At 71.0% G+C, this 55,508-nt stretch carries 55 protein-coding genes (1 of these 55 running past the window's edge); 25 read left to right on the forward strand and 30 right to left on the reverse strand.

Features of this window, described 5'->3' with window-relative positions:
• Positions 1–180: 180 nt before the first annotated feature.
• From RIC31_RS11370 to RIC31_RS11380, 3 genes are read right to left on the reverse strand one after another with little or no spacing between them, the layout of a single operon-like run.
• A complete protein-coding gene (locus tag RIC31_RS11370) occupies positions 181–1,131 on the reverse strand; it encodes a methyltransferase domain-containing protein (RefSeq protein WP_350106869.1) in 951 nt (316 codons plus the stop codon).
• A gap of 53 nt (positions 1,132–1,184) precedes the next feature.
• Positions 1,185–1,952, reverse strand: a complete 768-nt coding sequence (locus tag RIC31_RS11375) for an HpcH/HpaI aldolase family protein (protein WP_350106872.1) — start codon at positions 1,950–1,952, stop codon at positions 1,185–1,187.
• A 50-nt stretch (positions 1,953–2,002) separates the two neighbouring features.
• The gene (locus RIC31_RS11380) at positions 2,003–3,103 is read right to left on the reverse strand and encodes an ATP-dependent 6-phosphofructokinase (protein ID WP_350106875.1); all 1,101 of its coding nucleotides are present in this window, start codon (positions 3,101–3,103) and stop codon (positions 2,003–2,005) included.
• Between the two features lie 119 nt (positions 3,104–3,222).
• Between RIC31_RS11380 and RIC31_RS11385 the strand changes: the two genes are divergently transcribed.
• From RIC31_RS11385 to RIC31_RS11400, 4 genes are all read left to right on the forward strand, one after another.
• Positions 3,223–4,134, forward strand: coding sequence for an amidohydrolase family protein (locus tag RIC31_RS11385; RefSeq protein ID WP_350106879.1), 912 nt, complete (start codon positions 3,223–3,225; stop codon positions 4,132–4,134).
• Positions 4,131–4,949, forward strand: coding sequence for a thioesterase family protein (locus tag RIC31_RS11390; protein WP_350106882.1), 819 nt, complete (start codon positions 4,131–4,133; stop codon positions 4,947–4,949). Before RIC31_RS11385 ends, RIC31_RS11390 begins: the two co-directional genes overlap by 4 nt.
• Before the next feature lie 129 nt (positions 4,950–5,078).
• A complete protein-coding gene (locus tag RIC31_RS11395) occupies positions 5,079–5,981 on the forward strand; it encodes an alpha/beta hydrolase (protein WP_350106885.1) in 903 nt (300 codons plus the stop codon).
• Positions 5,982–6,095: 114 nt separating this feature from the next.
• Positions 6,096–7,691: a Na/Pi cotransporter family protein gene (locus RIC31_RS11400; RefSeq protein WP_350106888.1), complete on the forward strand. Its 1,596-nt coding sequence runs from the start codon at positions 6,096–6,098 to the stop codon at positions 7,689–7,691.
• 7 nt (positions 7,692–7,698) lie between these two features.
• Here RIC31_RS11400 and RIC31_RS11405 read toward each other — a convergent pair whose 3' ends face one another.
• Positions 7,699–8,607: a LysR family transcriptional regulator gene (locus RIC31_RS11405; protein WP_350106891.1), complete on the reverse strand. Its 909-nt coding sequence runs from the start codon at positions 8,605–8,607 to the stop codon at positions 7,699–7,701.
• 120 nt (positions 8,608–8,727) lie between these two features.
• Between RIC31_RS11405 and RIC31_RS11410 the strand changes: the two genes are divergently transcribed.
• The 4 genes from RIC31_RS11410 to RIC31_RS11425 all read left to right on the forward strand — a co-directional run bounded on the left by RIC31_RS11410 (position 8,728) and on the right by RIC31_RS11425 (position 14,391).
• Positions 8,728–9,363 (forward strand): glutathione S-transferase, encoded by a 636-nt coding sequence (locus RIC31_RS11410; RefSeq protein ID WP_350106894.1) that lies wholly within the window; start codon positions 8,728–8,730, stop codon positions 9,361–9,363.
• Positions 9,364–9,400: 37 nt separating this feature from the next.
• A complete protein-coding gene (locus RIC31_RS11415; protein WP_350106898.1) occupies positions 9,401–11,485 on the forward strand; it encodes a 2Fe-2S iron-sulfur cluster-binding protein in 2,085 nt (694 codons plus the stop codon).
• Positions 11,486–11,579: 94 nt separating this feature from the next.
• Positions 11,580–13,886: a copper-transporting P-type ATPase gene (locus RIC31_RS11420; RefSeq protein WP_350106901.1), complete on the forward strand. Its 2,307-nt coding sequence runs from the start codon at positions 11,580–11,582 to the stop codon at positions 13,884–13,886.
• 19 nt (positions 13,887–13,905) lie between these two features.
• On the forward strand, positions 13,906–14,391 hold the full coding sequence (locus RIC31_RS11425; protein ID WP_350106904.1) for a c-type cytochrome: 486 nt from the start codon (positions 13,906–13,908) through the stop codon (positions 14,389–14,391).
• A gap of 30 nt (positions 14,392–14,421) precedes the next feature.
• Here the strand turns inward: RIC31_RS11425 and RIC31_RS11430 are convergent, their stop codons facing one another.
• The 4 genes from RIC31_RS11430 to RIC31_RS11445 all read right to left on the reverse strand — a co-directional run bounded on the left by RIC31_RS11430 (position 14,422) and on the right by RIC31_RS11445 (position 17,571).
• Positions 14,422–14,619, reverse strand: a complete 198-nt coding sequence (locus RIC31_RS11430; protein WP_350106907.1) for a CsbD family protein — start codon at positions 14,617–14,619, stop codon at positions 14,422–14,424.
• Positions 14,620–14,709: 90 nt separating this feature from the next.
• Positions 14,710–15,522, reverse strand: a complete 813-nt coding sequence (locus tag RIC31_RS11435) for an enoyl-CoA hydratase/isomerase family protein (protein WP_350106910.1) — start codon at positions 15,520–15,522, stop codon at positions 14,710–14,712.
• Positions 15,522–16,760 (reverse strand): CaiB/BaiF CoA transferase family protein, encoded by a 1,239-nt coding sequence (locus RIC31_RS11440; protein WP_350106913.1) that lies wholly within the window; start codon positions 16,758–16,760, stop codon positions 15,522–15,524. The genes RIC31_RS11435 and RIC31_RS11440 overlap by 1 nt, the downstream gene beginning before the upstream one ends.
• A 142-nt stretch (positions 16,761–16,902) precedes the next feature.
• Positions 16,903–17,571 (reverse strand): GntR family transcriptional regulator, encoded by a 669-nt coding sequence (locus RIC31_RS11445; protein WP_350106917.1) that lies wholly within the window; start codon positions 17,569–17,571, stop codon positions 16,903–16,905.
• A 73-nt stretch (positions 17,572–17,644) separates the two neighbouring features.
• On the opposite strand from RIC31_RS11445, the gene RIC31_RS11450 reads away from it, so the two are divergent.
• The 4 genes from RIC31_RS11450 to RIC31_RS11465 all read left to right on the forward strand — a co-directional run bounded on the left by RIC31_RS11450 (position 17,645) and on the right by RIC31_RS11465 (position 21,692).
• Positions 17,645–18,349, forward strand: coding sequence for an HAD-IA family hydrolase (locus tag RIC31_RS11450; RefSeq protein WP_350106920.1), 705 nt, complete (start codon positions 17,645–17,647; stop codon positions 18,347–18,349).
• Between the two features lie 56 nt (positions 18,350–18,405).
• On the forward strand, positions 18,406–19,467 hold the full coding sequence (locus tag RIC31_RS11455; protein WP_350106924.1) for an asparaginase: 1,062 nt from the start codon (positions 18,406–18,408) through the stop codon (positions 19,465–19,467).
• Between the two features lie 85 nt (positions 19,468–19,552).
• Positions 19,553–21,244: a S8/S53 family peptidase gene (locus tag RIC31_RS11460; protein WP_350106927.1), complete on the forward strand. Its 1,692-nt coding sequence runs from the start codon at positions 19,553–19,555 to the stop codon at positions 21,242–21,244.
• A gap of 97 nt (positions 21,245–21,341) precedes the next feature.
• Positions 21,342–21,692, forward strand: a complete 351-nt coding sequence (locus RIC31_RS11465) for a RidA family protein (protein WP_350106930.1) — start codon at positions 21,342–21,344, stop codon at positions 21,690–21,692.
• Positions 21,693–21,705: 13 nt separating this feature from the next.
• On the opposite strand, the gene RIC31_RS11470 is transcribed toward RIC31_RS11465, so the two are convergent.
• The gene (locus RIC31_RS11470) at positions 21,706–22,683 is read right to left on the reverse strand and encodes a glutathione S-transferase family protein (RefSeq protein ID WP_350106932.1); all 978 of its coding nucleotides are present in this window, start codon (positions 22,681–22,683) and stop codon (positions 21,706–21,708) included.
• A gap of 209 nt (positions 22,684–22,892) precedes the next feature.
• Here RIC31_RS11470 and RIC31_RS11475 point away from each other — a divergent pair, with 209 nt between their 5' ends.
• The 3 genes from RIC31_RS11475 to RIC31_RS11485 all read left to right on the forward strand — a co-directional run bounded on the left by RIC31_RS11475 (position 22,893) and on the right by RIC31_RS11485 (position 24,971).
• Positions 22,893–23,198, forward strand: coding sequence for a HigA family addiction module antitoxin (locus tag RIC31_RS11475; RefSeq protein WP_350106935.1), 306 nt, complete (start codon positions 22,893–22,895; stop codon positions 23,196–23,198).
• Between the two features lie 95 nt (positions 23,199–23,293).
• Positions 23,294–24,496 carry an MFS transporter gene (locus RIC31_RS11480; protein ID WP_350106938.1) on the forward strand — a complete coding sequence of 401 codons (1,203 nt, stop codon included), beginning with the start codon at positions 23,294–23,296 and terminating at the stop codon, positions 24,494–24,496.
• A gap of 46 nt (positions 24,497–24,542) precedes the next feature.
• Complete coding sequence (locus tag RIC31_RS11485) at positions 24,543–24,971, forward strand: CBS domain-containing protein (RefSeq protein WP_350106941.1); 429 nt, start codon at positions 24,543–24,545, stop codon at positions 24,969–24,971.
• A 6-nt stretch (positions 24,972–24,977) separates the two neighbouring features.
• On the opposite strand, the gene kynA is transcribed toward RIC31_RS11485, so the two are convergent.
• Both kynA and kynU read right to left on the reverse strand, forming a co-directional pair.
• Positions 24,978–25,814 (reverse strand): tryptophan 2,3-dioxygenase, encoded by an 837-nt coding sequence (gene kynA, locus RIC31_RS11490; RefSeq protein WP_350106945.1) that lies wholly within the window; start codon positions 25,812–25,814, stop codon positions 24,978–24,980.
• Positions 25,811–27,004 carry a kynureninase gene (gene kynU / locus RIC31_RS11495; protein WP_350106948.1) on the reverse strand — a complete coding sequence of 398 codons (1,194 nt, stop codon included), beginning with the start codon at positions 27,002–27,004 and terminating at the stop codon, positions 25,811–25,813. The genes kynA and kynU overlap by 4 nt, the downstream gene beginning before the upstream one ends.
• A gap of 134 nt (positions 27,005–27,138) precedes the next feature.
• On the opposite strand from kynU, the gene RIC31_RS11500 reads away from it, so the two are divergent.
• Entirely contained in the window at positions 27,139–27,972 is an 834-nt protein-coding gene (locus tag RIC31_RS11500; RefSeq protein WP_350106951.1) for a hormone-sensitive lipase, read from the forward strand.
• Positions 27,973–27,994: 22 nt separating this feature from the next.
• Here RIC31_RS11500 and RIC31_RS11505 read toward each other — a convergent pair whose 3' ends face one another.
• From RIC31_RS11505 to RIC31_RS11545, 9 genes are all read right to left on the reverse strand, one after another.
• A complete protein-coding gene (locus tag RIC31_RS11505; protein ID WP_350106954.1) occupies positions 27,995–28,699 on the reverse strand; it encodes a carbonic anhydrase in 705 nt (234 codons plus the stop codon).
• A gap of 207 nt (positions 28,700–28,906) precedes the next feature.
• Positions 28,907–29,536, reverse strand: a complete 630-nt coding sequence (gene ureG / locus RIC31_RS11510) for an urease accessory protein UreG (protein ID WP_350106957.1) — start codon at positions 29,534–29,536, stop codon at positions 28,907–28,909.
• A 16-nt stretch (positions 29,537–29,552) separates the two neighbouring features.
• Positions 29,553–30,347 carry an urease accessory protein UreF gene (locus tag RIC31_RS11515; protein WP_350106960.1) on the reverse strand — a complete coding sequence of 265 codons (795 nt, stop codon included), beginning with the start codon at positions 30,345–30,347 and terminating at the stop codon, positions 29,553–29,555.
• On the reverse strand, positions 30,232–30,786 hold the full coding sequence (locus RIC31_RS11520; RefSeq protein WP_350106963.1) for an urease accessory protein UreE: 555 nt from the start codon (positions 30,784–30,786) through the stop codon (positions 30,232–30,234). The genes RIC31_RS11515 and RIC31_RS11520 overlap by 116 nt, the downstream gene beginning before the upstream one ends.
• Before the next feature lie 201 nt (positions 30,787–30,987).
• Complete coding sequence (ureC, locus tag RIC31_RS11525) at positions 30,988–33,033, reverse strand: urease subunit alpha (protein ID WP_350106966.1); 2,046 nt, start codon at positions 33,031–33,033, stop codon at positions 30,988–30,990.
• Positions 33,034–33,045: 12 nt separating this feature from the next.
• Entirely contained in the window at positions 33,046–33,348 is a 303-nt protein-coding gene (locus tag RIC31_RS11530) for an urease subunit gamma (protein WP_350106969.1), read from the reverse strand.
• Between the two features lie 99 nt (positions 33,349–33,447).
• Positions 33,448–34,293 (reverse strand): urease accessory protein UreD, encoded by an 846-nt coding sequence (locus tag RIC31_RS11535; protein WP_350106972.1) that lies wholly within the window; start codon positions 34,291–34,293, stop codon positions 33,448–33,450.
• A 38-nt stretch (positions 34,294–34,331) separates the two neighbouring features.
• Positions 34,332–34,718: a type II toxin-antitoxin system VapC family toxin gene (locus tag RIC31_RS11540; RefSeq protein ID WP_350106975.1), complete on the reverse strand. Its 387-nt coding sequence runs from the start codon at positions 34,716–34,718 to the stop codon at positions 34,332–34,334.
• Positions 34,715–34,960 (reverse strand): type II toxin-antitoxin system Phd/YefM family antitoxin, encoded by a 246-nt coding sequence (locus tag RIC31_RS11545; protein WP_350106978.1) that lies wholly within the window; start codon positions 34,958–34,960, stop codon positions 34,715–34,717. The genes RIC31_RS11540 and RIC31_RS11545 overlap by 4 nt, the downstream gene beginning before the upstream one ends.
• A gap of 141 nt (positions 34,961–35,101) precedes the next feature.
• Here RIC31_RS11545 and RIC31_RS11550 point away from each other — a divergent pair, with 141 nt between their 5' ends.
• From RIC31_RS11550 to RIC31_RS11560, 3 genes are all read left to right on the forward strand, one after another.
• Positions 35,102–35,593, forward strand: coding sequence for a DUF302 domain-containing protein (locus tag RIC31_RS11550; RefSeq protein ID WP_350106981.1), 492 nt, complete (start codon positions 35,102–35,104; stop codon positions 35,591–35,593).
• On the forward strand, positions 35,590–36,780 hold the full coding sequence (locus RIC31_RS11555) for a YeeE/YedE family protein (RefSeq protein WP_350106984.1): 1,191 nt from the start codon (positions 35,590–35,592) through the stop codon (positions 36,778–36,780). The genes RIC31_RS11550 and RIC31_RS11555 overlap by 4 nt, the downstream gene beginning before the upstream one ends.
• 89 nt (positions 36,781–36,869) lie before the next feature.
• Positions 36,870–37,859, forward strand: coding sequence for an MBL fold metallo-hydrolase (locus tag RIC31_RS11560; protein WP_350106987.1), 990 nt, complete (start codon positions 36,870–36,872; stop codon positions 37,857–37,859).
• Between the two features lie 59 nt (positions 37,860–37,918).
• Here the strand turns inward: RIC31_RS11560 and RIC31_RS11565 are convergent, their stop codons facing one another.
• From RIC31_RS11565 to RIC31_RS11595, 7 genes are all read right to left on the reverse strand, one after another.
• A complete protein-coding gene (locus RIC31_RS11565; RefSeq protein ID WP_350106990.1) occupies positions 37,919–38,209 on the reverse strand; it encodes a DUF1330 domain-containing protein in 291 nt (96 codons plus the stop codon).
• 141 nt (positions 38,210–38,350) lie between these two features.
• Positions 38,351–38,698 (reverse strand): methyl-accepting chemotaxis protein, encoded by a 348-nt coding sequence (locus tag RIC31_RS11570; protein WP_502990119.1) that lies wholly within the window; start codon positions 38,696–38,698, stop codon positions 38,351–38,353.
• An 86-nt stretch (positions 38,699–38,784) separates the two neighbouring features.
• Entirely contained in the window at positions 38,785–39,489 is a 705-nt protein-coding gene (locus tag RIC31_RS11575; protein ID WP_350106996.1) for a DUF1028 domain-containing protein, read from the reverse strand.
• A 42-nt stretch (positions 39,490–39,531) separates the two neighbouring features.
• Positions 39,532–40,407, reverse strand: a complete 876-nt coding sequence (locus tag RIC31_RS11580; protein WP_350106999.1) for an ABC transporter permease — start codon at positions 40,405–40,407, stop codon at positions 39,532–39,534.
• A 4-nt stretch (positions 40,408–40,411) separates the two neighbouring features.
• Entirely contained in the window at positions 40,412–41,353 is a 942-nt protein-coding gene (locus RIC31_RS11585; RefSeq protein ID WP_350107002.1) for an ABC transporter permease, read from the reverse strand.
• Positions 41,354–41,420: 67 nt separating this feature from the next.
• Positions 41,421–42,929, reverse strand: coding sequence for an ABC transporter substrate-binding protein (locus RIC31_RS11590; protein ID WP_350107005.1), 1,509 nt, complete (start codon positions 42,927–42,929; stop codon positions 41,421–41,423).
• A gap of 46 nt (positions 42,930–42,975) precedes the next feature.
• Positions 42,976–43,665, reverse strand: coding sequence for a GntR family transcriptional regulator (locus tag RIC31_RS11595; protein WP_350107008.1), 690 nt, complete (start codon positions 43,663–43,665; stop codon positions 42,976–42,978).
• A 189-nt stretch (positions 43,666–43,854) separates the two neighbouring features.
• On the opposite strand from RIC31_RS11595, the gene RIC31_RS11600 reads away from it, so the two are divergent.
• From RIC31_RS11600 to RIC31_RS11625, 6 genes are all read left to right on the forward strand, one after another.
• On the forward strand, positions 43,855–45,552 hold the full coding sequence (locus tag RIC31_RS11600) for a long-chain-fatty-acid--CoA ligase (protein ID WP_350107011.1): 1,698 nt from the start codon (positions 43,855–43,857) through the stop codon (positions 45,550–45,552).
• Positions 45,553–46,419 carry an IclR family transcriptional regulator gene (locus RIC31_RS11605; RefSeq protein ID WP_350107014.1) on the forward strand — a complete coding sequence of 289 codons (867 nt, stop codon included), beginning with the start codon at positions 45,553–45,555 and terminating at the stop codon, positions 46,417–46,419.
• Positions 46,420–46,689: 270 nt separating this feature from the next.
• Positions 46,690–48,798: a 3-hydroxyacyl-CoA dehydrogenase NAD-binding domain-containing protein gene (locus tag RIC31_RS11610; protein ID WP_350107017.1), complete on the forward strand. Its 2,109-nt coding sequence runs from the start codon at positions 46,690–46,692 to the stop codon at positions 48,796–48,798.
• 16 nt (positions 48,799–48,814) lie between these two features.
• Positions 48,815–50,014 (forward strand): acyl-CoA dehydrogenase family protein, encoded by a 1,200-nt coding sequence (locus RIC31_RS11615; RefSeq protein WP_350107020.1) that lies wholly within the window; start codon positions 48,815–48,817, stop codon positions 50,012–50,014.
• Between the two features lie 198 nt (positions 50,015–50,212).
• Positions 50,213–51,352, forward strand: coding sequence for an acyl-CoA dehydrogenase family protein (locus tag RIC31_RS11620; protein ID WP_350107023.1), 1,140 nt, complete (start codon positions 50,213–50,215; stop codon positions 51,350–51,352).
• Positions 51,349–51,657 (forward strand): TehB family protein, encoded by a 309-nt coding sequence (locus tag RIC31_RS11625; protein WP_350107026.1) that lies wholly within the window; start codon positions 51,349–51,351, stop codon positions 51,655–51,657. The genes RIC31_RS11620 and RIC31_RS11625 overlap by 4 nt, the downstream gene beginning before the upstream one ends.
• 75 nt (positions 51,658–51,732) lie before the next feature.
• Here the strand turns inward: RIC31_RS11625 and RIC31_RS11630 are convergent, their stop codons facing one another.
• The 3 genes in view from RIC31_RS11630 to RIC31_RS11640 are tightly spaced (at most 15 nt apart) and all read right to left on the reverse strand, a layout consistent with a single transcriptional unit that may run on beyond the window.
• Positions 51,733–53,223, reverse strand: a complete 1,491-nt coding sequence (locus RIC31_RS11630; protein WP_350107029.1) for a mannitol dehydrogenase family protein — start codon at positions 53,221–53,223, stop codon at positions 51,733–51,735.
• Positions 53,220–54,617 (reverse strand): glucuronate isomerase, encoded by a 1,398-nt coding sequence (gene uxaC / locus RIC31_RS11635; RefSeq protein ID WP_350107032.1) that lies wholly within the window; start codon positions 54,615–54,617, stop codon positions 53,220–53,222. The genes RIC31_RS11630 and uxaC overlap by 4 nt, the downstream gene beginning before the upstream one ends.
• 15 nt (positions 54,618–54,632) lie before the next feature.
• Positions 54,633–55,508, reverse strand: partial view of a TRAP transporter large permease gene (locus RIC31_RS11640; RefSeq protein ID WP_350107035.1) — the 3' portion only. Its footprint extends 399 nt past the window's final position; only the last 876 of its 1,275 coding nucleotides appear in the window; the start codon falls outside the window, past its right edge — the gene reads right to left on this strand; it ends in the stop codon at positions 54,633–54,635.

The following is a 55,508-nucleotide window of genomic DNA, read 5'->3' on the forward strand; positions in this document are numbered from 1 at the left end:
CGCGTGAACCGCTTCGACGCGCCAACCCGGTGCGACAGCATACGGACGCCTACGGCGACCTCCGGCTGTCGCACCGGGCAAACAACAGAAGCGGACAGATCATGCGCTACAAACACCGGACAACTTGACGCGTCAGCTACACTCGGTTCGGCGGCCCGGTTCGGCGGAGCCGCCGGGCGCCTATTCCTTCGGCTCCGGCTTGATCAGGAAAAACCGGTACAGCGCCAGGTCTCCGCCCTCCAGAAGCGAGGCCCGTCGGGCCCAGCGCTCGGCCTCGACGATCAGCGCGGCCCGGTGCGCCGGATCCTCGGCCAGCGGATCCGAGCCGTTGAGGTGCTCGACGAACCGCGCAAAGGTGTCACGGATCTGCTGGCGGTGCTCCGTGGAGCGGTCCTCGACCACCCGGACGTCGAATCCCAGCTCGACGAACGCCTTCTCGTAGTCGGACTTGGACCAGGGCTTGTAGGTGAGGTCTTCCGATTCCAGCCAGGACTGGATCCGGTCCGACGGCGCCTCATCTGACGGCAGGACGTAGTCGGTGATGACCAGCTGGCCCCATCCCTTGAGGACGCCGTGTATCGTCTTCAGCAGTGCCGGCCGGTCGCGGACCGCGAACAGCGCATCGCGCGAGATCACGCAGTCGAAGCTCCTGGGCCGCAGGGCGAGTTCCTCGGGCTGGAAGCCGCGGACCGTCACATGGTCGCCGCCCTTCAGGGTCGCGACCACGCTCGGCGCCCACTCCGCCAGTTCCGGATCCATCTCGTAGCCGGTGATCCAGACCCCGAAACGCTGCACGATCGCCGTCGCCGGACCGCCGAGGCCGGCCGACAGGTCGAGCACCGAGTGCTCCGGCGTCAGGCCGAACGCCTTGACGATCTCGACGACATACTCGCTGCCGCCGGGCGACACGTAGCCGGGCCCGAACAGCCGCTGCAGGACATCGATGCGGGCCCGCGTGTGGTCCACCGTCGACAGCACCGGTGCCTTCGGGATCATGTCCTCGATGGAGCGCGACCGCGGCGGCTCGGCGTTGCCGGTCCGCCAGGCGTGGTAGTCCGCGGGATCGTAGCCCCGCCACCACGCGGTCAGGCGATCTCGAAGTGGTATCGACGGTGCATCGCTGGCAGCCATGCGCACAACCTACCGCGCTCTGGTAAACGAGACGTTGACGGCCTCGCCCGCCGTCAACGCTCCAGGCCGTCCAGCAACTGTGACGCGATCTGCTGGATCAGCATGACATCGTAGCCCATCACCAGAAACCGGTAACCCCTGGCGATCTTCGCGTTGGCCTCGGCGCTCGACAGCGCCATTCCGCCGAGCGCGGCCGGGCTCGCCAGGATCGCCTTCTCCGCCCGCCCGATCGCCGCCACCACCTCCGGATGATCACGGTCTCCCGGGTGGCCCATGCTGACCGCCAGGTCCATCGGCGCGATGACCGCCACGTCGATGCCCGGCACCGCCATGATCGCATCGATGTTGTCGATCGCGTCGATGTGCTCGACCAGCACGATGTTCGCCAGTTCCCGGTTGGCGACCTCGAAATACTCCATCGGCCCCGGCAGGCCCCATCGCGTCGGCGCGTAGAACGGCCCCCAGCCCCGGTCGCCGGTCGGCGGGTAGTTGATGCAGCGGACCGTCGCCGCCGCCTGCTCCGCCGTACAGATCATCGGGAAGATCAGCCCCATCGCGCCGGCGTCCAGGGCCGGCTTGCACAGGGCGAGGTCGGGGCGCGGCACGCGAACCAGCGGCGCGCAGGCGGTGCCGGCGGTCGCCGCGATCAGGTGGTGCATGGCCGCCGTATCGATCGAGCCGTGCTCCAAGTCGATGAACAGCCAGTCGAATCCGGCGCCGGCCAGGACCTGGGCCAGGTTGACGCTCGGCATGGTGATCAGCACGCCGGCCGCTGCCTCGCCGGCCTGCAGGCGCCGCTTCAGGGGGTTGATCATGGCCATGCCCCGCTCCCTCGATGGTTCGATACCGATGGAGTGTAGCGCGTCGCCGGTCACGGGGAAGTACAGCCGCCGCCGGTCTCGCCCACATAGATGCCGAGGCCGAGCGCGGTGCGCACCAGGATGTCGTCGACCTCGACCGGGCGGGTCCGGCCGACGACCTCCGGGATCGGCAGTTCGCCGACGCTGCGCCTGCTCCAGACCGCCACGGTGCCGGTCCGGCCGGATGCGATCAGGTCCACGGCGTGCACGCCGAGTGCGCTCGCCACCACCCGGTCGACCGCGATCGGCTCGGCGCCGCGCTGCACGTGGCCGAGCACCGTCACCCGGCAGTCGATGCCGACCTCGGCCTCTATGCGCTCGGCCAGCCACTGCCCGATGCCACCGTAGCGGATGCCGCCGTCCGGCTTGCGGTGGGCGATCGGCTTGCCCTCGTCGGTCTTCACGGCCTCGGCCACCACCACCAGGGCGAAGCTGCGCCCGCTGGCCTTCACCGCCAGGAGCTTTTCCGCGACCTTGCCGAAATCGTAGGGAATCTCCGGGATCAGGCAGATGTCGGCGCCGCCGGCGACCGCCGCGTGGATGGCGATGTGGCCGGCGTCGCGCCCCATCACTTCGAGTACCATGACCCGGTCGTGGCTCTGGGCGGTCGGCTGCAGCCGGTCCAGCGCCTCGACGGCGACCTCGACCGCGGTGTTGAACCCGATCGCCGCATCGGTGCCGTACACGTCGTTGTCGATGGTCTTGGGCACCCCGACCAGCGGCATCCCGGCCTGGCGGCACAGCCGGTCGAGGATCCGGAAGCTGCCGTCGCCGCCGATGCAGATCAGCGCCTCGATCGCCAGTTCCCGCATGCCGTCGATCATCCGCCCGGACTGGTCGACGATCGATCCGTCGGGCATCGGATAGGCGAACGGGTCGCCGTGGCTGACCGTGCCCAGGATGGTCCCGGCGCGGCGCAGCAGGATGCCGTCGAACTCGTCGGGCAGCAGCCGGCGGGCCCGGACCGGCCGGTCCAGCAGTCCCTGGGTCCCATCCTCGATCCCGATCACCTCCCAGCCATGGCTGTCGGCATGCAGGACGATCGCCCGGATCGCGGCGTTCAGCCCGGCGCAGTCGCCGCCGCTGGTCAGGACTCCGATGCGCTTCACCATGTGGACACTCCCAGCTTTGCGGCCCCCAGCGGACCGCCATGCCCTTGGCCGGAGCGCGGAACGCGTGCCATGCTCGCGCGGCCCGACCGTCCATCCCGGAATCCCGAAGACATCCTGCCATGAACGACCTCGAGATCGTCGATGCCCATCACCATCTTTGGGACATCGAGCGGAATTACTACCCCTGGCTCAGTGACCACCCGGAGCCGCACTTCTTCCTCGGCGACTACTCGGCGCTGAAACGCCGCTACATGCCGGAGGACTACCGCCGTGACGCGGCCGGCTTCCGGATCGTCAGGACCGTGCATGTCGAGGCCGAGTGGGACCGCGCGAACCAGGTCGCCGAGACCCACTGGCTGACCGAGGTCGCCGCCGCGCACGGCCTGCCGGATGCGATCGTCGGCCATGTCTGGCTCGACGACCCGGCGGTCGAGGACAAGCTGGCCGGGCACTGCGAGTCGCCGCTGATGCGCGGCATCCGCTCCAAGCCGGTCACCTCGCTCACGCCGGACATGGCGCCCCCCGACGGCCCGCGCAGCCTGTCCGACCCGGCCTGGCGGCGCGGCTACGCGGCCCTCGCCCGACACGGCCTGAGCTACGACCTGCGGGTACCGTGCTGGCACCTGGCCGAGGCGGCGGCAGTGATCGAGCGGCACCCCGAGATCCCGGTTGTCCTGAACCATACCGGCTTCCCGTGGGACCGGTCGGAAGCCGGGCTGGCGATGTGGCACGAGCAGATGCAGGCGATCGCCCGGCTGCCCTGGGTGCACGTCAAGCTGTCAGAGCTCGGCCTGAAGGACGCCGCATGGACGGTCGAGAGCAACCGCCGGGTTGTGCTCGAGGCGCTCGAGATCTTCGGAGTCGAGCGCTGCATGTGGGCGTCGAACTTCCCGCCGGCCAGCCTGAAGATCGGCTATCGCGACCAGCTGGAGGGCTTCCTGGAGATCCTGGCCGGGCTGACCCGGCCGGAGCTGGAGGCCGTGTTCCACGACAACGCCACCCGCTTCTACCGACTGGAGGACAGATCGTGAGCGCGTATTTCGAGACCTTCCGCTCCAACGTGTTCCCGTGGGAGACCGACTTCGTCGAGCATTTCACGGTGGCCTACTACTACGAGAAATTCGCCCAGGCCGGCGACCGGGCGCTGATGGCGCTCGGCCAGGACCCGGCCGCCACCCACACCGTCGACTGGCACACCCGCTACCAGCGCGAGCTGCGGTCAGGCGACTGCTACCACGTCATGTCGGCCCCGATCTCGGCCGAGGACGGCGACCTGGTGATCGGCCACAAGCTGTTCGACAGCGCCGACGGCGGGCTGTGCGCCACCACCGAGCAGACGGTGATCGGTGCCAGCGCCGCGGCCGACGCCCTGGCGGTATGGGACGGCCCGGCCCGCGAGATCCGCCCGGCACCGGCCTGGGGCCCCGACTGGGTACGGACCGCCACCGACTCGGTCATCCCGCGCGACCTGGACCGGACCGGCCGGCTCGGCGTCGATGCCATGATCCACCGGTTCTCGGCCGCCATCGTCCACACCCTGGCCCGGGCCGGGATGACGCCGGCCTATCTGCGGGACAACCGCATCGGCTACTCGACCTTCGAGTTCCAGCTGCGGGTGGTGGAGCCGGCGAGGCTAGGCGAGCCGGTCGACTGCCACTCCTGCTTCGCCCAGGTCGGCCGGTCGTCGATGCGCATGGTCCATCGCCTCGTCAGGCCGAGCGACGACGCGCTGATCGCCGAGATGTCGCAGTTCGGCGTGCATCTGGACATGGAGGCGCGGCGGCCGAGCGCGATCCCGGACGAGTTCGCCGAGCGGGCCCGTGCCATGCTGGTGGCGCCAGACTGATTTGTGCCGGACTGATTTGCGCCGGACTGATTTGTACCGACCGGCCGGTGACGACGGCCGGCTAAATCCGCTAGAAGACCCCGGCCGTACCTGGAGTGGCTGCCCCGCCCGTTCCGGAGTTCCCCTGTCATGATCCGCCGCCTGGCGCCCGCCTTCGCCGCCCTGGCCGTTACCGCGGCGAGCCTCTCGGCCGCCGCCCCCGCCACCGCCGAGTTGCTGTGGTCGCAGTCCTTCGACAGTCGGGCGCTGGCCGGGCCGATGCGGTTCTCGATTTACCTGCCGCCCGGCTATCACGCGCCCGATCAGGCGGAGCGCCGCTATCCGGTGGTCTACCTGCTGCACGGCGTCGGCGACGACGAGCGGGCCTGGCCGCAGTTCGGACGGGTCGAGCAGACCCTGGACGGCCTGATCGCGGCCCGGGAGCTGCCGTCGTTCATCGTGGTGATGCCGAACGGGCTGAAGAGCTGGTGGGTCGACTCCGCCGACATCGGCGGCCCCGGCAACTACGCGACCGCGGTGCGCGACGACCTGCCGGCCCATGTCGAGGCCACCTGGCGGGCCATGACGGTGCGCGACGGCCGCTTCGTCGCCGGGCTGTCGATGGGTGGGTTCGGCGCGCTCCGCCTCGGCTTCGAGAACCCGGAACGCTACCGCGCCATCGGCGCGCTCAGCGCGGCGCTGTGGAACCGCGTGCAGGCCGGATGGAAGCCGGCAGACCCGGCGCGCATGACCCGGATCTTCACCGGCGCCTTCGGCGAGCCGTTCGACCCGCAGCGGTTCCTCGCGAACCACCCGCGCCGCTACCTGCCTCGGGTCCAGGATCCGGCGGAACCGATCGGGATCTACCTGCAGGCCGGCGACGACGACGGCTTCGGCACCCAGTTCTCCACCCTCGAACTGTTCGAGGAGCTGCGCGACCGCAGCATCCCGGCCGAACTGCGGATCGACGACGGCGGCCACGACTGGAAGGTCTGGCGAAGCGCGCTCGGCCCGATGCTGCAGTGGTTCGCGGCGCAGATCCGGCCGGACTGACCGCCGGTCCGGGGCGGACTGAGACCGGGAGGGTCGCGTTTCGCGGGCGAATCCCGATATCGTTCCCGCCGGTGCCCCGGCGCCGATGCGGAAAACCGACTCCTCGGGGGCGCCTTGGTTTCGATACTCGTCTCTCTGCTGGCCGGCCTCGGCCTGTTCTTCGCAGGCCTGCAGATCCTCACCGCGCATCTGAAGCGGCTCAGCGGCCGCCGGCTGCGCGCCCTGGTCGCCCGCTACACCCGCTCGCCGCTGATGGGCGTGCTGTGGGGCGGCGCCTTCATCGCGGTCACCCAGAGCGGTGCCGCCACCATGTTCATCATCGTCAGCATGCTGCGCTCCGGCATGATGTCGGTCGCCCAGGCCATGCCGATGATCGTCGGGGTCAACGTCGTCGGGGCGCTGATCGTGCTGATCCTGGTGGTCGACGTGAAGCTCGCGGTGCTGTGCGTGATCGGCCTGGCCGGGCTGCTCTACAAAGCCGACGGCCGCGGCACCGCCGCCTCGGTGGTCGGCGCGCTGTTCGGGGTCGCCATGCTGTTCTTCGGCCTCGACCTGATGAACGGCAGCGTGGCGCCGCTGGCCGGCGAGCCGTGGTTCGCCGACCTGCTGTCCTGGACCCGCGGCTCCTACCTGCTCGGCTTCCTGATCGGCTGCGCCCTCAGCTTCGTGGTGCAGTCGTCGATCGCGGTGATGGCGGTGGTCCTCGCCTTCGAGCTGTCCGGCATCTTCGGCCTCGCGGAGTCGGTGATGATCGTGTACGGCGCCAACGCCGGGTCGTCGCTGCTGACCCTGCTGCTGTCGGCCAACCTGAGGGGCCAGGCCCGGCAGATCGCCATGTTCCAGACCTTCTACAACCTCGCCGGCGCGGCCCTGCTGGTGCCGCTGTTCTATGTCGAGCTGTGGTTCGAGGTGCCGCTGATGCTGGCCCTGATCCAGGCCATCACCGGCGACATGGGCGGGCAGATCGCGGCCGCCTTCATCCTGTTCAACCTGATCCCCGGCGCGGTCCTGATGCCGCTGCTCGGCCCGGCGACCCGGCTCCTGCAACGGATCTGGCCGGACACCGAGGTCGAGATCGCGTCGCGTCCGAAATACCTGCACGAGCACGCCGCCGACGACCCCGAGACCGGCATGGACCTTGTCGCCCTCGAGCAGGCCCGGCTGGTCCGGTATCTCTCCGGCATGTTCGACGCCCTGCGCGACGACCGGCCGCCGGCCGCGTTCGGCGCGATCCGCGAGGCGTTCGGCATCCTGGCCGCGACGGTACGCGAGACCATCGACGACCTGGCCTCCGGACACCGGATGACCGACCACTCCTACGAGCGGCTGAATGCGCTGCTGACCTTCCAGCACGCGCTGGACTCCGCCGCCGACACGGTGTCCGGGATCGCCGCCGAACGCAGCGCCCTGGCGACGACGGAGGTCGGACAGCGGTTCGCGGCGTCGGTGATCGAGGGCCTGGATTCGATCGTCATGATGCTCGGCGACGTCCTGCGCGAGCACGACGCCGACGACCGGGACCTGCTGTCGGCCATGACCGGCGACGAGGGCAAGGGGATCAAGAGCGTGCGCGCCGCCTATCTCGCCGAGGAAGCAGCCCTGGCCCCGGACGAGCGCCTGCGCCTGCTGGCGCTGGCCAACCACGCCGAACGCCTGATCTGGCTGCTCGGCGACATGGGCAGGAGCGAGCCGGCGACGGTCGAACCGTAGCCGACGGTCACCCGGCCCCCAGCACCGCGCGCAGCCGCTCGGCCGCGAAGTCGACGAAGGCCCGGACCCGCGCCGCCGCCCGCCGGCCTTCCAGATGGACGATCTGGACCGGGATCGGCGGCGGTTCGAAGGCGGGCAGCAGGACGACCAGCCGGCCGTCCCGCACCGCCTCGGCAGCCTGGTAGGACAGCACCCGGGTGATGCCGCGGCCGGCGATCGCCGCCTCGACCGCCACGTCGGCGTTGTTGACCAGCAGCCGCATCGGCGGCCGGACCGTCTCGCCGCCGCCCCCACCAGCGCGGGCCGGGAACACCCAGGGTGCCGGCGTCGCGCCGGACTGAAAACCGATGCAGTCGAGCCCTTCCAGGTCGCGCGGGGTCTCCGGCGTGCCGTGGCGGGCCAGGAAGCCGGGCGACGCGCATACCACCCGGCGGACATGGCCGACCCGCACCGCGCTGAGGGTGCTGTCCGGCAGCACGGCGATGCGCACCGCCACGTCGACCCCCTCGTCCAGCAGGTCGACCACGCGGTCGGCGAACAGGGTGCGGGCCGAGACCTCCGGATAGCGCGCCAGGAAGTCCAGGACGACCGGCGCCACATGCATCTTGCCGAACAGCAGCGGCGCGGTGACCGTCACCAGGCCGCGCGGGTCGGCATGGGCGCCGGCCGCCGTCGCCTCGGCCTCGTCGAGCTCGGCCAGGATGCGCTTGGCGTCGGCCAGGAACCGGACGCCGGCCTCGGTCAGGCGGACCGTCCGCGTGGTGCGGTGCAGGAGTCGGGCGCCGATCCGCTCCTCCAACGCCGCCACCGCCCGGGTGACCGCCGGCGGCGAGACCCGCAGCGACCGCGCCGCCGGCGCGAAGCCGCCGGACTCGGCGACCGCCACGAACACCCGCATGCCGTCGAGCCGATCCATCTCATAATTCCACAATCAGGAACACTGGATTGCGATAAGGCATCATTAATTCGATCGATGGCAACACCTATCTTGGGCAGGTCAGGCCGTTCCAGACGGTCCGCCCAAGGGAGGAAGACGATGCCCACATCCGAGAAGCCGATCCGCGTCTATCGCCACGCGCTCTCCGGCCACTGCCACCGGGTCGAACTGATGCTGTCGCTGCTCGCGGTGCCGTTCGAGGCGGTCGACACCGCGTTCGGGCCGGCCGGCTCGCGGTCGCCCGAGGGCCTCGCCCGCAACGCCTTCGGGCAGCTGCCGGTGATCGAGGACGGCGACCTGACCCTCGCGGACAGCAACGCGATCCTGGTCTATCTGTGCCGGAAGCACGATCCGGCCGGGCGCTGGTATCCGGACGACCCGGCCACCGCGGGCCGGATCCAGCGCTGGCTGTCGGTGGCCGCCCGCCAACTCGCCGAAGGCCCGGCGACCGCCCGCATCGGCAACCTGTTTAACCGCGAGATCGACGTCGAGAAGGCGCACGGCATCGCCCACGCGCTGTTCGGCATCGTCGACGCCGAGCTTTCGGCCCGACCCTTCCTCGCCGGCGACGCCCCCACCATCGCCGACGTCGCCCACTACTCCTACACGGCGCACGCCCCGGAGGGCGGCGTGTCGCTGGAGCCCTACCCGAACATCCGCGCCTGGCTGGCCCGCATCGAGGCCCTGCCCGGTTTCGTCGGCATGCCGCGCAGCGCCGTCGGCCTGGCGGCGTAGCCGGAATCCCCGGGGTCGGCGGCAAGGAGAACGAGCCATGACCACCACCACTCCCCTTCCCGGCCGGTCGGCCCCCGACCGCCCGACCCATGACGGCGAAACCGCGCTGCAGGAGCGCGCCGGGGTGCGGCAGCGGTCCGAGGCCGTCATGCGCCGGGCGGTCCGCGACTTCATGCCGGACCAGCACCGGGCGTTCTTCGCCGCCCTGCCGTTCCTGGTCGTCGGCAGCCTGGACCGCGACGACCGGCCCTGGGCCTCGATCCTGACCGGGCGGCCGGGATTCCTGTCGTCGCCCGACCCGCGGACCCTGACGATCCGGGCGGTTCCAGCGTTCGGCGACCCGCTCGGCGACGCGCTGGTAGTCGGCGCGCCGCTCGGCCTGCTCGGACTCCAGCCGGAGACCCGCCGCCGCAACCGCATGAACGGCACCGTCGCCGGGATCGACGACGGCCTGGTGACCGTCCGGGTCGGCCAGAGCTTCGGCAACTGCCCGCAATACATCCAGGCCCGCGCCCCGCGTTTCGTGGCCGAGCCCGGGGACGTGGCGGCGCCAAGGCCGGTGCATCGCGGCGGCCGGCTGCTGTCCGGCCGCGACCGGGCGCTGGTCGAGCGCGCCGACACCTTCTTCATTGCCACTGCCGCCCCCGGTGCGCGCGGCGGCGACCCGGTCCGCGGCGTCGACGTCTCGCATCGCGGCGGTCGCCCCGGATTCGTGCAGGTCGCGGCGCAGGATGGCGTGACCGTCCTGACCGTGCCGGACTTCCTCGGCAACTTCTTCTTCAACACCCTCGGCAACATCGCGATCAACCCGGCGGCCGGCCTGCTGTTCGTCGACTTCGCGAGCGGCGACGCCCTGATGCTGTCCGGCGACGCCGAGGTGGTGTGGGACGGCCCGGAGGTCGCGGCCTTCGCGGGCGCCGAGCGGCTGATGCGGTTCCGGCTGCGCGAGAGCCTGCGGATCGAGGCCGCGGTGCCGTTGCGCTGGAGCGAGCCGGAGCCGTCGCCGCAGTTGCACGCCACCGGCACCTGGGACGAAGCCGCATCCGTCCTTTCGGCCGGGCGGTCCGCCGGCGACCGGCCGTTCCGGGTCACCGGGATCGTCGACGAAAGCGAGACGGCACGGTCGTTCCACCTGCAGCCGGCCGACGGCGGAGCGGTCGCACCCTACCGGCCCGGCCAGTTCCTGCCGGTCGCGCTGGATATCGACGGGGCCCGCCGGCCGGTGCGCCGCACCTACACCTTGTCCGACGCGCCGGGCGGCCTCGGCTACCGGATCACCGTCAAGCGCGAGCCCGGCGGCGCGGCGAGCACCTGGCTGCACGACCGCCTGCGCGTCGGCGACAGTATCCGCGCCGGCCGGCCGGCCGGCGGCTTCGTCCTGGACACCGACAGCCGGCGGCCGGTGCTGCTGCTGTCCGCCGGCATCGGCGTCACCCCGATGATCGCCATGCTGAACCACCTGCTCGGCGGACCGGAGGGCCGGCGGCGCGCCCCGCACCGCCGGATCCGGTTCGCCCATGTCGCGCGCCACGGCGGCGAGCACGCCTTCGCCGACCACGTCCGGGCGCTGGCGCGGGCCCACCCCGACCATCTGACGGTCCATGTCCGCTACACCGCGCCGCGTCCGGCGGACGCTCCCGGCCGCGATTTCGACGGCACTGGACGGATCGACCGGGCGGCCCTCGGCGCCTGGCTGCCGCCCGACGACTGCGACGTCTACCTGTGCGGGCCGGCCGGCTTCATGGCCGACATGCGCGAGGCCCTCGCCGGTCTGGGCGTCCCGCCGGAACGCATCCGGTCCGAGGCCTTCGGTCCGGCCGGGCCGGTCGCCCCGGGTCCGACGATCCTAGGGCCGGCGGTCGACAGCGCCGACGTCACGTTCCGGGCCGCCGGGATCACCGTCGCATGGACGCCGGAGGCCGGCAGCCTGCTCGACCTGGCGGAGGCGCATGGCGTCGACGCGCCGGCCGGCTGCCGGTCCGGCAGCTGCGGCACCTGCGCGGCCTCGCTGACCCGTGGCGCGACCCGCTACCTGCGGGCCCCGGTGGCCGAGCCTGCCGCCGGCCGGATCCTGCTGTGCCAGGCGGTTCCGGCCGGCCGGGCGATCGAGCTGGCGCCGTAGCCGCTCGACCGCGCTCCCGTCGGGCTTGACCTTCCCGTCACCGGAAGTCCCAAGTAGGGGCGCTCGGCAACGTCCGGCAGCGGAGGAGGCGGCCATGTCCGACCACCAGCAGCAAGGCCATGACCACGGCGGACACCAACACCATCACACCAACCGCGCGGTGACGGACGACGAGCGCAGGCGCGGCGGCTACATCTGCCCGATGTGCGCCGGGGTATGGAGCGCCGAACCGGGCAACTGCCCGAAATGCGGCATGGCGCTGGAGCCGGCCGATCCGCGTGGCCCCGGCAGGACCCGGTACACCTGCCCGATGCACCCGGAGATCGTTCGAGACGCACCCGGATCCTGCCCGATCTGCGGCATGGCGCTGGAGCCGATGACGGTGTCGCTGGACGACGGCCCGAGCCCCGAGCTGGTGGACATGACCCGGCGGATGATCGTCGGCGGCGCACTCACGGTGCCGGTGCTGCTGCTGGCCATGGGCGCGATGGTTCCGCCGCTGATGCACGCACTGGAGAGCCCGTGGGCGCGCTGGGCCCAGGCGATCCTGTCGACGCCTGCGATCCTGTGGGCCGGCTGGCCGTTCTTCGAGCGCGCCTGGATGTCGGTCCGCATGCGCAGCCCGAACATGTTCACGCTGATCGCGCTCGGCACCGGCGCCGCCCATCTGTACAGCCTGGCCGCCATTGCCCTGCCGGGCGTCTTCCCCGAGAGCCTCAGGGACGCGAACGGCAATATCGGCCTGTATTTCGAGACGGCGGCCGTCATCGTGTTCCTGGTCCTGGTCGGCCAGGTCCTGGAACTGCGGGCCCGCGAGCGCACCAGCGGCGCCATCAAGGCGCTGCTGGAGCTGGCGCCGCGCACCGCCCGCCGGGTCAAACAGGACGGCGACGACGAGGAGGTGTCGATCGACGTGCTCGAGGCCGGTGACCGCCTGCGGGTGCGCCCGGGCGAGCGGGTGCCGGTCGACGGCTCGGTCATCGACGGTTCAAGCTCGGTCGACGAGTCCATGGTGACCGGCGAGCCGGTCCCGGTGGAGAAGCACGCAGGCGACGCCGTGGTCGGCGGCACCCTGAACGGCCGCGGGTCGTTCGTCATGCGCGCCGAGAAGGTCGGGCGCGACACCATGCTGTCGCGGATCGTCGACATGGTCGCCGAGGCGCAGCGCTCGCGCGCCCCGATCCAGGGCCTCGCCGACATGGTGGCCGGCTGGTTCGTGCCGGCGGTGGTGCTGGTCGCGGTCGCCGCCTTCGCCGTCTGGGCGGCCTGGGGGCCGGAGCCGGCGCTGGCGCATGCGCTGGTCGCCGCGGTCTCGGTGCTGATCATCGCCTGCCCCTGCGCGCTCGGCCTCGCCACGCCGATGTCGATCATGGTCGGCACCGGCCGCGGCGCCCAGATGGGCGTGCTGATCCGCAACGCCGAGGCGCTGGAACGGCTGGAGAAGGTCGACGTGCTGGTTTGCGACAAGACCGGCACCCTGACCGAGGGCCGGCCCAAGCTGAAGGCCGTGTCGGTCGCCGACGGCTTCGAGGAGGCCGAGGTGCTGCGGCTGGTCGCCGGGCTCGAGCGGGGCAGCGAGCACCCGCTGGCCGAGGCGATCCTGTCCGGCGCCCGCGACCGCGGGATCGCCGTCCCCGAGGCGGCGGCGTTCGACATGCACGCCGGCCGCGGCGTCACCGGCAGCGTCGAGGGCCATGCCGTCGCGTTCGGCAACGAGCGTCTCATGCGGGAGCAGGGCGTGGCGATCGACGCGCTGACCGAGACCGCGGTGGCGCAGCGGCGCGAGGGGGCGACCGCCATGTTCGTGGCGATCGACGGCAAGGCCACCGGCGTCGTCGCCGTCGCCGATCCGATCAAGGAGACCACGAAGGACGCCGTCGAGACCCTGCGCCGCGACGGCATCCGGGTGGTGATGCTGACCGGCGACGCCCGGCCGACCGCCGAGGCGGTGGCCCGGGCGCTGGGGATCGACGAGGTCGAGGCCGAGGTGCAGCCGCAGGACAAGGCCGACATCGTCGCCCGCCTGCAGCGCGAGGGCGCGGTGGTGGCCATGGCCGGCGACGGCGTGAACGACGCCCCGGCCCTGGCCCGCGCCGATGTCGGCATCGCCATGGGTGCCGGCACCGACGTAGCGATCGAAAGCGCCGGGGTGACCCTGGTGCGCGGCGACCTGCGCGGCATCGCCCGGGCCCGGCTGCTGAGCCGTGCCACCATGCGCAACATCCGGCAGAACCTGTTCTTCGCTTTCGTGTATAACGCGCTCGGTGTGCCGATCGCGGCCGGGGTGCTGTTCCCGTTCCTCGGGATCCTGCTGAGCCCGATCGTCGCCGCGGCGGCGATGAGCCTCAGTTCGGTCTCGGTGATCGGCAACGCACTGCGGCTGCGGGCGACGAAACTATGAGGGAAGCCGCAGCTTGCATATGACCCGCTCCCGGCTGGTGCTGATCGCCGCCGCCGTGCTGGCGCTGCTCGGCGCACTCGCGGCGTTCTGGTCGGGCCCGGAGCCGCGGCCGGCCCCCGGCATCACACTGTCCCCCGACAACCCCAGGGTGGTTGCCGAAGGTCGGGGTCTCTACGACGCGCAATGCGCCAGCTGCCACGGCGCCGACCTGCAGGGCCAGCCGGCCTGGCAGGTCCGCAAGCCGGACGGCAAGCTGCCGGCGCCGCCGCACGACGCCACCGGCCACACCTGGCATCATCCCGACCAGGTGCTGTTCGCGCTCACGAAATACGGCCCGTCCCGGGTGATCGGCGACCCGGCCTATCAGTCCGACATGCCGGGATACGACCAGAGCCTGAGCGACGACCAGATCATCGCCGTGCTGTCGTTCATCAAGAGCACCTGGCCGGCCGAGATCCGCGAGCGGCACGACCGGATGAACGAGCAGGCGCGGCAGCAGCACTGACCGTCGCGCCAGCTCGTCCGTTGCACCGGCTCAGTGGCGGGCGAGCCAGTCGTCGACTTCCTTCCTGGCTTCCTCGCGGGACTTGCCGTAGCGCTCCTGGATACGGCCCTCGAGCTCTTCCTGCGTGCCCTCGATGCGGTCGAGGTCGTCGTCGGTGAGCTTGCCCCACTGCTGCTGGACCTTGCCCTTGAGCTGCTTCCAGTTGCCCTGGATCTGATCGCGGTTCATTGCGTTCTCCGTGTAACGGAATGGTCTGGGGCCGTAACGACCCCGCCCGGGTCCGCGTTCCAGTGTGATCGCTGTGAACCGTTCCTAATCCTACCTTCCGACGAAGCTCGGCTTCTCCTTGGCCAGGAACGCCTTGTAGCCGCGCTGGAAGTCCTCGGTGTCGAAGGCGTCGTAGCCCATGTCCTTCTCGGCCTCGGTCAGCGGCGCCGGCTCCATCAGGCGGTAGATGAAGTGCTTGTGCCAGCGCGCGGTCAGCGGCGCGCCCTCGGCGATCTTAGCGGCCCACTCGTAGGCCGCCGCCTCGACCTGGTCGTCCGGCACCACCCGGTTGACGATGCCGTGGTGCAGCGCCTCGTCCGCCTTCAGCAGGTCGCCGACCAGCAGGATCTGCAGCATGGCGCTGGCGCCGTACTTCTTGACCTGGAACTCCAGCTCCTCCATCGACTCGACCAGGCCGAGCCGCTTGACCGGCACCCCGAACCGGCTGCTCTCGCCGCAGATCCTGAGGTCGCACAGCGCCGCCAGCCCGAAGCCGCCGCCGACGCACAGCCCCTCGATCAGGGCGATCACCGGATGCCGGCACTTCACCACCGCGTCGTTCGAGGGCCCGGACAGCGCGGCGTACTTCTTCGCCGCCGCCTTGTCCTTGCGGACCGATTCGAACTCGGAGATGTCGGCGCCGGCCGAGAACGCCTTGCCGCCGGCCCCGCGCACCACCACGCAGCGCAGTTCCGGATCGGCGTCGAGCGCGGTGAACACCTTGCCGATCGCCCCGAAAACCTCGAGGTTCATGGCGTTGTGCTTGGCCGCCCGGTTGATGGTGACGGTGGCGATCCGGTCCTCGACATGGACCAGCAGGTCCTCGGTCCCGGACAGTTCGGCGGTTCCCTTCACGGCAGTCATTATTCTGCGGCCTCCCGGCTCGTGTTGTCGCCCAGGTGCACGGCCTCGGCCGCTCCCAGCGCCTCGATCTCGGCCTCGCTGTAGCCGAGCTCGGCCAGCACCTCGGCGGTGTGCTGCCCGAACAGCGGCGACGGCGTCGCCACCCGGCCCGGCGTGTCGTGGAACTTCACCGGCAGTCCGATGGTCTGGACCTTGCCGGCCACCGGATGCTCGACCGTCGGCACCATCTCGCGGGCGATGGTCTGCGGATCCCGGTGCATCTCCAGGATGTCGAAGATCGGCCCGGCCGGGATGCCCTCGGCCTCGAACCTGGCCAGCCAGTTCTCCCGACTGTCCGTACGGAAGCGGGCGTTCAGCTCGGACTCCAGCGCCTTCAGGTTGGCCATCCGGTCGCCGTTGGTCTTGAAGCGCGGGTCGGCGAACAGCTCGGGCGCGCCGATCATGCTGCACATCTTCTCCCAGAAGCGCGCGGTGTTGGCGGCGATGTTGATGTAGCCGTCGGCGCATTCGACCGCCTGGTAGGGCGCGCTCAGCGGATGCGCCGAGCCCATGGCGCGCGGCGCCACCCCGGTGGCGAAGGCGATCGCCGACTGCCAGTAGGTGTGGGTGATCCCGGCCTCCATCAGCGAGGTATCGAGCCGCTGGCCCTGGCCGGTCTTCAGGCGGTGCGAGTAGGCCGCGCAGATGCCGAGCGCCAGCAGCAGGCCGGCGGTGATGTCGCAGACCGGCGCGCCGACCTTGACCGGCGGGCCGTCCGGCCGCTCGCCGGTGATGCTCATCAGCCCGCTCATGCCCTGGGCCACCAGGTCGAAGCCGCCGCGGCTGGCATAGGGGCCGGTCAGCCCGAAGCCCGAGATCGAGGCGTAGATCAGCCCGGGATTGATCTTCTTCAGGTCGTCGTAACCGAGGCCCAGGCGCTCCAGCACGCCGGGGCGGAAGTTCTCGGTCAGGACGTCGGCCTTGGCCACCAGCTTGCGCAGCACCTCGGCGCCCTCGGGCGTCTTCAGGTCGAGGACGACGCCGCGCTTGTTGCGGTTCATCATCATGAAGGACGCGGCCTCGCCGTTGATCCCGGGCGGAACGGTCCGGCGGGTGTCGTCGCCGCCCTGGGCCTTCTCGACCTTGATGACGTCGGCGCCCATGTCGGCCAGCATCAGGCCGCAGGTCGGGCCCGCCATGTGATGGCAGAGCTCGACGACGGTCATGCCCTGCAGCGGGCCGAAAGCGCGGGCGGCCATGGCTTCCTCCTTTTCGATACGTGACGTGGGCGACGTTTCGGGCGACGTCTTGCGCCGTCCCGGGCGGGCGGCGTATGGCTTCGGGTGATCCCACAACGCCCGCCCGGTCACGTCAAGGCCGGGACGCGCGGCGTCCGAGGATTCAACTAGCGCCGCTCGCTCCCAGGGCGGACAGGATCGCCGCGGTCGACCGCTCCACATGCAGCTGCATCGCCGAGCGGACTGCCTCGTCGGCGCCGGCCAGCACGAGCCGCAGGATCTCCGCGTGCTCGTCGTTGGACAGCGCCGCATGGCCGGTGCGCCGCCACATCAGGCGCAGATGCCGCTCGAAGCGGGCCCGCAGACCGTGCACCAGTTCCAGGGTGATCGGACGGCCGGCGGCCCGGTAGATGGCGTCGTGGAAGCGGCTGTTCGCCATCATCAGCGCCGCCGGATCGCGGGCCACCAGCATGGCCGCGACCGCCGCGCGCGCGGCGGCGGCGTCCACCGCCCCGGCATTGCGCGCCGCCCGGGCGGCCAGCTCGGGCTCGAGCGAGCGGCGAAGCTCGCCCAGCTCGGCGGCCTCGGCCGCATCCAATGGCGCCACCCGGGCCCCCCGGTTGGGCGCCGAAACCACCAGCCGCTGCGCCTCCAGGAGCCGCAGGGCCTCCCGGATCGGCGCCTGGCTGGTGCCGAATCGTCCGGCCAGATGGCCCTGGCGCAGCGGCTCGCCCGCAGCCTGCACGCCGTCGAGGATCTCCTCGCGCAGGACCGCGGCGATGTCCTCCGGGATCGAGCGACGCGGCGAGGCCGTCGGTATGGCGGTGTCCATCGCGCATCCTCGCGCTTGACCGGCATTTGTCCAAGCGTCAATTTATCGATAATCGATAATTATGGAGCGCACGATGAAGCCGGCCGACTTCGACGCCATTACCTTCGACGTCTACGGAACCCTGATCGACTGGGAGCCGGCCATTCTCGCCCGGTTGCGGGCCTGGTCGGATCGCACCGGGGCGGGCGCCGGCGACGGAGCGCTGATCGAGGCGTTCGACCGTGCCCGCGCCCACTACCAGCAGCTGGCCCCGGCGCGTCCCTACCCGCGCATCCTGGAACTCGCCCTCGCCTACATCGCCGGCGAGTGGAGCCGACAGGCCGAACCCGGCGAGCAGCGGGACTTCGGCCGGTCGGTGCCGGAATGGCCCGCCTATCCCGACAGCGTCGACGCCCTCGCCCGGCTGCGGGAGCGGTTCACGCTGGGGGCGCTGACCAACATGGACGAGGCGTCCTTCGCGCACTCCAGCGCGCGCCTGGGCGATCCCTTCGGCGTCGTGGTCACGGCCGAGCGGGCGGGAGCCTACAAGCCGGCGCTGCGGCACTTCGTGCTCGGCCTGACCGAGCTGGCCGCTCAAGGCGTCCCGCCGCACCGGGTGCTGCACGTGGCGCAGAGCCGGCGAGCCGACGTGCGCCCCTGCAATCTGCTCGGCCAGCGCGTCGTCCACATCGACCGCGGCGGGCGGGCGCTCGGCCACACCGGCTTCGGCGCCGAGCTGGCGATGCCGGACGCACGATACGAATCGATGGCGGCCTTCGTGGACGCTTTCCTCGGCTGATCCCGGCCGGTAAAACCGGGGCTTCGCAGATGAAGATATTCTTATCGAGGGGCCCGATGACCGAGAAGCCGAGGATCGCCGTGCTGGCGCTGGGCGGCACCATCGCCATGGTGAAGGGTGACGGCGGCGGGGTGAAGCCGGGCCTGACCGCCGCCGACCTGGTGGCCGCGGTGCCGGGCCTGGAGCGGATTGCCACGGTGACCGCCGAGACCGCAAAGGTGGTCGGCAGCTCGGACCTGCGGATCGACGACGTGCTGGCGGTCGCCGCCCGGATCGACGAACTCGCGGCGGCCGGCGCCATCGACGGCGCGGTGGTCACCCAGGGCACCGACACCATGGAGGAGTCGGCGTTCCTGCTGGACCTGGTGCTCGACGGCCGGGTGCCGGTGGTAGTGACCGGCGCGATGCGCAACCCGCTGTCGGTCTCTCATGACGGTCCCGGCAACCTGCTGGCGGCGGTCATGACCGCCGCGGACCCGGTGGTCCGCCGACGGTCGGCCGAGCTCGGCGTGCTGGTGGTGCTGCTCGACACCATCCACGCCGCCATCGACGTCGCCAAGGCCAGCCCGCACCGGATCGACGCCTTCCACAGCATGGTCGCCGGCCCGGTCGGGGTGCTGGTCGAGGACCGGGTGCGGCTGGTCGGCACCCCCAACCGGGACCACAAGCGCGCCTTCGACGCCGCCACCGGCCATCCGCGCCCGACCGCCTGGACCGACGGCACGCTCGCAGGTCCCGACGACGTGGCGCTGCTGACCATGGGCCTCGGGGAATCCGGCGGGATGCTGGCGGCACTGGCCGACGACCCGGCGCATTTCGGCTATGCCGGGGTCGTGCTCGGCGGCATGGGCGGCGGCCACACCCCGGCCTGGGTGGTCGAGGACGTCGAGCGCCTGGCGCGACGCATGCCCGTCGTGCTGGCGGCCCGCATCCAGTCCGGCTACCTGCTGAAGGCGACCTACGAGCGGCTGGGCTCGGAGATCGATCTGGCGAACCGCGGCGTGGTCTCCGGCGGCCGGCTGCCGCCGCTGAAGGCCAGGCTGCTGCTGGCCCTGCTGCTGCGCGCCGGGGCCGCCGACGGCGCCGCCGCCCGATCCGTGTGGGACACCCTGAACTGACCCGTCCGCCGTTCGCCCCCGCTTGTCGGGCAACACGAGAGCCTATACAACGAGAACTTGAGCACGGTGGCGCGCGAGGACGTCCATGGGTGTATGGTCGGTCGGGATCGTCGATTCCGGAGTCGTCGACGAATTCGAAGCGATCTTCGGCCCCAGCGCCTATTCCTACGATTACTATTACGGCAACAGCGACACGGACGGCAGCCGCACCAGTTCACACGGCACCTATGTCGCGCAGTCGATCGAGTACACCAACGTCGCGCTCGAGCGCATCGACCTGCAGATCTCGTCGAACAGCGAGTACTATTTCTCCACCTCGGCCGCCGTGTCGGCCTTCGGCCAGCTGGCGACCCTGCACGATGCCGGTTGGCACATCGGCGCCGTCAACGTCAGCTGGGGCGCCAGCACCCTGAACTCCGCGTACGTCTCCGCGATCGACGCGCTGGCCGACCGCGGCATCCTCACCGTCGCCGCCGCTGGCAACGGCGGCAGCACTGCGGCGTTCGATTTCCCGATCTATCCGGCCGCGCTCAGCAACGTCATCGCGGTCGGCAGCCATGACGGCGCCGGCAATCCGTCGGGGTTCTCCCAGAACTATCCCGGCTACATCACCGTGCTCGCCGACGGCGAGGGCTATCCGGAGGCCGGCGTCGACGGCACCAGCTTCGCCGCCCCGCAGGTCGCCGCCGGCGTCGCGACGGTGCAGGCCCTGGCGGACGCCGCGCTGGAGCGTCGCCTCAGCTTCTCGGAGACCGTCGACGTGCTGCAGCAGGGCGGCGGCGCCACCCTGTCGAACCCCGACCCGGCCGACGGCGTCACCCGCTACCACCTGTTCGACCAGAACGGATCGGTGAACTACTTCCTGGCGCGCTACCTCGACCCGGAGTTCTCCGGCTACGAGTACATGGCATCGTATGGCGACCTCGCCTCGGTGTTCGCGGGCAACCCGGCAGGGGCACGCAGCCACCTGATCGGCACCGGGGTCTACGAGGGCCGCGAGGTCGGGTTCGACGGCCTGGAATACATCGCCTCGCACGGCGACCTGATCCAGGCGTTCGGCACCGCGCGCGAGACCGGCGCCCTGCACTACCTGAACGCCGGACAGGCCGAGGGACGCGGCGTCACCTTCGACGGCGCCAGCTACCTGGCCGCGAACGCCGACCTGCAGGCGGCGTTCGGCGGCGACGTCGCCGCCGCCACCCGGCACTACATCACCAACGGCTACTACGAGGGCCGGGCGACGACCGGCACTTCGTCCGGGACCGGCGGGATCACGACCACCGCGCCCCCGGCGGTGTCCGAGGGCGCCGGCGACCTGCCCGCCAACACCTCGACCAGCGGCTATGTCGGGGTCGGCCAGAGCGCGACCGGAAGCATCAGCCTGTACGACCGCGACTGGTTCCGCACCGAGCTGACCGCCGGCCAGTCGGTGATCATCGAGGCGCGCGGCTCGGCCTCCGGCGGCGGCACGCTCTACGACCCGGAACTCTACCTGCGCAACAGCAGCGGCAGCCTGCTGGCCTACAACTTGGACAGCGGCGCAGGCTACGACGCCTATCTGCACTACACGCCGAGCCAGTCCGGCACCTTCTACCTGGATGTGGACGGCTACTCCTACTACACCGGCAGCTACACGCTGTCGGTGGCCAGTGCCAGCGGCAACCGGCCGGCGGCGCTCGCCGCCGACGACGGCGACCGCATCGCTCCGGCCGGGCTGACCGCCGACGACCTGGCGTGGCAGCAGCCCGGTTCGACTGCGGTCGACGGGCTGATCTAGGGACATCCCGACCGACCGTCGTTCCGGCCCCTATGCGGCAGCCGCGACTGCCTGTACCTGTGTCGCCTGGACCCCACCAACGAACCGGAACCCGACCATGATCAAGCGCAGCGGCCTCCATGCCGACATTCTCCACGAAGTCGTCGAGAAGGACGGCATCCTCTACTTCGCGGGCATCACCGGCGAGGACAAGAGCCAGGACATGGCGGGCCAGACCCGCTCGGTGTTCGCCCAGATCGACGAGTTGCTGGCGGCCCACGGCTCCGACAAGGACCACCTGCTTACCGCCCTGATCTTCGTCACCGACATGAAGCAGAAGCCGGCGATGAACACGGTCTGGAAGGAGTGGCTGAAGCCCGGCCAGCTGCCGACCCGCGCCACGATCGGGTCGTCCGACCTGGACGGCTACCTGATCGAGGTCGTGGTCACCGCCGCCAAGGCCGGCTGAGCCGGATCGGCGCCTACAGGCCGTCCCGCCCGTGCGGAGCGGCGTAGTCGATATCGGGCCCGACCGGCACGATGCCGGTCGGGTTCACGCCGCGGTGGCTCTGGTAGTAGTGCCGCTTGATGTGGTCGAGGTCGACGGTCCCGGCGATGCCCGGGGTCTGGTAGACGTCGCGGGTGAAGCCGGCGAGCGCCGGGTAGTCGGCGATCCGCCTGACGTTGCACTTGAAGTGCCCGTGGTACACCGGATCGAACCGCACCAGGGTGGTGAACAGCCGGATGTCCGCCTCGGTCAGCCTGTCGCCGACCAGCCAGCGCCGGCGCGACAACCGCTCCTCCAGCCAGTCCAGGCTGTCGAACAGCGGGCCGACCGCCTCCTCGTAGGCATCCTGCGAGGTCGCGAAGCCGGCCTTGTACACCCCGTTGTTGACGGTGTCGTAGACCCGCGCGTTCACCCGGTCGATCTCGTCTCGATGCGCCGCCGGGTAGTAGTCGCCGGCGGCGGCGCCGACCCCGTCGAAGGCGGTGTTGAACATCCGGATGATCTCGGCGGACTCGTTGGACACGATGGTACCGGTCTCGCGGTCCCACAGCGCCGGCACGGTCACCTTTCCGGTGTAGCGCGGATCGGCCGCCAGATAGACATCGCGCAGGAAACCCGCACCATGGATCGGATCGGCGACCACACCGGGCGCGTCGGCGAAGCTCCAGCCGTCGTCCCCCATGTACCAGTGCACGACCGAGACCGTGATCGCGTCCTCCAGCCCCTTCAGCGCCCGCATGATCAGGGTGCGGTGCGCCCACGGGCAGGCCAGCGAGACATAGAGGTGGTAGCGTCCCGGCTCGGCCCGGAAGCCGCCGTCGCCGCTCGGGCCCGGCGCCCCGTCGGCGGTGACCCAGTTCCGGAACGCCGACTCGCGGCGCCGGAACCGGCCGCCGGTCGATCCGGCGTCGGGGTCGCGCGCGTGCCAGACGCCGTCGATCAGCAGTCCCATGCCTGTCTCCCGTTCCCGCTCACGACGGAATCACGCTGCCGGGTCGATGCTCGGCATGACGGGACAGTTGGCCACGACGGCGGCGATTGCCAGGGCCACCCCGTCAACGGGTCGTTTCCGACACGGCGACGATCCGCCGCCGGAACCGGGGTGCCCGTCGCGTCGTTGAGTCCGTTGGCCGGTTGTCCGGCCCGGAAAGGGAGGTACGCATGGTCGTGACCCTGTCGAGCAGCGTCGAGGTGCCGACCGACCGGAACCGCCATCCCGGGGAAGTACTCGCCGACGAACTGGCCGCCCTCGGCATGTCGGTGGCGGCGCTGGCGCGTGCCAGCGGTATTCCCTCGACCTATCTCGCCGAGATCGTCGCAAGCCGCCGCCCGGTAACTCCGGAAATCGCGTTGCGCCTGGCCGACAGTGTCGGACCCTCGGCCCGGTTCTGGCTCAGCCTGCAGGCCGCCCACGACCGCGCTGCCCACCACCACGCCATCCGGCCGCGCGACCGCCGGGCCGGATAGGCTGCCGCCCCCGCGGCCGGAATCGGACCCGGCGTTCCCCTCCGGGTCGTCAGCCGGTACCATGCTGCGGACACGGGAACCGGGGAGGTCCCCGCATGCGGTTGTCCCGCGATGCCCTGCCGTCCGTGCTGATCGCGACCGCCGTGCAGGTGGTGGTGGCCCTGGCCATGGCCTCGGTCCAGGTGTCGGCGCCGACCATCGCCCACAGCCTCGGTATCGCGGTCGGCTGGATCGGACCGTTCGTCGCCCTCTGCTATGCCGTGGCCATGCCGGTCTCCCTGCTGGCAGGCAGCTTCGTGCTGCAATACGGGGCGATCCGCGGCGGCCAGGTCTGCCTGGCGGCGGCCGGCAGCGCGGCCCTGCTGTTCGCCACCGGCTCGCCGCCGGCGATGCTGGCCTCGGCGCTCGGCTACGGCATCGCGCTCGGGCTGTCGGTACCGGCCGGCAGCCAGCTGATCGCCCGTCACGCCGGCAGCCGCGAGCTGCCGCTGGCGATGTCGCTCGGCCAGTCCGGCATGAGCATCGGGCGGCTGGCGACCGGGCTGATCGTGCCGACCCTGGTGCTTGCGGGCGGCTGGACCGGCATGCTCGCCGCCTGGGCGGCGCTGGCCGTACTCCTGGCCCTGGCGCTCGAGCGCTGGCGCCCGCGGCTCGATCCCAGCACCCCGAAGTTCCACAGGGTGGCCCGGCGCGGTCTCGCCGAGCCGCTGACCCTGATCCGCGACAACCCGGAACTGCGGCGCCTGACCTTCGCAGCGATCGTGTTCGCCAGCGCCCAGCTCTCACTGGTCGTCTACCTGGTCGCCTACATGCACGATGTCGCCGGGCTGACCCTGGTGGCCGCCGGAATGGCCTTCGCCGCCGCCCAGAGCGCTGGCATCGCCAACCGCCTGCTGCTCGGCGGCGTCGCCACGGCCAGCGGGCGGCCGCGACTGATCCTCGGCCTGCTGGGCTTCGGGATGGCGATGGGGCTGGCCGGCGCGGCCACCCTGTCGCCCGGCTGGCCGACCGCGATGGTGCTGCTCGGCGCCGCGGTGCTCGGCAGCGTCGCGATGAGCTGGAACGGGCTGCTGTTCGCCGAGGTGGTGCGGGCGGCCGGGGTCCGGCAGGCCGCGACCGCCACCGGCGCCGTCTCCTTCGTCACCTTCATCGGCCTCGCGACCGGCCCCGGCACCTTCGGGCTGCTGCTGGCGCTCGGCCACGACTACGCGACCGGCTTCCTGGTGTTCGCGGCCCTGGTGACCGTCGCCAGCGCCGTCGTCATGCCGAAGCCGCGGGTCGCACCGGAGGCGACCTGAACCGAGGCGACCGGAGCAACCGGCCAACCGAGCCAGGGAGAGTGCCATGCCCCAGACCATCATTCCCGACGCCGTCAGCCAGCAGTCGCTGGTCACCGTCCACCCGGGCGACAGCGTGCGCGCCGTCGTCCACCTGATGACCAAGCGCCACATCGGCGCGGTGCCCGTGGTCGACGCCGACGGCGCCCTGGTCGGCATCTTCACCGAGCGCGACGTGATGTGCCGGGTGGTCGACCGCGACCTGGACGCGCACACAACCACGGTCGGGCAGGTCATGACCGCGTCGCCGACCGTCGCCACGCCGGACTGGCCGGTGCTGAAGGCCCTGGAGCACATGGCCGATGCCGGCTACCGGCACCTGCCGGTGGTCGAGAACGGCAAGCTGATGGCGATCGTGTCGATCCGCGACCTCTACGCCTCGGTCACCGGCAAGCTCGAGGACGACATCCTGGCGCTGTCCGGGTCGGTGATGTAGCCGGCCTCACAGCACCGTGCGGACGCGCCAGAGCTCCGGGAACAGCTCGACCTCTAGCATGCGGCGCAGATAGCTGACACCGCCGGTCCCGCCGGTACCGCGCTTGAAGCCGATGATCCGCTCGACCGTGGTCACGTGGTTGAACCGCCAGCGCCGGAAATAGTCCTCCAGGTCGACCAGCTTCTCGGCCAGCTGGTAGAGGTCCCAGCGGGCGTTCGGATCCTCGTAGACCACGCGCCACGCCTCGACCACGCCGTCGTCGGCGGCATACGGGGCGCCGACGTCGCGGCCCAGCACCGTCTCGGGCACGGCGATGCCGTTGCGGGCCAGCAACCGGATCGCCTCGTCATACAGGCTGGGCCGCGCCAGCTCGGCCGCCAGGCGCGCGTGGATCTCCGGGCGATGGGCGTGCGGCCGCAGCATGGCCCGGTTTCGGTTGCCCAGCAGGTACTCGATCTCGCGGTACTGGTGGGACTGGAAGCCGGAGGACTGCCCCAGGTCGGACCGGAACCGGGTGTACTCGCTGGGGGTCATGGTGCGCAGCACGTCCCAGGCGCCGTTCAGCTGCTCGAAGATCCGCGACACCCGGCTCAACATCTTGAAGGCCGGCTGCAGGTCGCCGCCGGCGATCGCCGCCCGCGCCGCGACCAGCTCATGGATCGCCAGCCGCATCCACAGCTCCGAGGTCTGGTGCTGGATGATGAACAGCATCTCGTCATGGGCCGACGACAGCAGGGTCTGGGCGCCGAGGATCTGGTCGAGACGCAGGTAGTCGCCGTAGGACATGCGGCCGTCGAACGACATCTGCGCGCCCTCGGCGGCGGGATCGTAGGGCCCGGTCACGTCACCGCACTCCGCTGGCGATACTCCGGCCGGTCCCAGAGCCGACCGGCCACGACCTCCTCCAGGATCGCCGCCGCGGCCAGCACCTCGGCCTCGCCGACATACAGCGGGGTGAAGCCGAAGCGCATGGTCCGGGGCGCCCGGAAGTCGCCGATCACGCCGCGCGCGATCAGTGCCTGCATGGCGGCGTAGCCCTCGTCGAACAGGAACGACACCTGGCTGCCGCGCTCCCGGCCGTCCCGCGGACTGGCCAACTGGAGCCCGGGGCAGCGCCGCTCGACCTCGGCGATGAACAGGTCGCCGAGCGCGATCGAGGCCCGGCGGAGATCGGCCATGTCGACCCCGTCCCAGCAGTCGAGCGCGGCCTCCAGCGCCGCCAGGGCGATCACCGGCGGGGTGCCGACCCGCATCCGCTCGATCCGTTCGCCGGCGCGATAGTCCAGGTCGAAGGCGAAAGGGGCCTCATGCCCCATCCAGCCCGACAGCGCCGGCCGGGCGGCCTCCAGGTGCTCGGGCGCCACGTAGATGAAGGCCGGCGCCCCCGGACCGCCGTTCAGATACTTGTAGGTGCAGCCGGCCGCGAAGTCGGCGCCGGCGCCGGCCAGGTCGACCGGCAGCGCGCCGGCGGAATGCGCCAGGTCCCAGACCGTCAGCGCGCCGGCGGCGTGGGCCCGGGCGGTCAGCGCGGCCATGTCGTGCAGCCGTCCGGTGCGGTAGTCGACCTCGGTCAGCATCAGCACCGCGACACTGTCGTCGATCGCCGCCTCGACCTCCTGCGGCTCGACCAGCCGCAGTTCGTGCCCGCGGCCGAGCGAGTCGATCAGGCCGGACGCCATGTACAGGTCGGTCGGGAAGTTGCCGGTATCGGACAGGATCACGCGGCGGTCCGGGCGCATGTCGAGCGCCGCCGCCAGCGCCTGGTAGACCTTGATCGACAGGGTGTCGCCGGTGGTCACGGTCCCGGCGGGCGCGCCGATCAGCCGGCCGATCCGGTCGCCGACCCGGCTCGGCTGGGCCATCCAGCCGCAGTCGTTCCAGCCGCGGATCAGCCGCTCGCCCCATTCCTTCGCCATCATGTCGGCGACCCGCGCCTGGGCGGCCCTGGGCAGCGGGCCGAGCGAGTTGCCGTCGAGGTAGATGATCCCCTCCGGTATGTGGAACAGTTCGCGGGTCTTCGCGAAATCGGTCATGGCGCGGCCAGCCTCCCTGCCACCGTCGAGGGTGCATCAACGATCCGGGGACGCCGAAAAAACTTCAAGCTTAAAATATATCGGCTCTAGACTTCACCCGGCCGCTGCCGGCCGGACGCCCACCGGAGGCCCGCATGATACAGGACTGGGACGACGCCTACGCCAATTCCCCGCGCATTCCCGGCGCCGCCGACTACCCGCCGAAATGGGCACGGGACGCAGCCGGCTTCCGTCAGGCCATGACCGGCTCCGACCGCGCGGAACTCGACATCCCCTACGGCGCCGGGCCGCGCGATCGCCTGGACCTGTTCCGCCCCGTGGGCGCGGCCAAGGGCCTCGCGGTGTTCGTCCACGGCGGCTACTGGATGGCATTCGACAAGTCGAGCTGGTCACATCTGGCGGCCGGTGCCGTCGCCCGCGGCTGGGCAGTCGCGATGCCCAGCTACACGCTCTGCCCGGAGGCGCGCATCTCAGAGATCACCCGCCAGGTCGGCAAGGCGGTCGCGGCGGCGGCCGACCGGATCGCCGGGCCGATCCGCCTCGCAGGGCATTCGGCCGGCGGCCATCTGGTCACCCGCATGGCCTGCACGGACGGGCCGATGCCGGAGCCCCTGCGGGCCCGGCTGGCGCGGGTCGCATCGATCAGCGGCCTGCACGACCTGCGGCCCCTAATGCGCACGCGGATGAACGCGACGCTGCGGCTCGACGCCGCCGAGGCGGAGGCCGAGAGCGCCGCGCTGCGGGAGCCGCTACCGGGCCTGGACCTGCTCTGCTGGGTGGGCGCCGACGAACGGCCGGAGTTCCGGCGCCAGAACGCCCTGCTGGCCAATATATGGGCCGGCCTGGGGGCCCGGACGGCGGCCGTCGAGGCCGCCGGCCGACACCACTTCGACGTCATCGCGGACCTCTCGGATCCCGACTCGCCTTTGGTCGAGGCCTGGGTCGGCGGCAGCGCGGCATCGGCATGACGACGCACCGCCGCCTAGGGGTTCACACCATGTTCACCTTGCCGGTGGCGATGTCGTAGACCCCGCCGACCACCTTCACCTTGCCGTCGGCGACGAGCTTCGAGACGATCGGCCCCGCCGACTGCAGTCCTGCCACGTTGTGCCGCACGTTCTCGATCGTCGCCGCCGCCAGAAGGTCCGCCGGCTTGCTGGCGATCGCCGCCTTGATCCCAGGGCGCAGCGCGTCCACCAGCCCGGGCAGATGGCCGGGAAGCTGGACGTCGTCCTGCACGACCTTGATGGTCGCGTCGATGGCGCCGCAGCCGGAATGCCCCAGCACCATGATCAGCGGAACGCCCAGGAACTTCACGCCGTACTCCAGGCTCGCCAGACTGTCGTCGTTGACGAAGTTGCCGGCGACCCGGGTGACGAACAGTTCGCCGGGCGCCTGATCGAACAGCAGTTCGGGCGACACCCGGGAATCGGCGCAGCTGACGATAGCCGCGATCGGGAACTGGGCCTGGGCCCGCGCCGCGCGCCCGGCCGAGAAGTCCTTATTCGCCGGGTCGTTGGCGGCGTAGCGCGCGTTGCCGGCCACGATTCGCTCAAGCGCGGCGTCCGGCGAGATGGCGTTCGGCGCCGCCGCCTGGGCCGCTGTCGGCATGGCCGCCAGTCGTGCCCCGGCCACGGCACCGGCGAGCGCGAGCCCGCCTCCAAGCAGCCGACGCCGGGAAAGCTTCGAGTTCATCTCGCACAATCGGCACATAACCACCTCCATTGAATGGACGACCGTCTCCCCACGTGGGAGATGCGATCTGTCCGAAAAACAGCACGCAAGAATCGTCACTGTCGGTACAGGAGAGACGGAAAAATAAACTTAAGTCAGTGAACTCGTTCACATAGCAAAATTCACGAGGACTATTTCAGTACGACGAAGGCCGGCCTCGACCCCGGCTTAACCGACCCCGCCAGCCCGGCGGATGAATCCGGCGATCTCGGCGACGCCTTGGCCGACCTTCAGGTTGGTGAAGATGAACGGCCGCTCGCCACGCATGCGCTTCGCGTCGGTCTCCATCACGCCGAGGTCGGCGCCGACCAGCGGCGCCAGGTCGATCTTGTTGATCACCAGCAGGTCCGAGCGGGTGATGCCGGGCCCGCCCTTGCGCGGGATCTTCTCGCCGGCGGCCACGTCGATCACATAGATCGTCAGGTCCGCCAGTTCCGGGCTGAAGGTGGCGGCCAGGTTGTCGCCGCCGCTCTCGATGAAGCAGATCTCGGCCTGCGGGAACAGCGCCTGCATGCGGGCGACGGCCGCCAGGTTGATCGAGGCGTCCTCGCGGATCGCGGTGTGCGGGCAGCCGCCGGTCTCGACGCCCATGATCCGCTCCTCCGGCAGCGCGCCGGCGCGCACCAGGATGCGGCGGTCCTCGTCGGTGTAGATGTCGTTGGTCACCACCACCAGCTCGTGCTCGCCGCGCATGTGCTTGCACAGCGCCTCGACCAGCGCGGTCTTGCCGGAGCCGACCGGCCCGCCGATCCCGACCCTGAGCGGCCCGGTGGCTGTCATGTCCAACGCTTCGCTCATGTCTCTTCCCTGTCTTTCAGGACCGGAACAACCGGGTGTGCTGGGTCTCGTGGCGCATCGAGCACCAGTCGAGCATCGGGGTGGCGGCGCCCAGGTCGTCCGGACCCGCCGCCTCGGCCGCCGCCGCGACCGCCAGGATGACCGGCTCCAGCGCCGCCGTCACGCGCTGACCGTCGGTCTGGCCGATCACCGACAGCCGGATCGCCGCCGACACCTGGTTGGCGACCACCGCGTGCAGGAACAGCCGGAGGGTCGGCGCCAGGGCCACGCCATGCGCCGCCGAGGCCGCCCCGACCGCCACCGGCAGCGCCGGCTCGACGCCGGCCAGCGCGGTCGCCACGCGGTCCAGCCGGTCGTCGGGCCAGGCCGCAGCCACGGTCCGCAGATAGGCCGCGCCCTGCACGACGGTCTCCTGCGCCAGTTCGGCCGTGCCCTTCAGCACGGCCGCCAGTTCGGCGGTCTCGACCAGGGCCGCATCGTCGGCGCCCGCGACCGCCCGCCAGGCCCGCGCCGCCAGCACCGCGTCCTGGCGCGGCGGCCCGGTCTCGACGACCGTCCGGAGCCATGTCGCCAGCCCCTCCCGGCCGACCACCAGCCCGTCCTCCACCGCCCATTCCAGCCCGGTCGAATAGGCGAAGGCTCCCACCGGAAAGGATGGCGACAGCCAGGCGGCCAGCTTCAGCAGGCCGGCCGGGTCAATGGTGGTGGTCGTCATTCGCCCCCGGGCCATGATGGTGGTCGTGGCCGCCGTGGTGGTGGATGCGCCCGCCATGGCCGCCATGGACATGCCCATGGTCGTGATGATGGGCACCGGCATGCTCGCCATAGGCGCCGCCTTCCGGCTGGAACGCCCGCTCGACCCGCAGCAGCTGCGCGCCGAGGCCTTCCAGCATGGCCTCGATCACATGGTCGGGCCGGATCCGCAGCACGCCGTCGGCGATCTCGGTCGCCAAGTGCCGGTTTCCGAGGTGCCAGGCCAGCCGGGCCAGCGCATGGGCGTCGGCGGCGCGGATCTCGACCAGTGGCTCCGGTCTGGCCCGGACCGTCAGCCAGCCGCCGTCTTCCAGCCGCAGCCCGTCGCCGTCGGCCATCGCCACCGCCTTGGCCAAGTCCAGCAGCACCTCGCGGCCGCTGTCGCAGTGCAGGACCATGCGGCGGCGGAACCGGGCGTCGTAGTCGAGGGTGACCGCGTCCGCGGCCTGGCCGGCCGGCCAGCGCCCGGCGGCGACATGCTCGACGGCGCGGATCATGGGGTGACTCCGGTGCCAATGCCCATCGCACCATGGGTTCCGGCTCCGTCCCGCCGACGGCGGGCCGGTCCGGAATGACGACAGGAGAGATAGAGTCTCCCATCCCCTGCCTCGTCATTCCGGACGACCGCGCCTCGGCGCGATCGATCCGGAAACCACTCGCCCGCGGAACGCATGACCAACTCGTGCATCGCTCTCCCCTCAGAACAGGAAGTAACGCTGCGCCATCGCCACCACCTTGGCGGGCTCGCAGGTCAGCACCCGGCCGTCGGCGGTGACGGTGTAGGTCTCCGGGTCGACGGTGATCTTCGGCAGGTGGTCGTTCAGCCGCATCGAGCGCTTGGAGATGCCGCCGCGGGTGTTGCGCACCGCCACGGTCTCCTTGGCCAGCCCGTACTGGCCGCGCACGTCGCGCTCGGCCGCCGCCTGGCTGACGAAGCTGACCGAGCCGGCGCCCAGCGCCTTGCCGAGGCTGCCGAACATCGGGCGCGAATGCACCGGCTGCGGGGTCGGGATCGAGGCGTTCGGGTCGCCCATCATGGCGGTGGCGATCAGCCCGCCGACCAGCACCAGGTCCGGCTTGACCCCGAAGAACGCCGGCGACCAGAGCACCAGGTCGGCGCGCTTGCCGACCTCGATCGAGCCGACCTCGTGGCTCACGCCCTGGGCGATCGCCGGGTTGATCGTGTACTTGGCGACGTAGCGGCGGGCGCGCAGGTTGTCGTTGTCGCCGGTCTCGCCGGCCAGCCGGCCGAACTGCTTCTTCATCTTGTCGGCGGTCTGCCAGGTGCGGATCAGCACCTCGCCGACCCGGCCCATGGCCTGGCTGTCGGAGGCCATGATCGAGAACGCGCCGAGGTCGTGCAGGATGTCCTCGGCGGCGATCGTCTCCTTGCGGATCCGGCTCTCGGCGAACGCCACGTCCTCGGGGATGCGCGGATCGAGGTGGTGGCAGACCATCAGCATGTCGAGATGCTCGTCCACCGTGTTGACGGTGAACGGCCGGGTCGGGTTGGTCGACGACGGCAGCACATTGGCCTCGCCGCAGACCTTGATGATGTCGGGCGCGTGACCGCCGCCCGCACCCTCGGTGTGGAAGGCGTGGATGGTGCGGCCCTTGAACGCCGCCACCGAATGCTCGACGAAGCCGGACTCGTTCAGGGTGTCTGTGTGGATCATCACCTGCACGTCCATCTCGTCGGCCACCGACAGGCAGCAGTCGATGGCGGCCGGCGTCGTGCCCCAGTCCTCGTGCAGCTTCAGCCCGCAGGCCCCGGCGGCGATCTGCTCCTCCAGGCCGCGCGGCAGGGCCGCGTTGCCCTTGCCGAAGAAGCCGAGGTTGATCGGGATGCCGTCGGCCGCCTGCAGCATCCGCATCAGGTTCCACGGGCCCGGCGTGCAGGTGGTGGCGTTGGTGCCGGTCGCCGGGCCGGTGCCGCCGCCCATCATGGTGGTCACGCCCGACGCCAGGGCGTCGTCGACCTGCTGCGGGCAGATGAAGTGGATGTGCACGTCGAGCCCGCCGGCGGTCAGGATCTTGCCCTCGCCGGCCAGCGCCTCGGTGCCCGGGCCGATGACGATGTCGACACCAGGCTGGACGTCCGGGTTGCCGGCCTTGCCGATGCCGACGATGCGGCCGTCGCGGACCCCGATGTCGGCCTTGAACACGCCGGTGTGGTCGAGGACCGTGGCGTTGGTGATGACCAGGTCGACGGCGCCGTCGGCGCGGCTGGCCTGGCTCTGGCCCATGCCGTCGCGGATCACCTTGCCGCCGCCGAACTTCACCTCCTCGCCGTAGGTCGTAAAGTCCTTCTCGACCTCGATGAACAGCTCGGTGTCGGCCAGCCGGACCTTGTCGCCGACGGTCGGGCCGAACATCCCGGCATAGGCGGCCCGCGCCATCATGCGCGGGGCCGCGTTGCCCTGGCCCTTCGCCACCGCCGGCAGCGCGCCCATGACCTTCTGGTTGAAGCCGTAGACCGAGCGGCCGCCGAGATAGGGGACCAGGGTCACCTCGCGGGTCTGGCCGGGCTCGAAGCGCACCGCCGTGCCGGCCGGGATGTCGAGCCGGCGGCCGGTCGCCAGCTCCCGGTCGAAGTCCAGCGCCGGGTTGGTCTCGGCGAAGTGGTAGTGGCTGCCGACCTGGACCGGCCGGTCGCCGGTGTTGGCGACGGTCACGATGACGCGGTCGGCGCCGGCATTCAGCTCGATCTCGCCGTCGGCGGGGATCAGTTCGCCTGGGATCATGGCAGCCCTCCGTCAGCGAATGGGTTCGTGAACGGTGACCAGCTTGGTCCCGTCCGGGAACGTCGCCTCGACCTGCACCTCGTGCAGCATCTCGGCGATGCCCTCCATGACCTGCGACCGGGCGATCACCGCGGCACCGGCCTCCATCAGGTCGGCGACCGAGCGTCCGTCGCGCGCGCCCTCGACCACCGTGTCGGTGATCAGCGCCACCGCCTCCGGATAGTTCAGCTTCACGCCGCGCTCCAGGCGCCGGCGCGCCACCATCGCCGCCATGGCGATCAGCAGCTTGTCCTTCTCCCGCGGGGTGAGCTGCATGGCCCCCTCCTCATCCTGCGCCCGTCACACGCGCCCGGGCGCCAGCGTGGCGTCCCGCGGCCGTGGCGTCGAGCTTTTCTTGCACTGCACAATTGCGCGTCAGATTGCCCAGATCGTGGGCATTCGCGCCGGCCGGCCGAGCCGTGTCGACCGCAGCGTCATCCAGCTGCTCGCGACCAGCCGGCGGGCCAGCGCCGGATCGGCGGCCAGGATCCGCACGAGCAGCAGATCGGGCCGGACCGCTGTGACCCCGGCCCGCACCGTCGCTTCGGCGACCAGAACCGGGCGCAGCGCCTCGACCGCGGTTCCGGCATTCGGCGCCGCCAGCAGCAAGGTGCTGTAGGACCGGGCACCGCCGAACCCGGCCGGCGCGTCCAGCGAGGACAGCACCTCGCCGGCCAGGCCCAGGTCGTCGGCCCAGGCCAGCCGGCCGCCGACCCGCAGCCGGATCCGGTCCCGCAGCATCCCCGACGCGAACACCTCGCCGCGCGCCAGCCGGCCCAGCACCAGGGTCTCGCTGTACAGCAGCGCGCCGCCGGCCGCGACGTCGAGGGTGGTGGTCCGGTCGAGCCGGGCGCCGTCGAACAGGATGGTCCCGGCCGACAGCCACTCCAGCGTGCCGCCGGCCGCGACCGACAGGCCGACCGTCATGGTCGCGGTGGCGCCGTCGGAGCGGTAGATCTTCTCGGCCGCCTGGGTGGTGGCGAACAGGCTCTCGCCGGCGCCGACCGCCACCTCGGCCGAGAGCCGGTCGCCGCCGACCACGCCGCCGGCGACGTTGCCGACCACCACGCTGCGCGGCTCGCCCTGTTCCGGATAGGGCCGGAACAGCCGCATCGGCGGAGTCTGCCGCAGCCCGTCGATGCGCCCCTCGGCGACGCTGAATCGCAGAGCCCCGTCGTAGCGCTCGAGAACCGGGGCGATGGGGTGGAGACCGTCGTTCAAGCCCGATCCTTCGGTTTCGGTTCCGCGCACGCCGCCAGCTATAGCAGTCGGACCGGCCCTGGGTATCGCGCCAGGACCGCATCGACCGTCAGCAGCGTCACCGCTTCGACGAGCGCCTGGGCGACCAGCATCCGGTCGAACGGGTCCCGGTGTATCGCCGGCAGGGCGACGACCTGAACCGCGTGCGTTCCCAGGATCGGTACCTCCTCGTAGCCGTTGTCGCGCAGCCCTCGACGCAACAGGCCGGGATCGACCCGGAAGTCGGCACGGCCCAGCCCGCTCTTGATCGCAACCTCCCACAGGCTCGCGACACTGAACAGCGGCTCGTTCGCCGGGTCCAGCAGCAGCGCCCGGGCCTCGGTCGGCAGGCGGTCCGGCTCGCCGGCGGCCCAGAGCAGGACATGGGTGTCGAGCAGCAGCTTCAACCGTCGCCCTCGAACTGCGCCTCGATCTCGCCCTGTCCCATGCGGTCGAAGTCGTCCGGGACCACGAACTGTCCGGCCATGAATCCGAGGCGCCGGATCTCGCCCGGAGACGGACCGTCGAGCGCGACGACCTTGACGATCGGCCGGCCGGCCTTGGCGATGACGAACGGCTCGCCCTTCGCCGCCTGCTCGACCAGCCGGGACAGATGCGTCTTGGCGTCGTGGATGTTGAACTGGCGCATGGATCGACTCATGAACTAAGTTTAATTAGTTTAGTTTATTAAAGGACCCGCTTCAAGCCGCCCACGCTCCCTCACGGCCTGTTGTCTTCCCGCGAGCGGTGTCCCCCGGTTACGACTGGCGGCACGCAAAGGAGGCTCGCCATGCGCATTGTCGCCGCCGGTCCGGTTGCCGCGCTCCTCGTCGCCGCCCTGCTGATGGTCGCCGCCCCGACCCGGGCGGAGAACCCGGCGCCCTACGCCGGCATGGTGACCGTGGACACCGGCAAGCCGTTCGAGCCGTTCGTCGAGGCCTTCGCCAAGGCGATCACCGCCAACGGCTTCAACGTCGTCGGCATCGCCTGCGCCAACTGCGCGATCAAGGGCGTGTTCGGCGAGACGGTGCCGGGCAACCGGGTGTTCCTGTTCTTCAAGCCGGCCTATGCCCGGCGCATGCTGGCGGCGTCGGTGGCCGCCGGCATCGAGGCGCCGATCCGGGTGTATGCCACCGAGGCCGTCGACGGCACTGCACGGGTGACATACCGGCAGCCCAGCGCAGTGTTCGGCGCCTACGAGGTCGCGGACCTCACCGTCATGGGGCGCGAACTGGACGAGCACGTCGCCCGCATGGTCGCGGATGCCCGGGCCGGATCGTGAGCGCCGCGACCACCGAGCCGCCGATTCCCGCCTTGCCGGCCGTGCAGCGGCCGGCCCTGGCTGCCGCCGCGATCCTGGCCCTGGGCCTGGGGGCTGCGCTGTGGGCCGATTCTGCGGTCATGGCCGCGGTGCTGCTGGTCGGCATCGGGCTCGGCGTCTCGCTGTACCACGCCGGCTTCGGCTTCACCGCCGCCTACCGGCGGGCGATCGTCGACAAGGAACTGTCCGGGATCGTCGCGCAGGCAGCGATGCTCATGTTGGCGTCCCTGCTGTTCGCGCCGATGCTGGCCGCCGGCGAGGTGTTCGGCCGCGGGGTCGGCGGGGCGGTGGCACCGGTCGGGGTCGACATGCTGACCGGCGCCCTGATGTTCGGGATCGGCATGCAGCTTGGCGGCGCCTGCGCGTCGGGCACCCTGTTCACCGCCGGCGGCGGCAATCCGCGGATGCTGGTCGTGCTGGTGTTCTTCTGCGCCGGGTCCTGGTGGGGCACCCTCGACCTGCCGTGGTGGCGGTCGCTGCCGGCGCTGCCGCCGATATCGCTGGCCCAGGCGGTCGGCTGGGGGCCGGCGCTGCTGCTGCAGGCGACGGTCCTGTGCCTGATCCTGTGGCTGCTGCACCGGCTCGGCGGCCGGGTGCGGCGGCCGCTCTGGTGGAACGGCCGGTTCTCCGGCGCCGCCCTGCTGCGCGGACCGTGGCCGCTGCTGCTCGGCGCGCTGGCGCTGGCGGTGCTGAACGCCGTCATGCTGGCGCTGACCGGCTCGCCCTGGGGCGTCACCTGGGGCTTCGCCCTGTGGGGGGCGAAGGCCGCTTCCGCCCTCGGCTGGGATCCGGCGACCAGCCTGTTCTGGTCGGCCGACTGGTCGCGCACCGCCCTGCAGCAGTCTGTACTGGCCTCGACCACCTCGGTCTCGAACATCGGCATCGTCATCGGCGCCTTCCTGGCGGCGGCCCTGGCCGGTGCCCTACGCCCGTCCTGGCGGATCGGCTGGCGGCCGCTGCTCGCCGCCATCGTCGGCGGGCTGCTGATGGGGTACGGCGCCCGACTCGCCTATGGCTGCAACATCGGGGCGTTCTTCTCCGGTGTCGCCTCGACCAGCCTGCACGGCTGGGCCTGGATCGCCATGGCCCTGGTCGGCACGGCGATCGGCATCAGGATGCGGCCCTGGTTCGACCTCGCGAATCCGTGATCTCGCATTGCGAGACAGCCGGATTGATCTCCGGGCGGTCTCGCTCCAATTGTATACAGTCGCGCTCGCGACCTAGGAGGGAGGCTTCCATGTCAACCACGTCCACCACGCTGTCCCGTCGGACGGCCCTGCTCGGCGCGCTCGGCGCCGGCGCAGCCCTGGCCACAACCGGCGTTTCCACCCGCACCGTCCAGGCTGCGGCCCCGATGCTCGGGCCGTCCAAGCCGTCCGCATACCGGTTCAAGCTCGGCGGTTTCGAGGTGACGACCGTCCTCGACGGCGCCGTTCAGCTCGACGGTCCGCATCCGATCTTCGGTGCCGATCAGAAGCCCGAGGACGTCCAGAAGCTCGCCGCCGAAAACTTCCTGCCGACCTCGCGCATGGCGATCAGCTTCGCGCCGGTGATCGTCAACACCGGCAGCGAGCTGATCCTGTTCGATACCGGCAACGGCGCGGCCCGCCGCCCGAATGCCGGCTCGCTGGTCTCGGCTCTCGCGGCCGGCGGCTACACGCCCGACCAGATCGACATCGTCGTGCTGACCCATTTCCACCCGGACCACATCGGCGGAATCATGGAGGACGGCAAGCCGACCTTCGCGAACGCCCGCTACGTCACCGGTGCCGCCGAGTACGACTTCTGGTCGCCGGCGGACAAGGCGACCGGCAAGACCGAGCGGGTCGGCAAGCTGGTGCAGTCCAACGTGGTGCCGCTGGCCGACAAGATGACCTTCCTGGAGGACAACCAGTCGGTCGTGTCCGGCATCACCTCGATCGACGCCAGCGGCCACACGCCGGGCCATCTCGCCTACCACCTGGAGAGCGAAGGCAAGCGGCTGATGATCACGGCCGACACCGCCAACCACTATGTCGTGTCGCTGCAGCGCCCCGACTGGGAGGTGTCGTTCGACATGAACAAGAAAAAGGCGGCGGAAGCGCGCAAGGAAATCTTCGGCATGATCGCCGCCGACAAGATCCCGTTCACCGGCTACCACATGCCGTTCCCCAACGTCGGCTATATCGAGCCGATGGGGACGGGCTTCCGCTACGTGGCGGCCGGCTACCAGATGGACCTGGGCTGATCCATCGGTGCGTCGGGCGGCGGTTCGCCGCCGCCCGACCGCCTGCCCGGGCACCCTCCTCAGGCGCCTTCGACGATCCGCATGTCGCGCTCGGCGCCGTCGCCGAGGGCGTCCAGCGCCTCCTTGTAGGCCGGGCTGTCATGGGTGGCGACGGCCTGCTCGACGCTGTCGAACTCGATGATGACCGTGCGCTGGTTCAGGCCGGCCTCGTAGGTCTTCGACGGCATGCCGCGGACCAGGAAGCGGCCGCCGCCGCCCTGGATGGCCGGCCCCGCCAGCTTGGCGTAGGCGGCCAGCTTGTCGGCGTCGTGGACGGCTCGATACAGCGAAATCCAGTAGGCCTTGGCCATGGGAGTTCCTCCTGACGGGATCGGCAGCGCCGCAACCCGGCGCCCCTGGATGTCGGGATCAAACTCCGTACCGCCGTCCGGCACAACCGCCGGGTCGATGTCGCGGCCCCGGCCTCGCGGAGCCGCGCGGCGACGGCGATACTATTCGGCGGCCGACAGCGAGTGATCGCGGCGATCGGCCTCGCTGAGCGTGCGCTTCAGGGTCTCGATCCGCTTCTCGACCGTGGCGATCACCTTGGCGATCTGATCGGTCGCCTCCTTGGTGTTGCCCGACAGCGTCTTGACCTCGCCGGCCACGACAGCGAAGCCGCGCCCGGCGTCCCCGGCCCGCGCCGCCTCGATGGTGGCGTTCAGGGCCAGGAGGTTGGTTTGCCCGGCGATCTGGTCGATGCGACGGGCCACGTCGCGGATCAGATTGAGGTCCGCCTCGAGGTCCGTGATGACCGACTGTGTATTCTCGATCGCCGTGCTGGTTGCGCTCATGGCCATGCCCTGCTGTTGGGGGCCGCAGTGTGCAACGGCACTGGTAAATGGTCCATGAAGACCGCAGGCCGGTCGTACGATTTTTGCGGGGGTCACCGACCGAGTCGCTCGGCGATCATCGCCTCGACCTCGCCGCGGTCCCACACGCCCCAGGGCCGGTCGGCGGTCGGGAAGGCATGCCGGAACGCCAGGAACCGCTCGCCCGCCACCTTGTGCAGCCGCTCGAGTTCGGCGAGCGGGTCCGGATGGTCGTCGACCCGCAGGTCGAGCCAGCGGTACGGACGGGCGTCCTGGATCACCAGACAGGCCGACTGCTTGCCGCGCTTGTCGCCGCCGGCCGCCTCGCCGGCCCGCATCGCGCCGATCAGGCGGTCGACCAGCGGCTGGCCCTCGCCGGCCCGGAACGCCTCGAAGGTCGCCTCGACGACTGCCGGTCCGGCCAGCATGTTGCCGGCCACCGACAGGTCCTGCTCGGACCGCGATCCGGCCCAGTCGACGCAGCCCGCACCGGTATAGGCCGCGGTCCGGCCGTCGAGCCCGAGCACATGGACCTGGCGGGCCGCCCGGCCTTCGTCGGGCGCCACCAGCGCCGCCACCACATCCTCCGGCGCCCCGCCGGCCCGCAGCATGTCGAGCCCGCGCGGCCCGTAGGTCGGATTGACCAGCGCCTGGGTGGCCACGATCCCGGCATCGGGGGCGCTGTGCGGTACCAGCGCACCGGCGGCGAAGAACCGGGTCGCCAGCGCAAGCCCCATCACGCCGGTCTCCGGCTCGCGCGCAACGATCGACCAGGTCATGCCGTCTCCTCCTCGCTCAGTCGCCGCCCTCAGTCGCCGCCCTCAGTCGCCCCTGGGATCGAGCGCGTCGCGCAGCCCGTCGCCCAGCAGGTTGAAGCCGAACACCACCAGGAAGATCGCCACGCCGGGCCACACCGACATCCACGGCGCCTGCACCAGGAAGTTCTTGGCGATGCTCAGCATGCTGCCCCAGCTGGGGTCGGGCGGCTGCTGGCCGAGACCGAGGAACGACAGGCTGGCCTCGGCGATGATCGCCGTGGCGATGGTCAGAGTGGCCTGCACCAGCAGCGGCGGAAAGATGTTCGGCAGGATGTAGCGCCACAGGATCCGCGGGTGCGCGAGGCCGACCGCCCGGGCGCCGTCGACATACTCCTCGGCCTTGACCGACAGGGTCTGGCCGCGCGCCAGCCGCACGAAGATCGGCGCCGCCGAAAGGCCGATGGCGATCATCGCGTTGGTCAGGCTGGGGCCCAGGAACGCCGCGAAGGCGATCGCCAGGATCAGGAACGGGCAGGACAGCAGCGCCTCGTTGCAGCGCGAGATCACGGTGTCGGTCCAGCCGCCGAAATACCCGGCGAGCACCCCGAGCGGCACCCCGATGGTCAGGGCGAACGCCACCGACACCACGCCGGCGAGCAGCGAGGTCCGGGCCCCCCACACCAGCCGCGAGAACACGTCGCGGCCGATCTCGTCGGTGCCCATCAGATGCGCCAGGGTCGGCGCCTTGCGGACCGCCATCCAGTCGGTGGCCATCGGCTCGTGGGTCGCGAACAGCGGCGCGCCGACCGCCAGCAGGATGAAGAACCCGATCATCAGGCCGCCGGCCAGGGCGCCGCGGTGGCGCAGCAGCCGGCGGCCGGCACGCGACCGGATGCGCAGGCCGAGGACGGAAGGGACGGTTCCGGCGACGTCGGCCATGGCGTTACACCCGGATCCGCGGATTCAGGAAGAAATACGCCATGTCGGCGACCAGGTTGAGGGCGATGAAGGCGAGCGAGCTGCACAGCACCACGCCCTGCACCACCGCGTAGTCGCGGTTGAACACCGCGTCGACGATCTGCTTGCCGAAGCCCGGGATGGTGAACACCTGCTCGGTCAGCACGGCGCCCGCCAGCAGCTCGCCGAGCTGCAGGGTGCCGACCGTGACCACCGGGATCAGGGCGTTGCGGAAGGCGTGGCGCAGCACCACCAGGCGTTCGCGCACGCCCTTGGCGCGGGCGGTGCGGACGTAGTCCGAACGCAGCACCTCCAGCATGGCGCTGCGGGTGTGGCGCATCATGGTGGCGGCGATCGCGCTGCCCAGCACGAAGGCCGGCATGATCATGGTCTTGAGGTTCTGGACCGGGTCGTCGAACGGACTCTCGTAGCCCGACGCCGGCAGCCAGCCGAGCTTGACCGACACCAGCAGGATCAGCAGCACCCCGAGCCAGAAGTTCGGGATCGACAGCCCCGAGAGCGCCGCCACGTTGGCCAGCCAGTCGATCGGCGTGCCGCGCTTGAGGGCCGACAGCACCCCCATGGGGATGCCGATCAGCAGGGCGATCGCGATCGCCATCAGCGCCAGCTGGATGGTGACCGGCAGCTTCTGCAGCAGCAGGTCGGTGACCGGGATGTTGGTCCGCAGGGAGATGCCAAGGTCGCCCTGCAGCACGCCGCCGATCCAGTAGCCGTACTGGACCCAGATCGGCTCGTTCAGGTGGTACTTCTCGCGGATGTAGGCGATCGACTCCGGGTCGCGCTCCTCGCCCGCCAGGGCCAGGGCCGGATCTCCCGGCAGCATCTGCTGCAGGGCGAACACGAACATCGAGACCAGGACCACGGTCGGCACGATGCCGACGAGGCGCCGAAGGAAATAGGCGAGCACCGGCCGCTCCCCGCGGGTTCGGGCCAAGGAAAGGCCGGGCGGCCCTGATCGGCCGCCCGGCCGGGGGTCACGAGGCCTTCTTCATCCCCTCGATCCGGATCATGGCGTCCGGATAGGGCTTGTAACCTTGGAGCTTGGCGCTCAGCGCCCAGATCCACTTCGGATGGTAGAGGTAGATGATCGGCCGGTCGCGATCGAGGATCTCGATCGCCGCGGCGTACAGCTTCTTGCGCTCCGCCAGGTCGTTGGTCCGGCGCGCGCCGTCCAGCAGCTTGTCGACCTCCGGATTGCAGTACTTGGAGTCGTTGATGCCGCCCTTGCAGGTCATGAACGAGTGGATGTTGCCGTCCGGATCGACCCGCCCCGACCAGCCGACCTCGGTCGCCTGGTAGTTGCCGGCCGACTGCTCCTTCAGCATGGTCGCGAACTCGGTGGCGCGCAGCTTTATGTCGAAGCCGGCTTCCGCCGCCATCGCCTGGATCACCTGCGCGGCCCGGGTCATGTCCGGGTTGTTCGGGAACTGCATCTCGAACGAGAAGCCCTCGGCGCCGGCCTCCTTCAGCAGCGCCTTCGCCTTGGCGACGTCGCGCGCCGGCATCGGAACCGCCTTGTTGTAGAACTGGCTCTGCGGCGAGATGAACTGGTTGCCCGGCAGGTGGGCGCCGTCGAACACCACCTGGTTCAAGGCGACCCGGTCGATCGCCAGCTCCAGCGCCTTGCGGACCCGCGGGTCCTGGCCGAGCGGGGTCTTCGCCCGGTCGCCGTTGGCGTTGTTGATGGTGATGCCCTGGTAGCCGAGGCCGACCACGTCGACGACCTGCAGCTTGGAGTCACCCTTGACCGTCGGGATGTCCGGCGGCGACAGCCGCTCGATCAGGTCCAGGTCGCCGGCCTGCAGGTTGGCCAGGCGGACCGTGGAGTCCGGGATGGTGCGGTAGATCACCTCGTCGAAATGAAAGGCGCCGGCGTTCCAGTAGGCCGGGAACTTCGCCAGCACGATCCGGTCCTGCTGCACCCGCTCGACGAACTTGAACGGGCCCGAGCACACCAGGTTGGCACCGAGCCCGGCGCCGGCGGCCTCGGCCGCCTTCGGCGACACCATCATGCCGGCGCGGTCGGACAGGGTCGCCAGCAGGGTGGCGTCCGGGGCGGCCAGGGTGAACCTGACGGTCAGCGGGTCGACCACCTCGGCCGTCTCGATCGACTTCACCTCGGACTTGCGGCGCGACTCCGGCAGGGTCTTGGAGCGCTCGATGTTGTACTTCACCGCCGCGGCGTCGAACTTCTCGCCGTCGTGGAAGGTGACGCCGTCGCGCAGCTTCATGGTCAGGGTCTTGCCGCCGTCCGACCAGTCCCAGGACGTGGCGAGCTGCGGCACGAAGTTCAGGTCCGGGTCGATGTCGACCAGCTTGTCGCACAGCGCGGTGTAGACGATCCGGCCGACGAAGGTGCGCGACTGGTCCGGGTCGAGCACGTCCGGGTCGTCGGCGAGGCCGATCTTCAGGGTCTCGGCCGATGCGGCCGTGCCGAAGAGCATCATGCCGGCCGCGACGGCCAGCGACAGTTTCCGGGTCATGGTCTCTCTTCCACCTCCGTGTTGCGTCCCTGTTGACCTTCCGCCGTCAGGCTTCGTCGCCCTCGTCCGGCGGCATCCCCTCGATGACGTTGTTGATATGCTCGGCCAGCGCCGCGGCCGCCCGGTCGGGACAGCCGCTGTCCAGGGCCTCGACGATCGGCCAGTGCCAGCGCGCCGACTGCAGCATCGGCCGCGCGCGCGCCGGGCTGGCGAGGGCAGCGCGGTGCACGTGCAGGAAGCAGCGGGTCAGGATCGGCTCCAGGGACGGCAGCTCGGCGCGCTCGAAGATCGCCATGTGGAACGCCCGGTCGAGCTCGGTCAGCGCGAACAGGTCCCCGGCCCCGGCAGCCGCCTCCATGTCGGCGATCAGGCCGGCCAGCCGGTCGCGCATCTCCGGGTCGAAGCGCGCCGCGGCCCGGCGCACGCCGGTGGTCTCAAGCCGGCGGCGGACGGCGACCATCTCGCGCGCCTCGTCCATCGAGGTGGTCGCCACCACGGTGCCGCGGTAACCATTGCGGACCACCAGCCCGGCCTCCTGCAGCTTCATCAGCGCCTCGCGCACCGGCGCCTGGCTGGAGCCGAACTCGGCCGCCAGCTGGGTCTCGACCAGTGGCGTACCGGGGCCGAGCCGGCCGATCACGATCAGCCGCTGCAGCGTCTCCTGGATCATCTGGCGCTTGTTGGACGGCGGGAACGGGTTGAACTCGCCCGCCTCCAGGGCCTCGGCCACCGACATTCCGCCTCCCGCGAATTCGCATCTGCGAAATAGTGATATCGATATTGAGAGCCGGTCAAGCGGTTGGCCTCCGCCCGGACGGCACATTCCGACATACGGAACCGCGTTCCGCGCAGTTGATCGCCCGGCCCGGCCGTGGGATAGGTTTGGAAACGCGAGGCGCGCATGCGCCCAGTCGAGGGAGGACCGATGTTCGATCGTCATTTCGGTGCCTGGCCGAAGGGGCTGCCGCACAGCCTGACCCCGCCGGCCACGACCCTGTCGGAGAACCTGGCGGTTTCCGCCCGGCGGTTCCCCGACAAGGTGGCGATCCACTACTACGGCACCCCGATCACCTGGGCCGAACTCGACCGCGCCACCGACCGGCTGGCCGGCTGGCTGCACGCCGTCGCCGGCGTCGGCAAGGGCGACCGGGTGCTGCTGTTCATGCAGAACAGCCCGCAATTCGTGGTCGGCTACTACGCCATCCTGCGCGCCAACGCGGTGGTGGTGCCGGTCAACACCATGAGCAAGATCGAGGAACTCCGGCACATCACCGAGGACACCGGCGCCAGCGCCGCGGTGATCGGCCAGGAGATGCTCGACGTGGTGGCGCCGCTGACCGGCGGCGGCCCGCTCGCGCATATCGCGGTCGCCTGCTACGGCGACTGCATCCGGGCCACCACCGACCTGGACCTGCCGGACGCGGTGGCGGCGCCCCGGCGCGCGCTCGACGGCGCCGGGCTGGTCACCTGGGAATCGGTGATGGCCTCCGACCATCCGGTGCCGCCGCTGGCGGTCGGGCTCGACGACTGGTGCGTGCTGCCGTTCAGCTCCGGCACAACCGGCCGGCCGAAGGGCTGCCTGCACAGCTACCGCACCGTCGGCTTCACCATGTACGGGACACTGGTGTGGAGTCCGAGCGGCCCGGAATCGGTGTCGCTGGTCAGCCTGCCGCTGTTCCACGTCACCGGCATGCAGAACTCGATGAACATGCTGATCTACCAGGGCTCGACCATGGTCATGACGACCCGGTGGAACCGCCGGACCGCGGCCGAGCTGATCGCCCGCCACCGGGTGACGCACTGGCGCTGCATCACCACCATGTGCGTCGACCTGCTGTCGGACCCGGAGGTCGGGACCTTCGACCTGTCGTCGCTGATGGCGGTCAGCGGCGGCGGCGCGCAGATGCCGGCGGCGATCGCCGACCGGCTGCACGGCCTGACCGGCATCGAGTACCTCGAGGGCTACGGCCTGACCGAGACCATGGCGCCGACCCACATCAACCCGATCGGCCGGTCGAAGCGGCAATGCGGCGGCATCCCGTTCTTCGACACCGACGCCCGCGTGGTCGATCCCGAGACCCTGCAGGAGCTGGGGCCGACCGAGGTCGGCGAGATCGTGGTGTCCGGGCCGCAGGTGTTCCTCGGCTACTGGAACCGGCCGGACGACACCGCGGCGGTGTTCTTCGAGCGCGACGGCAAGCGGTTCTTCCGGACCGGCGACCTGGGCTACTACGACGACGAGGGCTACTTCTTCCTGGTCGACCGCCTGAAGCGGATGATCAACGCCGCCGGCTTCAAGGTCTGGCCGGCCGAGGTCGAGGCCATGATGTACGAGCACCCGCAGATCCAGGAGGTCTGCATCATCGCCACACCGGACCCGCGGCGCGGCGAGACCGTGAAGGCGGTGGTCGTGCCGCGCGCCGGACCGGCGCCGACGGCCGAGGCAGTCCAGGACTGGTGCCGCGAGCGCATGGCGACCTACAAGGTGCCGGCGGTCGTCGAGTTCGCCGAGACCCTGCCGAAATCGCCGACCGGCAAGGTGCAGTGGCGGGTGCTCCAGGACCAGGAGAACCAGGCCCGCGGCACCGCCACGGCCCCCGCCCCGACAACGCGAGCGTCCTGAATGCCCAGGCGACCCAGCAATCCGCGCCTCGCCAACATCGAGGACTGGCGCGACGGCGCCGATGCCGATCCCGGCTTCGTGACGGCGCTCGCCCGCGGGCTGGAGATCCTGCGGGCGTTCGGCCGCGACGACCGCTATCTCGGCAACGGCGAGTTGGCCAAGCGCACCGGAATCCCGAAGTCGACGGTCTCGCGCCTGACCCAGACCCTGACCTCGCTCGGCTATCTGCGCTATGTCGACCAGTTGGAGCGCTACCAGCTCGGCCCCGGGGTCCTGGCACTCGGCTACCGCTACCTCGCCGGCAACGGGGTGCGCGACATCGCCCACCCGCACATGCAGGCGCTGGCGGATTCCACGGACTGCTCGGTGGCGCTCGGCGCCGGCGACCGCTCGGAGATGGTCTATATCGACGTCTGCCAGGGCCGCGGGCCGCTGATCCTGCGGCTCGACGTCGGCGCCCGCATCCCGATGCCGGTCACCTCGATGGGCCGGGCCTATCTCGCCGGCCTGTCGGAGACCGAGCGCGAGTCGGCGTTCGCCCGGCTGCAGGCGCATTACGGCGACGACTGGCCGGGGCTGCGCAGGGGCGTCGAAGAGGCGCTGAAGTTCCATGCCGACAACGGCTACTGCCTGTCCGAGGGCGACTGGAACCGCGACGTGGCCTCGGCCGGGATCCCGCTGGTGCTGGAGGGCGGCGCCCATGTGCTGGCGTTCAACTGCGGCGGTTCCTCGCTGCGGCTGACGCGCAAGGTGCTCGAGCGATCGATCGGCCCGCGGCTGCTGGAACTGGTGCGGCTGGTCGAGCACGACCTGGCCGGCGCCCCGACCGGCACGCCGGGGTTCCCGCCGCGCGCGCCCGGAATGTGAGCCGGGACGGAGGCCCGTCGTGCGGTGGGTTCCGGCTCGGCTGCGCCGGGGCGGCGCGGCCGTCCGGAATGACGTCAGAGGGGGGAATCGGGTCTCCCTCCCCTGACGTCATTCCGGACCGGAGCGCCGGAGGCGGGACGGAGCCGGAACCCACCCGCCTCGCGGGGTCGAGGAGTAATTTATTCCGATATACGGAACATTGTTCCAATAACCTTGAGTCCGCTGCCCAGCCGGTCTATGTGATCTGAAAAAGCACCCTCGGGAGGAACCATGTCCGACGCCGTCCGCTACAGCCGCGAGGGGGCCATCGGCCTTATCGAGGTGGTGAACCCGCCGGTCAACGCGCTCGGCCAGGCGGTGCGCGCCGGTATCAGTGCGGCGATCCGCCAGGGCACCGAAGACCCCGAGGCCAGGGTCCTGGTCATCTTCGGCGAGGGCCGCACCTTCATGGCCGGCGCCGACATCCGCGAGTTCGGCAAGCCGCCGATGCCGCCGATCCTGGGCGAGGTGATCAACGAGATCGAGGCCTGCCCGAAGCCGACGGTCGCCGCGATCCACGGCACCGCGCTGGGCGGCGGGCTGGAGACCGCGCTCGGCTGCCGGTTCCGGGTAGCACTCAAGGGCTCGAAGGTCGGGCTGCCGGAGGTCAAGCTCGGCATCATCCCGGGCGCCGGCGGCACCCAGCGGCTGCCGCGGGTCGCCGGCGTGCCGGCCGCGCTGGAGATGATCACCAGCGGCCGCCACGTCCCGGTCGAGGAGGCGCTCGGCCTCGGTATCGTCGACGCGGTGGTCGACGGCACCGACGCCAGGGCGGCCGGCATCGCCTTCGCGCAACGGGTCATGGACGAGGGCCTAACGGCCCCGGCGGTGCGCGACCGCGACGACAAGCTGGCCCCCGCCCGCGAGGATCGCTCGATCTTCGAGGAGACCCGCAAGAAGCTGGCGAAGTCGATGCGCGGCCGGATGTCGCCGCAGAAGGCGGTCGACGCGGTCGAGGCCGCCGTCGACCTGCCGATCGACCAGGGCCTGAAGCGCGAGCGCGAGCTGATCCAGCAGTGCATGGAGTCGCCGCAGCGCGCCGGGCTGGTGCATGCCTTCTTCGGCGAGCGCGAGGTCGCCAAGGTGCCGGGCATGTCCCGGGACGTGCCGGTGCGTCCGGTCAGGAAGGCCGCGGTGATCGGCGCCGGCACCATGGGCGGCGGCATCGCCATGTGCTTCGCCAACGCCGGCATCCCCGTCACGGTGCTGGAGACCGGCCGGGAGGCGCTGGACCGCGGGCTCGGACGGGTCCGCAACAACTACGAGATCAGCGCCAAGCGCGGCCGCCTGACCGCCGACGAGGTCGAGGCCCGGATGGCGCTGATCACCCCGAGCCTGGACATGGCCGAGCTTTCCGACGCCGACATGGTGATCGAGGCGGTGTTCGAGAGCATGGACGTGAAGAAGGAAGTGTTCCGCAAGCTCGACGCGGTCGCCAAGCCGGGCGCGGTGCTGGCCAGCAACACCTCCTACCTGGACGTCGACGAGATCGCCGCCGCCACCTCGCGGCCGGCCGACGTGCTGGGCATGCATTTCTTCAGCCCGGCCAACGTCATGCGACTGCTGGAGGTGGTGCGCGGGGCGAAGACCGCCGACGACGCCCTGAAGACCGCGCTGGAGATCGGCCGAAAACTCGGCAAGGTCGCGGTGGTGTCGGGGGTGTGCGACGGCTTCATCGGCAACCGCATGCTGAAGACCTACAAGACCCAGATGGACTACCTGATGGAGGACGGCGCCCTGCCGCAGGAGATCGACGCGGCGATCACCGGCTTCGGCTTCCCGATGGGGCTGTACGCCATGGGCGACCTGGCCGGCCTCGACATCGGCTACATGACCCGGCGACGCGAGGACGCCACGCGCCCGGCCGACGCCCGCTACGTGGCGATCGCCGACCGGCTGTACGACCTCGGCCGGCTCGGCCAGAAGACCGGCGCCGGGTGGTACCGCTACGAGGACGGCCGCACCCCGATCCCGGATCCTGCGGTCGAGGCGATCATCGTCGAGGAGTCGCAGAAGAAGGGCATCAACCGGCGATCCTTCAGCGCCGACGAGATCCGTACCCGGGCGCTGTGCGCGCTGGTCAACGAAGGGGCGAAGGTGCTGGCCGAGGGCATCGCGCTCAGGCCGGTCGACATCGACATGGTCTGGCTGTTCGGCTACGGCTTCCCGTCCTACGAGGGCGGGCCGATGTTCTGGGCCGACCGCCGCGGCCTCGACAAGGTGCTGGCCGACATCCGCGGCTTCGCCGACCATGACCCGAATAGCTGGGCGCCCGCGCCCCTGCTGGTCGAACTGGCCGAGGCCGGCCGGACCTTCAAGGACTGGAGCGACGCGCGCTGAGCGCAGGAGGACTCCCATGGACCTGAACTTCACGCCTGCCGAGCAGGCCTTCCGCGAGGAGGTCCGCGCGTTCCTGAAGGCCGACCTGCCGGCCGACATCGCCGCCAAGATCAAGGGCGGCCGGCGGCTGACCCGCGACGACCACATCCGCTGGATGACGGCGCTGTCGAAGCGCGGCTGGCTGGGGGTCAACTGGCCGACCGAATTCGGCGGCACCGGCTGGTCGCCGGTCCAGCGCCACATCTTCGAGGAGGAGTGCGCCGCCGCCGGCGGGCCGCGCATCCTGGCCTTCGGCGTCAGCATGGTGGCGCCGGTCATCATGAAGTTCGGCACCGAGGAGCAGAAGGCGCACTACCTGCCGCGCATCCTCGACCTGACCGACTGGTGGTGCCAGGGCTACTCCGAGCCGGGCGCCGGCTCCGACCTCGCCTCCCTGAAGACCCGGGCGGTGCGCGACGGCGACCACTACGTGGTCAACGGCCAGAAGACCTGGACGACGCTCGGCCAGCACGCCGACTGGATCTTCTGCCTGGTGCGCACCGACCCGCAGGCCGCCAAGCCGCAGGAGGGCATCTCCTTCCTGCTGATCGACATGAAGACTCCCGGCATCACCGTGCGCCCGATCATCCTGCTGGAGGGCGAGCACGAGGTGAACGAGGTGTTCTTCGACGACGTCCGGGTGCCGGTGGCCAACCGGGTCGGCGAGGAGAACCAGGGCTGGACCTGTGCCAAGTACCTGCTGACCCACGAGCGCACCAACATCGCCGGGGTCGGGCTGTCGAAGGAGGCGCTGCGCCACCTGAAGACCATCGCCCGCGACCAGCTGAAGAACGGCAGGCCCCTGATCGAGGACCCGATCTTCCGGGCCCGGATGGCGCAGCTCGAGATCGACCTGATGGCGCTGGAGACGACCAACCTGCGGGTGCTGGCCGACGTTCAGGCCGGCGGCGCGCCGGGAGCCGAGAGCTCGATCCTGAAGATCAAGGGCACCGAGGTCCGCCAGGCCATCACCGACCTGGCGCGGCGGGCGCTCGGGCCCTACGCCCTGCCGTTCCAGTCGGAGGCGCTGGACGGCGGCTTCAACGGCGAGCCGATCGGCCCGGACTACGCCGCCCCGGTGGCCGCGCACTACTTCAACATGCGCAAGCTGTCGATCTTCGGCGGCTCCAACGAGATCCAGAAGAACATCGTCGCCAAGGCCAGCCTGGGGCTGTGAGGGACCGGCGACGCCCGTCGCCGCGTGGGTTCCGGCTCTCCGCGGCTTCGCCGTGTCGGCCGGAATGACGACAGGGAGGAAGGGACCGGGAGCAATGTCACCCCTCCCCTTCGTCATTCCGGACCGGATCGCCGCAAGCGAGACGGATCCGGAAGCCACGGTGCGACCGGCGCCGAGAAAACCGAGGAAGGAACGCTCATGGACTTCTCGCTGTCGGAGGAGCAGCGGCTCCTCAAGGAGACCGTCGACCGGCTGGTGCGCGACCGCTACGGCTTCGAGGCCCGGCAGAAGGCGGCCGGCTCCGAGGAGGGATTCAGCCGCGCGACCTGGGCGACCTTCGCCGAACTCGGCCTGCTGGCTGTGCCGTTCCCGGAGGACGTCGGCGGCCTGGGCGGCGGCGGCATCGACCTGATGGTGGTGGCCGAGGCGTTCGGCCGCGGCCTGGTGGTCGAGCCCTACCTGGCCACCGTGGTGCTGGCCGGCGCGCTGGTCGAATTGGCCGGCTCCGACGACCAGAAGGCCCACATCCTCGGGCACATCGTGGCCGGCGAGAAGCTGCTGGCCTTCGCCCATGGCGAGCCGGACGGGCGCTACGATCTGGCCCATGTGGCGACCCGGGCCGAGAACCCGGACGACGGCTGGCGCCTCTCGGGGCGCAAGTCGGTGGTGATCAGCGGCGACACGGCCGACACCCTGATCGTCTCCGCCCGGACCGCCGGCGGCACCGGCGACGAGGCCGGCATCGGCCTGTTCCTGGTGGCCAAGGGTGCCGCCGGCCTGACGGTGCGCGGCAACCCGACCATCGACGGCGGCCGCTCGGCCGAGGTCGTGCTGGACGGCGTCGCGGCCGAGCCGCTGGGCGAGCCCGGCGCCGCCTTCCCGGCGATCGAGGCGGCGGTGGCGCGCGGCATCGCGGCACTCTGCGCCGAGGCGGTCGGGGCCATGGAGGTGGCCTGCGAGGTCACCCTCGACTACCTGAAGACCCGTAAGCAGTTCGGCCGGCCGATCGGCAGCTTCCAGGCCCTGCAGCACCGCATGGTCGACATGCGCACCGAGCTCGAGCAGGCCCGGTCCATGGCGATCCTGGCGGCCGCCAAGCTGTCCGCCGGCCGGGTCGAGCGCGAGCGCACGGTCAGCGCCGCCAAGGTCACGATCGGCCGCGCCGCCCACCACGTCGCCGAAGAGGCCATCCAGCTGCACGGCGGCATCGCCATGACCTGGGAATACGCGCTGGCCCACTACGCCAAGCGGCTGGTGATGATCGACCACCTGCTGGGCGACGTCGACCACCACACCGAGCGGTTCATCAGGCTGACGGACGCGGCCGAGGCGGCATGAGCCGCCGGACAGCCGTGCCGGTCCGCCTTCCGGACGGAGCGCGGGCCTACAAGCGAACGCCGGTCTTCACCGAGGCGACCGTGCCCGCCGCGCTGCGCACGGATCACAGCACCAAGGCCGGAGTCTGGGGCCTGCTGCAGGTGAGCGCCGGGAGCCTGACCTACGTGCTGGCAGGGACAGGCGAGGAGACCGTAATCGGCGCCGGGGCAAGTGCCGTCATCCGGCCGGAGGAGCGGCATCGGGTCGTCGTCGACGGGCCGGTCGCGTTCTTCATCGAGTTCCATCGGGTCGTCGGGTCCGGGTAGCCCGCGGTCCATGCGCCGACCGATCGCATGAAGGCGGGGTAACGGTCACGCTCCGGCCGGCGCCGAGTGGCTCCCCTACCCCAGCCGCTCCACGCAGTACCAGGCACCGCGGTCGAACAGCCCGTCCAGCGCCGAGGTGACCGCCGCCACGAACGCCTCGTTCGCCGGCAGGTCGTCGCCGAACACCTCGCGCACGCTCAGCAGCGCCGGGGCCAGGCGGCCGGCGACCGGGCCGGCGTCCTCGGCGAGGCGGCGCAGCCGCTCGGCCAGCGGGTCGCGCACGTCGATCGGGGCGCCGGTCTCGTCGACCCCGCGGACGTAGCGCATCCAGCCGGCCACCCCGAGGGCGAGGCGGTCGAACGACAGGCCGAGCGCCAGCCGCTCGCGGATCGTCTCCAGCAGGCGCTGCGGCAGCTTCTGGCTGCCGTCCATGGCGATCTGCCAGGTCCGGTGGCGCAGCGCCGGGTTGGCGAAGCGCGCCAGCAGGGCGGCCTTGTAGCCCGTCAGGTCGGTCCCGGCCGGCATCCGCAGCGACGGCGTGATCTCGTCGTCCATCATGGCCGCGACGAAGCGCTCGAAAGCCTTGTCGGCCACGGTCTCGGCGACGGTCTGGTAGCCCGCGAGATAGCCGAGATAGGCGATGCAGGAGTGGCTGGCGTTCAGCAGCCTGAGCTTCATCGCCTCATAGGGTCGCACGTCGGCCACCGGCTCGGCGCCGAACGCCTCCCAGGCCGGGCGGCCGGTCGGGAAACGGTCCTCGAACACCCACTGGCTGAACGGCTCGGTCACCACCGGGGCCGCGTCCTCGACGCCGAGCGCCGCCGCGATCCGGGCCCGGTCGTCGGCGGTCGTGGCCGGCACGATGCGGTCGACCATCGAGCTCGGGCAGGCCACCCGGTCCTCGATCCAGTGGTCGAGGTCGGGCTCGAGCAGGGCGGCGTAAGCGCGCAGGATCCGCGCCGTCACCTCGCCGTTGGTCGGCAGGTTGTCGCAGGACAGCACGGTGAACGGCGGCGTGCCGGCGGCGCGACGGCGGCGCAGCGCCTCGACCAGGAAGCCCGGCAGGGTGCGCGGCTGTGTCGGGTTCGCGAGGTCGCGGCGGATGTCCGGGTTGCGGTCGTCGATCTCGCCGGTGGCCGGGTTGTGGCAGTAGCCCTTCTCGGTGACGGTGGCGGTCACCACCCGGACCCGCGGGTCGGCCAGCCGGGCCAGCACGGCGGCCGGGCTCTCCGGCGCCACCAGGGTCTGCAGGACCGAGCCTACGACACGCAGCCGCTCGCCGTCCTCGTCGCGCACCGCGGCGGCGTACAGCCCGGCCTGCGGCGCCAGGGCGTCGCGGACGTCCGGGGTTCGCAGCGAGACCCCGCAGATTCCCCATGGTCCCGGCGCGGCGTTCAGGGCGTTGTCGGTGTAGATCGCCTGATGCGCGCGGTGAAAAGCTCCCAGCCCGATGTGGACGACGCCCACATCCAGGCCGCCACGGTCGTAGCGCGGCCGGGCGACGGCGGCCGGGACCGACGCGAGGGTGTCGGGCCCGAGGCGCCTGGAGATCGGATGGACGGTCACAATCGGTAGGCCTGCTTTGCCAGTCGGTAGGCGAGGTCGACCGCGACCTCGCGGGCCTCATCTTCGTCGATCCGGTGCTCGGCCACCAGCCGGGCCAGAAACGCGCAGTCGATGCGTCGGGCGACGTCGTGACGGGCCGGGATCGAGGGGAAGGCACGGGTGTCGTCGTTGAAGCCGACGGTGTTGTAGAAGCCGGCGGTCTCGGTGACCCGCTGGCGATATCGCCACATCCCCTCGGGACTGTCGTGGAACCACCAGGGCGGGCCGATGCGCAGCGCCGGGTAGTGGCCGGCCAGCGGCGCCAGCTCGCGCGAATAGGTGGTCTCGTCCAGGGTGAACAGGATCAGGGTCAGGCGCGGGTCGTTGCCGAACCGGTCGAGCAGCGGCTTCAGGTTGTCGACGAACTCCGAGCGGGTCGGGATGTCGTCGCCGCGGTTGGCCCCGAAGACGCACTGGATCCAGGCATTGTGGCTGCGCCGGACCCCGGAGTGCAGCTGCATGACCAGCCCGTCCTCCAGGCTCATCCGCGCCATCTCGGTCAGCATCTGGCCGCGGAACAGCTCGGCGTCGCCCGGCCCGGCCAGCCCGTCGACCACCCGGCCGAACAGCACCTCGGCCTCGGCCGGCGGCAGGTCGGCGGTCCGGGCGGTCGGGTGGCCGTGGTCGGTCGCAGTGGCACCGGCCGCCATGAAGGCGCGGCGCCGGGCCGCCAGGGCGGCGAGATATCCCCGCCAGCTCAGGGTGTCCTCGCCGGTCAATTCGCCCAGCGCCTCGACGTTCCGCTTGAAGCCCGGGGTGTCGGGGTCGACCACGGTGTCGGGCCGGAAGGTGGTGACCACCCGGCCCGTCCAGCCGGACTCCCGGATGGCCCGGTGATGGTCGAGCGGGTCGAGCGCGCCTTCGGTGGTCGCCAGGGCCTCGATGCCGAAGCGCTCGAACAGGGCGCGCGGCCGGAACTCGGGGCGGGTCAGGCAATCGGCGATCCGGTCGTAGACCGCGTCGGCATTCGCCGGACTCAGGCGATCGGTCACGCCGAACACATCGGCCAGCGAATGCTCCCACCACAGCCGGCTCGGGGTCGCCCGAAAGGCGTGCCAGTGCTCGGCCACCAGGCGCCAGATCCTGCGCGGGTCGGCCTCGACCGGCCCGCCATCCGACCGCGGCACCCCCAGCTCCTCGAGCCGCACCCCCTGGCTGTACAGCATGCGCAGGACGTAGTGGTCGGGCACCACCAGCAGTTCGGCCGGGTTCGGGAACGGCTCGTCATAGGCGAACCAGGCCGGGTCGGTGTGACCGTGCGGGCTGACGATCGGCAGGCCGGCGACCTCGGCATACAGCCGCCGGGCGATCGCGCGCTCCCCGGGGTCCGCCGGGAACAGGCGATCCTCATGCATGCGCTTGGCCTCCGGCTACATCAGGGCGTTCGGGACAAACAAAACGAGCCCCGGCCACAGCGTCAAGACGGTGATCAGGACCAGCACCGCGCCGACGAACGGCAGCGACTCCACGACGTACTCCTCGACCGGACAGTCCAGCAGGCTGCACACGGTGTACATCGCCACGCCGACCGGCGGGGTCATCGAACCAAGGGTCACGACGGTCATCATCAGGATGCCGAAATGCACGCCGTCGACACCGAGCGGCTGGACGATCGGCAGGAAGATCGGGGTCAGCAGCAGCACCAGCACCGTGCTTTCCACGAACAGCCCGGCAACGAACAGGAACACCAGGACCAGCGCCACCACCAGGACCGGCTCCTGGGTCAGGGCGGTCAGCGCCGCCGCGATGGTCTGCGGCGCCTGCTCGAACACGATGGCGTAGCCGACCATGCCGGAGAACAGGATGATCAGCATGATCATGCCGGTGTCCACCACCGCCTCGGTCAGCGCCTCGACCAGGCCCTTCCAGGTCAGTTCCCGGTGCAGCACGAAGCCGACGACCCCGGCATAGACCACCGCGAAGGCCCCGACCTCGGACGGCGTGAACAGCCCGCCGCGAATCGCCAGCAGCAGCGCCAGCGGGAACAGCAGCGCCCACTTGGCGTCGGCGACCGCGCGCCGGACCGCGGCGAAGCTCGGCGGTCCCTTCGCCTCGGTGCCGTAGCCTCGGCGGCGCGCGATCAGCCAGGCCGTGACCATCAGGAAACCCATCATCAGCAGCCCGGGCACGATGCCGGCCAGGAACAGCCGGCCGATCGAGACGTTGCCGACGAAGCCGTACAGGATCAGCCCGAGGCTCGGCGGGATGGTGGCGGTGATCAGCGAACTGACGGCGATGACCGCCGC

It is taken from the genome of Thalassobaculum sp., assembly GCF_040219615.1.
Lineage (GTDB): Bacteria > Pseudomonadota > Alphaproteobacteria > Thalassobaculales > Thalassobaculaceae > Thalassobaculum_A.

Excerpts from the sequence above, each read along its gene's own strand:
- RIC31_RS11370 (WP_350106869.1), bottom strand. The coding sequence starts at position 1,131 with ATGGCTGCCAGCGATGCACCGTCGATACCACTTCGAGATCGCCTGACC.
- RIC31_RS11375 (WP_350106872.1), bottom strand. The coding sequence starts at position 1,952 with ATGGCCATGATCAACCCCCTGAAGCGGCGCCTGCAGGCCGGCGAGGCA.
- RIC31_RS11380 (WP_350106875.1), bottom strand. The coding sequence starts at position 3,103 with ATGGTGAAGCGCATCGGAGTCCTGACCAGCGGCGGCGACTGCGCCGGG.
- RIC31_RS11385 (WP_350106879.1), top strand. The coding sequence starts at position 3,223 with ATGAACGACCTCGAGATCGTCGATGCCCATCACCATCTTTGGGACATC.
- RIC31_RS11395 (WP_350106885.1), top strand. The coding sequence starts at position 5,079 with ATGATCCGCCGCCTGGCGCCCGCCTTCGCCGCCCTGGCCGTTACCGCG.
- RIC31_RS11405 (WP_350106891.1), bottom strand. The coding sequence starts at position 8,607 with ATGGATCGGCTCGACGGCATGCGGGTGTTCGTGGCGGTCGCCGAGTCC.
- RIC31_RS11410 (WP_350106894.1), top strand. The coding sequence starts at position 8,728 with ATGCCCACATCCGAGAAGCCGATCCGCGTCTATCGCCACGCGCTCTCC.
- RIC31_RS11415 (WP_350106898.1), top strand. The coding sequence starts at position 9,401 with ATGACCACCACCACTCCCCTTCCCGGCCGGTCGGCCCCCGACCGCCCG.
- RIC31_RS11420 (WP_350106901.1), top strand. The coding sequence starts at position 11,580 with ATGTCCGACCACCAGCAGCAAGGCCATGACCACGGCGGACACCAACAC.
- RIC31_RS11425 (WP_350106904.1), top strand. The coding sequence starts at position 13,906 with ATGACCCGCTCCCGGCTGGTGCTGATCGCCGCCGCCGTGCTGGCGCTG.
- RIC31_RS11430 (WP_350106907.1), bottom strand. The coding sequence starts at position 14,619 with ATGAACCGCGATCAGATCCAGGGCAACTGGAAGCAGCTCAAGGGCAAG.
- RIC31_RS11435 (WP_350106910.1), bottom strand. The coding sequence starts at position 15,522 with ATGACTGCCGTGAAGGGAACCGCCGAACTGTCCGGGACCGAGGACCTG.
- RIC31_RS11440 (WP_350106913.1), bottom strand. The coding sequence starts at position 16,760 with ATGGCCGCCCGCGCTTTCGGCCCGCTGCAGGGCATGACCGTCGTCGAG.
- RIC31_RS11445 (WP_350106917.1), bottom strand. The coding sequence starts at position 17,571 with ATGGACACCGCCATACCGACGGCCTCGCCGCGTCGCTCGATCCCGGAG.
- RIC31_RS11450 (WP_350106920.1), top strand. The coding sequence starts at position 17,645 with ATGAAGCCGGCCGACTTCGACGCCATTACCTTCGACGTCTACGGAACC.
- RIC31_RS11455 (WP_350106924.1), top strand. The coding sequence starts at position 18,406 with ATGACCGAGAAGCCGAGGATCGCCGTGCTGGCGCTGGGCGGCACCATC.
- RIC31_RS11460 (WP_350106927.1), top strand. The coding sequence starts at position 19,553 with ATGGGTGTATGGTCGGTCGGGATCGTCGATTCCGGAGTCGTCGACGAA.
- RIC31_RS11465 (WP_350106930.1), top strand. The coding sequence starts at position 21,342 with ATGATCAAGCGCAGCGGCCTCCATGCCGACATTCTCCACGAAGTCGTC.
- RIC31_RS11470 (WP_350106932.1), bottom strand. The coding sequence starts at position 22,683 with ATGGGACTGCTGATCGACGGCGTCTGGCACGCGCGCGACCCCGACGCC.
- RIC31_RS11475 (WP_350106935.1), top strand. The coding sequence starts at position 22,893 with ATGGTCGTGACCCTGTCGAGCAGCGTCGAGGTGCCGACCGACCGGAAC.
- RIC31_RS11480 (WP_350106938.1), top strand. The coding sequence starts at position 23,294 with ATGCGGTTGTCCCGCGATGCCCTGCCGTCCGTGCTGATCGCGACCGCC.
- RIC31_RS11485 (WP_350106941.1), top strand. The coding sequence starts at position 24,543 with ATGCCCCAGACCATCATTCCCGACGCCGTCAGCCAGCAGTCGCTGGTC.
- kynU (WP_350106948.1), bottom strand. The coding sequence starts at position 27,004 with ATGACCGATTTCGCGAAGACCCGCGAACTGTTCCACATACCGGAGGGG.
- RIC31_RS11500 (WP_350106951.1), top strand. The coding sequence starts at position 27,139 with ATGATACAGGACTGGGACGACGCCTACGCCAATTCCCCGCGCATTCCC.
- RIC31_RS11505 (WP_350106954.1), bottom strand. The coding sequence starts at position 28,699 with ATGAACTCGAAGCTTTCCCGGCGTCGGCTGCTTGGAGGCGGGCTCGCG.
- ureG (WP_350106957.1), bottom strand. The coding sequence starts at position 29,536 with ATGAGCGAAGCGTTGGACATGACAGCCACCGGGCCGCTCAGGGTCGGG.
- RIC31_RS11520 (WP_350106963.1), bottom strand. The coding sequence starts at position 30,786 with ATGATCCGCGCCGTCGAGCATGTCGCCGCCGGGCGCTGGCCGGCCGGC.
- ureC (WP_350106966.1), bottom strand. The coding sequence starts at position 33,033 with ATGATCCCAGGCGAACTGATCCCCGCCGACGGCGAGATCGAGCTGAAT.
- RIC31_RS11530 (WP_350106969.1), bottom strand. The coding sequence starts at position 33,348 with ATGCAGCTCACCCCGCGGGAGAAGGACAAGCTGCTGATCGCCATGGCG.
- RIC31_RS11545 (WP_350106978.1), bottom strand. The coding sequence starts at position 34,960 with ATGCGCCAGTTCAACATCCACGACGCCAAGACGCATCTGTCCCGGCTG.
- RIC31_RS11550 (WP_350106981.1), top strand. The coding sequence starts at position 35,102 with ATGCGCATTGTCGCCGCCGGTCCGGTTGCCGCGCTCCTCGTCGCCGCC.
- RIC31_RS11560 (WP_350106987.1), top strand. The coding sequence starts at position 36,870 with ATGTCAACCACGTCCACCACGCTGTCCCGTCGGACGGCCCTGCTCGGC.
- RIC31_RS11565 (WP_350106990.1), bottom strand. The coding sequence starts at position 38,209 with ATGGCCAAGGCCTACTGGATTTCGCTGTATCGAGCCGTCCACGACGCC.
- RIC31_RS11570 (WP_502990119.1), bottom strand. The coding sequence starts at position 38,698 with ATGGCCATGAGCGCAACCAGCACGGCGATCGAGAATACACAGTCGGTC.
- RIC31_RS11575 (WP_350106996.1), bottom strand. The coding sequence starts at position 39,489 with ATGACCTGGTCGATCGTTGCGCGCGAGCCGGAGACCGGCGTGATGGGG.
- RIC31_RS11580 (WP_350106999.1), bottom strand. The coding sequence starts at position 40,407 with ATGGCCGACGTCGCCGGAACCGTCCCTTCCGTCCTCGGCCTGCGCATC.
- RIC31_RS11590 (WP_350107005.1), bottom strand. The coding sequence starts at position 42,929 with ATGACCCGGAAACTGTCGCTGGCCGTCGCGGCCGGCATGATGCTCTTC.
- RIC31_RS11595 (WP_350107008.1), bottom strand. The coding sequence starts at position 43,665 with ATGTCGGTGGCCGAGGCCCTGGAGGCGGGCGAGTTCAACCCGTTCCCG.
- RIC31_RS11600 (WP_350107011.1), top strand. The coding sequence starts at position 43,855 with ATGTTCGATCGTCATTTCGGTGCCTGGCCGAAGGGGCTGCCGCACAGC.
- RIC31_RS11605 (WP_350107014.1), top strand. The coding sequence starts at position 45,553 with ATGCCCAGGCGACCCAGCAATCCGCGCCTCGCCAACATCGAGGACTGG.
- RIC31_RS11610 (WP_350107017.1), top strand. The coding sequence starts at position 46,690 with ATGTCCGACGCCGTCCGCTACAGCCGCGAGGGGGCCATCGGCCTTATC.
- RIC31_RS11615 (WP_350107020.1), top strand. The coding sequence starts at position 48,815 with ATGGACCTGAACTTCACGCCTGCCGAGCAGGCCTTCCGCGAGGAGGTC.
- RIC31_RS11620 (WP_350107023.1), top strand. The coding sequence starts at position 50,213 with ATGGACTTCTCGCTGTCGGAGGAGCAGCGGCTCCTCAAGGAGACCGTC.
- RIC31_RS11625 (WP_350107026.1), top strand. The coding sequence starts at position 51,349 with ATGAGCCGCCGGACAGCCGTGCCGGTCCGCCTTCCGGACGGAGCGCGG.
- uxaC (WP_350107032.1), bottom strand. The coding sequence starts at position 54,617 with ATGCATGAGGATCGCCTGTTCCCGGCGGACCCCGGGGAGCGCGCGATC.